General features: G+C 69.9%; 42 protein-coding genes, 1 tRNA gene, 1 other RNA gene and 2 pseudogenes (1 of these 46 running past the window's edge). 17 read left to right on the top strand and 29 right to left on the bottom strand.

Annotated elements, in window-relative coordinates:
• Positions 1-110: 110 nt before the first annotated feature.
• Positions 111-269 (bottom strand): hypothetical protein, encoded by a 159-nt coding sequence (locus tag MYK68_RS01565; protein ID WP_247865909.1) that lies wholly within the window; start codon positions 267-269, stop codon positions 111-113.
• A gap of 463 nt (positions 270-732) precedes the next feature.
• Here MYK68_RS01565 and leuA point away from each other — a divergent pair, with 463 nt between their 5' ends.
• The 6 genes and pseudogenes from leuA (at position 733) to MYK68_RS01535 (ending at position 8,919) form a co-directional block, all read left to right on the top strand.
• Positions 733-2,586: a 2-isopropylmalate synthase gene (gene leuA, locus MYK68_RS01560; protein ID WP_247865907.1), complete on the top strand. Its 1,854-nt coding sequence runs from the start codon at positions 733-735 to the stop codon at positions 2,584-2,586.
• Positions 2,587-2,688: 102 nt separating this feature from the next.
• Positions 2,689-3,702, top strand: coding sequence for an AraC family transcriptional regulator (locus MYK68_RS01555; RefSeq protein WP_502798293.1), 1,014 nt, complete (start codon positions 2,689-2,691; stop codon positions 3,700-3,702).
• Positions 3,703-3,839: 137 nt separating this feature from the next.
• Positions 3,840-5,024 (top strand): methyl acetate hydrolase AcmB, encoded by a 1,185-nt coding sequence (acmB, locus tag MYK68_RS01550; protein ID WP_247865905.1) that lies wholly within the window; start codon positions 3,840-3,842, stop codon positions 5,022-5,024.
• A 64-nt stretch (positions 5,025-5,088) separates the two neighbouring features.
• Positions 5,089-5,718: pseudogene (locus tag MYK68_RS01545) on the top strand (alpha-isopropylmalate synthase regulatory domain-containing protein); the annotation flags it as partial.
• A 431-nt stretch (positions 5,719-6,149) separates the two neighbouring features.
• A complete protein-coding gene (locus MYK68_RS01540; RefSeq protein ID WP_247864711.1) occupies positions 6,150-7,463 on the top strand; it encodes an ISL3 family transposase in 1,314 nt (437 codons plus the stop codon).
• 142 nt (positions 7,464-7,605) lie between these two features.
• The gene (locus tag MYK68_RS01535) at positions 7,606-8,919 is read left to right on the top strand and encodes an ISL3 family transposase (protein WP_247864711.1); all 1,314 of its coding nucleotides are present in this window, start codon (positions 7,606-7,608) and stop codon (positions 8,917-8,919) included.
• A 133-nt stretch (positions 8,920-9,052) separates the two neighbouring features.
• Here MYK68_RS01535 and MYK68_RS01530 read toward each other — a convergent pair whose 3' ends face one another.
• The 4 genes from MYK68_RS01530 to MYK68_RS01515 form a co-directional block, all read right to left on the bottom strand.
• A complete protein-coding gene (locus MYK68_RS01530) occupies positions 9,053-9,604 on the bottom strand; it encodes a hypothetical protein (RefSeq protein WP_247865904.1) in 552 nt (183 codons plus the stop codon).
• Positions 9,605-9,628: 24 nt separating this feature from the next.
• Positions 9,629-10,579 carry an alpha/beta hydrolase gene (locus tag MYK68_RS01525; protein ID WP_247867886.1) on the bottom strand — a complete coding sequence of 317 codons (951 nt, stop codon included), beginning with the start codon at positions 10,577-10,579 and terminating at the stop codon, positions 9,629-9,631.
• A 626-nt stretch (positions 10,580-11,205) separates the two neighbouring features.
• Complete coding sequence (locus tag MYK68_RS01520) at positions 11,206-12,252, bottom strand: FUSC family protein (RefSeq protein ID WP_247865903.1); 1,047 nt, start codon at positions 12,250-12,252, stop codon at positions 11,206-11,208.
• A 150-nt stretch (positions 12,253-12,402) separates the two neighbouring features.
• Complete coding sequence (locus tag MYK68_RS01515; protein WP_247865902.1) at positions 12,403-13,464, bottom strand: alpha/beta hydrolase; 1,062 nt, start codon at positions 13,462-13,464, stop codon at positions 12,403-12,405.
• 64 nt (positions 13,465-13,528) lie between these two features.
• Here MYK68_RS01515 and MYK68_RS01510 point away from each other — a divergent pair, with 64 nt between their 5' ends.
• A complete protein-coding gene (locus MYK68_RS01510; protein WP_247865900.1) occupies positions 13,529-14,797 on the top strand; it encodes a Mur ligase family protein in 1,269 nt (422 codons plus the stop codon).
• Positions 14,794-15,534, top strand: a complete 741-nt coding sequence (locus tag MYK68_RS01505; protein ID WP_247865898.1) for a type 1 glutamine amidotransferase — start codon at positions 14,794-14,796, stop codon at positions 15,532-15,534. The genes MYK68_RS01510 and MYK68_RS01505 overlap by 4 nt, the downstream gene beginning before the upstream one ends.
• A 50-nt stretch (positions 15,535-15,584) precedes the next feature.
• Here the strand turns inward: MYK68_RS01505 and MYK68_RS01500 are convergent, their stop codons facing one another.
• The 6 genes from MYK68_RS01500 to MYK68_RS01475 form a co-directional block, all read right to left on the bottom strand.
• A complete protein-coding gene (locus MYK68_RS01500; RefSeq protein ID WP_247865896.1) occupies positions 15,585-16,157 on the bottom strand; it encodes a uridine kinase family protein in 573 nt (190 codons plus the stop codon).
• Between the two features lie 19 nt (positions 16,158-16,176).
• Positions 16,177-16,788, bottom strand: a complete 612-nt coding sequence (recR, locus tag MYK68_RS01495; protein WP_247865895.1) for a recombination mediator RecR — start codon at positions 16,786-16,788, stop codon at positions 16,177-16,179.
• A gap of 21 nt (positions 16,789-16,809) precedes the next feature.
• Entirely contained in the window at positions 16,810-17,157 is a 348-nt protein-coding gene (locus tag MYK68_RS01490) for a YbaB/EbfC family nucleoid-associated protein (RefSeq protein WP_247865893.1), read from the bottom strand.
• 23 nt (positions 17,158-17,180) lie between these two features.
• Positions 17,181-17,510, bottom strand: coding sequence for a hypothetical protein (locus MYK68_RS01485; protein ID WP_247865892.1), 330 nt, complete (start codon positions 17,508-17,510; stop codon positions 17,181-17,183).
• 91 nt (positions 17,511-17,601) lie between these two features.
• The gene (locus MYK68_RS01480; RefSeq protein ID WP_247865891.1) at positions 17,602-18,507 is read right to left on the bottom strand and encodes a pseudouridine synthase; all 906 of its coding nucleotides are present in this window, start codon (positions 18,505-18,507) and stop codon (positions 17,602-17,604) included.
• A 62-nt stretch (positions 18,508-18,569) separates the two neighbouring features.
• The gene (locus MYK68_RS01475; RefSeq protein ID WP_247865890.1) at positions 18,570-19,007 is read right to left on the bottom strand and encodes an SRPBCC family protein; all 438 of its coding nucleotides are present in this window, start codon (positions 19,005-19,007) and stop codon (positions 18,570-18,572) included.
• 87 nt (positions 19,008-19,094) lie between these two features.
• Here MYK68_RS01475 and MYK68_RS01470 point away from each other — a divergent pair, with 87 nt between their 5' ends.
• Together MYK68_RS01470 and MYK68_RS01465 are read left to right on the top strand one after the other, a co-directional pair.
• Positions 19,095-20,570, top strand: a complete 1,476-nt coding sequence (locus tag MYK68_RS01470; protein ID WP_247865888.1) for an FAD-binding oxidoreductase — start codon at positions 19,095-19,097, stop codon at positions 20,568-20,570.
• A complete protein-coding gene (locus MYK68_RS01465) occupies positions 20,567-21,835 on the top strand; it encodes a class I SAM-dependent methyltransferase (RefSeq protein ID WP_247865886.1) in 1,269 nt (422 codons plus the stop codon). Before MYK68_RS01470 ends, MYK68_RS01465 begins: the two co-directional genes overlap by 4 nt.
• 34 nt (positions 21,836-21,869) lie before the next feature.
• On the opposite strand, the gene MYK68_RS01460 is transcribed toward MYK68_RS01465, so the two are convergent.
• The 7 genes from MYK68_RS01460 to MYK68_RS01430 form a co-directional block, all read right to left on the bottom strand.
• Positions 21,870-24,626, bottom strand: coding sequence for a DNA polymerase III subunit gamma and tau (locus MYK68_RS01460; RefSeq protein ID WP_247865885.1), 2,757 nt, complete (start codon positions 24,624-24,626; stop codon positions 21,870-21,872).
• 10 nt (positions 24,627-24,636) lie between these two features.
• Positions 24,637-25,938: a glycosyltransferase 87 family protein gene (locus tag MYK68_RS01455; RefSeq protein ID WP_247865884.1), complete on the bottom strand. Its 1,302-nt coding sequence runs from the start codon at positions 25,936-25,938 to the stop codon at positions 24,637-24,639.
• A gap of 62 nt (positions 25,939-26,000) precedes the next feature.
• A complete protein-coding gene (locus MYK68_RS01450; protein WP_247865883.1) occupies positions 26,001-27,284 on the bottom strand; it encodes an aspartate aminotransferase type Ic in 1,284 nt (427 codons plus the stop codon).
• 37 nt (positions 27,285-27,321) lie between these two features.
• Positions 27,322-27,416: signal recognition particle sRNA small type (ffs, locus tag MYK68_RS01445), an RNA gene on the bottom strand.
• A gap of 102 nt (positions 27,417-27,518) precedes the next feature.
• Entirely contained in the window at positions 27,519-28,964 is a 1,446-nt protein-coding gene (locus MYK68_RS01440) for a catalase (RefSeq protein WP_247865882.1), read from the bottom strand.
• A 114-nt stretch (positions 28,965-29,078) separates the two neighbouring features.
• The gene (locus MYK68_RS01435; protein ID WP_247865880.1) at positions 29,079-29,774 is read right to left on the bottom strand and encodes a M24 family metallopeptidase; all 696 of its coding nucleotides are present in this window, start codon (positions 29,772-29,774) and stop codon (positions 29,079-29,081) included.
• 37 nt (positions 29,775-29,811) lie between these two features.
• Positions 29,812-30,198 carry a DUF1304 domain-containing protein gene (locus MYK68_RS01430; protein WP_247868146.1) on the bottom strand — a complete coding sequence of 129 codons (387 nt, stop codon included), beginning with the start codon at positions 30,196-30,198 and terminating at the stop codon, positions 29,812-29,814.
• On the opposite strand from MYK68_RS01430, the gene MYK68_RS01425 reads away from it, so the two are divergent.
• Together MYK68_RS01425 and MYK68_RS01420 are read left to right on the top strand one after the other, a co-directional pair.
• Complete coding sequence (locus tag MYK68_RS01425) at positions 30,188-31,999, top strand: Eco57I restriction-modification methylase domain-containing protein (RefSeq protein ID WP_247865878.1); 1,812 nt, start codon at positions 30,188-30,190, stop codon at positions 31,997-31,999. The two genes, MYK68_RS01430 and MYK68_RS01425, sit on opposite strands and share 11 nt — an antisense overlap.
• A complete protein-coding gene (locus MYK68_RS01420) occupies positions 31,996-32,943 on the top strand; it encodes a BsuBI/PstI family type II restriction endonuclease (protein ID WP_247865877.1) in 948 nt (315 codons plus the stop codon). The genes MYK68_RS01425 and MYK68_RS01420 overlap by 4 nt, the downstream gene beginning before the upstream one ends.
• Positions 32,944-33,047: 104 nt before the next feature.
• Here the strand turns inward: MYK68_RS01420 and MYK68_RS01415 are convergent, their stop codons facing one another.
• Entirely contained in the window at positions 33,048-33,251 is a 204-nt protein-coding gene (locus tag MYK68_RS01415) for a hypothetical protein (protein WP_349306151.1), read from the bottom strand.
• A 123-nt stretch (positions 33,252-33,374) separates the two neighbouring features.
• Between MYK68_RS01415 and MYK68_RS01410 the strand changes: the two genes are divergently transcribed.
• From MYK68_RS01410 to MYK68_RS20725, 3 genes are all read left to right on the top strand, one after another.
• The gene (locus MYK68_RS01410) at positions 33,375-35,552 is read left to right on the top strand and encodes a LuxR C-terminal-related transcriptional regulator (RefSeq protein WP_247865874.1); all 2,178 of its coding nucleotides are present in this window, start codon (positions 33,375-33,377) and stop codon (positions 35,550-35,552) included.
• Between the two features lie 51 nt (positions 35,553-35,603).
• Positions 35,604-38,108: a LuxR C-terminal-related transcriptional regulator gene (locus MYK68_RS01405; RefSeq protein ID WP_247865872.1), complete on the top strand. Its 2,505-nt coding sequence runs from the start codon at positions 35,604-35,606 to the stop codon at positions 38,106-38,108.
• A gap of 85 nt (positions 38,109-38,193) precedes the next feature.
• Positions 38,194-43,302: a PE family protein gene (locus MYK68_RS20725; RefSeq protein ID WP_283255260.1), complete on the top strand. Its 5,109-nt coding sequence runs from the start codon at positions 38,194-38,196 to the stop codon at positions 43,300-43,302.
• 367 nt (positions 43,303-43,669) lie between these two features.
• On the opposite strand, the gene MYK68_RS01385 is transcribed toward MYK68_RS20725, so the two are convergent.
• The 3 genes from MYK68_RS01385 to MYK68_RS01375 all read right to left on the bottom strand — a co-directional run bounded on the left by MYK68_RS01385 (position 43,670) and on the right by MYK68_RS01375 (position 46,275).
• A tRNA-Ser gene (locus MYK68_RS01385) sits at positions 43,670-43,755 on the bottom strand.
• A gap of 160 nt (positions 43,756-43,915) precedes the next feature.
• Entirely contained in the window at positions 43,916-45,103 is a 1,188-nt protein-coding gene (locus MYK68_RS01380) for an AI-2E family transporter (protein ID WP_247865869.1), read from the bottom strand.
• A gap of 86 nt (positions 45,104-45,189) precedes the next feature.
• Positions 45,190-46,275: an HtaA domain-containing protein gene (locus MYK68_RS01375; RefSeq protein WP_247865868.1), complete on the bottom strand. Its 1,086-nt coding sequence runs from the start codon at positions 46,273-46,275 to the stop codon at positions 45,190-45,192.
• A gap of 108 nt (positions 46,276-46,383) precedes the next feature.
• On the opposite strand from MYK68_RS01375, the gene MYK68_RS01370 reads away from it, so the two are divergent.
• Complete coding sequence (locus tag MYK68_RS01370) at positions 46,384-46,767, top strand: VOC family protein (protein WP_247865867.1); 384 nt, start codon at positions 46,384-46,386, stop codon at positions 46,765-46,767.
• Entirely contained in the window at positions 46,764-47,522 is a 759-nt protein-coding gene (locus tag MYK68_RS01365; protein ID WP_349306150.1) for a helix-turn-helix domain-containing protein, read from the top strand. The genes MYK68_RS01370 and MYK68_RS01365 overlap by 4 nt, the downstream gene beginning before the upstream one ends.
• A 108-nt stretch (positions 47,523-47,630) precedes the next feature.
• On the opposite strand, the gene MYK68_RS01360 is transcribed toward MYK68_RS01365, so the two are convergent.
• The 7 genes and pseudogenes from MYK68_RS01360 to MYK68_RS01330 form a co-directional block, all read right to left on the bottom strand.
• Positions 47,631-48,764 carry a DNA polymerase domain-containing protein gene (locus MYK68_RS01360; RefSeq protein ID WP_247865865.1) on the bottom strand — a complete coding sequence of 378 codons (1,134 nt, stop codon included), beginning with the start codon at positions 48,762-48,764 and terminating at the stop codon, positions 47,631-47,633.
• Positions 48,764-49,897, bottom strand: a complete 1,134-nt coding sequence (locus tag MYK68_RS01355; RefSeq protein ID WP_247865863.1) for an ATP-dependent DNA ligase — start codon at positions 49,895-49,897, stop codon at positions 48,764-48,766. The genes MYK68_RS01360 and MYK68_RS01355 overlap by 1 nt, the downstream gene beginning before the upstream one ends.
• Positions 49,898-50,243: 346 nt before the next feature.
• Positions 50,244-51,497, bottom strand: coding sequence for an IS256 family transposase (locus tag MYK68_RS01350; RefSeq protein WP_247864952.1), 1,254 nt, complete (start codon positions 51,495-51,497; stop codon positions 50,244-50,246).
• A 68-nt stretch (positions 51,498-51,565) separates the two neighbouring features.
• Positions 51,566-52,549 (bottom strand): IS110 family RNA-guided transposase, encoded by a 984-nt coding sequence (locus tag MYK68_RS01345; RefSeq protein ID WP_247865860.1) that lies wholly within the window; start codon positions 52,547-52,549, stop codon positions 51,566-51,568.
• Between the two features lie 280 nt (positions 52,550-52,829).
• Positions 52,830-54,731 (bottom strand): hypothetical protein, encoded by a 1,902-nt coding sequence (locus MYK68_RS01340; RefSeq protein ID WP_247865859.1) that lies wholly within the window; start codon positions 54,729-54,731, stop codon positions 52,830-52,832.
• A 97-nt stretch (positions 54,732-54,828) separates the two neighbouring features.
• Positions 54,829-55,829 (bottom strand): annotated as a pseudogene (locus MYK68_RS01335) (IS481 family transposase).
• A 123-nt stretch (positions 55,830-55,952) separates the two neighbouring features.
• Positions 55,953-57,671, bottom strand: the 3' portion of a protein-coding gene (locus MYK68_RS01330) for an ATP-binding cassette domain-containing protein (RefSeq protein ID WP_247865858.1). It continues 63 nt past the right edge of the window; 1,719 of the gene's 1,782 nt are visible here — the last part of the coding sequence; its start codon lies off the right edge, out of view — the gene reads right to left on this strand; it ends in the stop codon at positions 55,953-55,955.

Below are 57,671 nucleotides of genomic sequence, written 5' to 3'. Positions count from 1 at the left end.
CGCCGATACTGGATACGGACAGGCCCCCGAGACGTCTTCTCTCGGGGGCCTGTCTCCCTGCGCCGGCACACGCCGGCGACCGCGTCTTCGCGCTCAAGGCGCCGCGGAACTCACTGATGCCAGAGGATGTCCTGGCCGAAGACCGAGTTCACGCCGACCGCGATCGTGTTCCAGACCGGGATCCAGACTTCCTGAAACGCCCCGGTACCGGCCAGAGCGTGGCCGAGATCGCCGATGATCGGGATCGAACCCCAATCGATGCTGCCCATATTGAACTCCTCCTGTGCGGATGAACGGTCGACTGCCTGACACATTGCTCAGGCATTGCCGTCAGATTAGCTTAGGCTAAGCTAATCACACAGTGAAGTGTGTCTCGCTTACGGGATCCGCGGCGGCGACGCCGATGCAGACAGGCCCCCGAGACGTCTTCCCTCGGGGGCCTGCCTTCGCATGCCGGTGTGTGCCGGCAGGTGTGGGCGAAGTCCGTGGCGCTTCTCCCCAGCCGCTTCCCCGCACGCCGTTGGACGGGGCCTCCCCACTGTAATTAGGTAAGCCTTAGTTTGTCCAGTCCCGAGTGTTTGATCGGTGTCGACGGGATGTCGTATCATGCAGATATGCAGCGCACCCTTCTTCTCGGTTGCCGCGGCGGGGTCTGACACGACCGGCCCTCCGTCGCGGGCCGTTCGACGCGCCGGTCAAACCCCTTCCTTTGATCTAGGAGCTTGACCACCCATGTCCCCCGCAGACGCTTTCACCTCCGGACCCAGCCGTATCGTCGCCCCCAGCGGACCGATTCCGGCCGGCCAGCCGTCGTACAACCCGCAGCGCAACTCCGCGATGCCGGTACACCGCTACCGCAGCTTCGCCGACGAGGTCGAGAAGATCGCCCTGCCCGACCGCACCTGGCCCGACAAGGTGATCGAGCGCGCCCCGCTCTGGTGCGCCGTGGACCTGCGCGACGGCAATCAGGCGCTGATCGACCCGATGAGCCCCGCCCGCAAGCGCCGCATGTTCGACCTGCTGGTCCGCATGGGCTACAAGGAGATCGAGGTCGGTTTCCCATCTGCGAGCCAGACCGATTTCGACTTCATCCGCGAGATCATCGACGACGACGCCATCCCGGCGGACGTCACCATCCAGGTGCTGACCCAGTGCCGCCCGGAGCTGATCGAGCGCACCTACGAGGCGTGCAACGGCGCACCGAACGTGATCGTGCACTTCTACAACTCGACGTCGATCCTGCAGCGGCGCGTCGTCTTCCGCGCCGAGAAGTCGGCGATCACCAAGATCGCCACCGACGCCGCAACGCTGTGCCTGGCGACCGAGAAGAAGTACCCCGACACCAACTGGCGCTACGAGTACTCCCCGGAGAGCTACACCGGCACCGAGCTGACCTACGCCAAGGAGGTCTGCGACGCCGTCTCCGAGATCATCGCGCCGACCCCCGACAAGCCGCTGATCATCAACCTGCCGGCGACGGTCGAGATGACCACCCCCAACGTGTACGCCGACTCGATCGAGTGGATGAGCCGTAACCTGGCCCGCCGCGAGTCGATCATCCTCAGCCTGCACCCGCACAACGATCGTGGCGAGGGCGTCGCGGCCGCCGAACTGGGCTACCTGGCCGGCGCCGACCGCATCGAGGGCTGCCTGTTCGGCAACGGTGAGCGCACCGGCAACGTCGACCTGGTGACCCTGGGCATGAACCTGTTCTCCCGCGGCGTCGACCCGCAGATCAACTTCTCCGACATCGACGAGATCCGCCGCACGGTGGAGTACTGCAACCAGCTGAACGTCCCCGAGCGCCACCCGTACGGCGGCGACCTGGTGTTCACCGCCTTCTCCGGCAGTCACCAGGACGCGATCAACAAGGGCCTGGACCAGATGAAGTACGACGCCGACGCGCAGGACAAGGACGTCGAGGACATCATCTGGGCCGTCCCCTACCTGCCGATCGACCCCAAGGACGTCGGCCGCAACTACGAGGCCGTGATCCGCGTCAACAGCCAGTCCGGCAAGGGCGGCGTCGCGTACATCATGAAGGCCGACCACGGCATGGACCTGCCGCGGCGCCTGCAGATCGAGTTCAGCCGCGAGATCCAGAAGATCACCGACGGCGAGGGCGGCGAGGTCAACCCCAAGGAGATGTGGGACGTCTTCGCGCAGGAGTACCTGGAGCCGATTACCCCGCTGGAGCGGATGCGCCAGAAGGTCGACGCGGCCGAAGAAGACGGCGGCGAGGACTCGATCACCGCGATCGTTAAGGTCGACGGCGTCGAGCGCGAGATCGCCGGCAGCGGCAACGGCCCGCTGGCCGCCTTCGTCGACGCGCTGGGCACCGTCGGGTTCGACGTCCGCGTGCTCGACTACTCCGAGCACGCGCTGACCGCCGGCGGCGACGCCAACGCGGCCTGCTATGTGGAGACCGAGATCAACGGTGAGACCGTCTGGGGAGTCGGCGTCGCGTCATCGATCACCACCGCGAGCCTGCGGGCAGTCGTCTCGGCGGTGAACCGGGCGCATCGCGTCGCCGGTGAGCACGAGGCGGAGGAAGCGGCCGAGGGCGCGCGGACCTGGGCGCCGTAGGCTTCCATCCCTCCCACGACCCGCCGCCCCTCGCTCCGGGGGCGGCGGTCGCGTATCCACGGCGAGATCTCCGAGATGCGCGCGCACGGGCCCCTGGTGACGATGTCCGCCGGTAGCCTGATCGGCATGCGCAGCCTGCTCGATCCGCGACCGATGGAACATCGCACGCCACGGACAGTGGACGACTGGGACGCGATCCGTGCGTGGACAGACGTGAAGTACATGCACTTCGCCGTCCGTCCCGTCGGGCGCGCGACATCCCCGGCGTCGTCGATGTACTCGATCTCGATCGGGGGCATCATCTTGACCCACTTCAGCTACGGCGTCCACGTGAAGCTCGACGATTTCGACTCCGAGTCGGGAAACGTGCTGGCACTCACCACCGTGCGGGGACGGACCCGGCACGGCGTGCCGCGCAATGCGGCCGAGTTGTCCGGCGACCAGACCTTCGTGGTCGACTGCGGTCACACCCCGTACCGGCTCGACGCCGACCAGGATCACCTGCAATTGAATCTCACCGTGCCCGACCGACTACTCACCGACCTGGCACTGCGCTGGTACGGCGATGTCCCGAGTGCCCGGCTGTGGTCCACTCCGTGCGTGATCGGCGGCCCGAGCAGCCCGTGGCTCGCGCTCCTCGATTTCGCGACCCGAACGGCCGCGGCGGCGCCCGACGATGTGGCGCACGGGCGCGTGGGACGTCAGCTGGAGGAGATGCTGGCGGCGCAGTTGCTCACCGAGTGGGCCCGCCATGCCGGCGTGGATCTGACCACGACCAGCGCGGTGCCCGCCCCCGGCTATGTTCGGACCGCGGTGCACTACATCGATGAGCACGCCCGGGACCTGCCGACGATCGCCGAGATCGCTCAAGTAGCCGGGGTCAGCGTCCGCGCCCTGAGCGGGGCTTTCGCAAAGTATCTCGATACCTCGCCACGCCGCTATCTGGTGGAGCGCCGACTCCAGGGGGTGCGCCGCGAGCTGACATCGGGGACACAGTCGGTCGCGGCCGCGGCACACGCGTGGGGATACGTGAACATGGGCAGCTTCGCAGGGGCATATCGTCGGCGATTCGGCGAGCTGCCCTCCCAGACGCTGAGACGCGCAACACGAAACTGAATGCCGATGAGCGGTATCTCCTGCCGATTGCGAACATCCCGAACCTGGCGAGTGCGCCACGCTCATGATGTGCTCGACAGCGGGCACCGCACCGGAGATTCACCACAACCCGGCGTGCCCCTCGACGAAAGTTCCCCATGCCCAATCTAAACGACACCCTCGATACGATCCTGGATCGGTCCGTCACCGCCGCCGACCCCGCGGCGCGCGTGCCCGGCGTGGTCGCAACGGTCACTCGCGCTGACGGCACCCTCTACGAGGGCGCGGCCGGTGCGCGTTCGGTGGACGGCGAGGTACCGATGACCACCGACTCGGTCTTCTGCATGTTCTCCACGACGAAGGCGATCACCGCGACCGCGGCACTGCAGTGTACGGAGGAAGGCCTGCTCGATCTGGATGCGCCGGCCGCCGAATACGTGCCGGAGATCGCCGAGCTCCAGGTGATCGAGGGCTTCGACGACGAAGGCGGCCAACGACTGCGTGCGCCGCTGCGTCCCATCACCACTCGCATGCTGCTGCTGCATACCGCGGGTCTGGGATACATGTTCTTCTCCGACGTCTACTCGCGGCTGACGGCCACCACCGGCGAGCCGGACATCATCGCAGCCACCAAGAAGTCTCTGATGACACCGCTACTCTTCGACCCGGGGACTCGCTGGAACTACGGCACCAACATGGATTGGGCGGGTCAGGTGGTCGAAGCCGTTCGCGGTGCACGACTCGGCGAGGTGATGTCCGAGCGTATCTTCGCTCCGCTGGGTATGACCGACACCGCATTCACCATGAGTCCCGGCATGGCGAGCCGTCGCACCGAAGTGCATCAGCGTCTCGACGACGGCAGCCTCGCTCCGACCGGCATGGTGTTGCCGCAGGACCCGGAGGTGCACATGGGTGGCCATGGCCTGTACTCGACCATGCCCGACTACACCAGGTTTCTGCGCATGTGGTTGCGGGACGGCGAGGGGGAACACGGTCAAGTGTTGCGGCCGGAGACGGTGGCGGCCGCGTCGACCAACGGTCTCGGCGAACTCAAGATCGGCATGCTCAAGACATCCGCCCCCGCTCTGTCGCACGACGCCGAGTTCTTCCCCGGGCAGAGCAAATCGTGGGCGTACTCGTTCATGGTGAACGATGAGAAGGCCCCGACCGGTCGAGCGGCCGGTTCGCTGGCCTGGGCCGGACTGGCCAACCTCTACTACTGGATCGACCGCGAGTCGGACGTAGCCGGAATCTGGGGCACACAGATCCTTCCGTTCGCCGATCCGGGCTCTGTCGGCGGCTATCTCGACTTCGAGACGGCTGTCTACCAGCAACTTCCGTGAGCCGTCCGCGGGTCGCGGTATCGCGGGCGACCGCGGTGACCGCGACCCGTCGGGGCCGGTGAGCGATATTCACGACGTCGGCCGCAACTACGAGGCCGTGATCCGCGTCAACAGCCAGTCCGGCAAGGGCGGCGTCGCGTACATCATGAAGGCCGACCACGGCATGGACCTGCCGCGGCGCCTGCAGATCGAGTTCAGCCGCGAGATCCAGAAGATCACCGACGGCGAGGGCGGCGAGGTCAACCCCAAGGAGATGTGGGACGTCTTCGCGCAGGAGTACCTGGAGCCGATTACCCCGCTGGAGCGGATGCGCCAGAAGGTCGACGCGGCCGAAGAAGACGGCGGCGAGGACTCGATCACCGCGATCGTTAAGGTCGACGGCGTCGAGCGCGAGATCGCCGGCAGCGGCAACGGCCCGCTGGCCGCCTTCGTCGACGCGCTGGGCACCGTCGGGTTCGACGTCCGCGTGCTCGACTACTCCGAGCACGCGCTGACCGCCGGCGGCGACGCCAACGCGGCCTGCTATGTGGAGACCGAGATCAACGGTGAGACCGTCTGGGGAGTCGGCGTCGCGTCATCGATCACCACCGCGAGCCTGCGGGCAGTCGTCTCGGCGGTGAACCGGGCGCATCGCGTCGCCGGTGAGCACGAGGCGGAGGAAGCGGCCGAGGGCGCGCGGACCTGGGCGCCGTAGGCCCCACTCAGGCGCAACACTGATCGAGCTTTCGAGAACTCCGCCCACCTGATGGTCCGGATTCTCAGAAGTGAATCATCCGACGAGTTGTTCCAAAGTAAAGACAACGAGGTACGCCACCCGACTTCCGGTGGCGTACCTCGTCGTTGCCGGACGCCAGGAACACGTCGGGCCAGACCTATCCGAGGCTTCCCGACGGATTGATCTCTTCGCCCTGATACCAGGTGTTGTTCTTTGCATCCAGAGAGAGGCTGATTACGGCCAATCCGTCGCCACCGCATTGAACCAGCGCGGTGGCGGGTTTGACGGCTCTTCAACTCTGAGAGTGCGTAGGTGGGATCTGGGCTGACCGGGCGTGGGCACAAGATGTAGGCGGGTCCTGGGTGTGAAGATGGAAGTTCCTACACACCCATTTTCACGCCACAGGACCCATGAGCGAGCTTACTGCCGATGTTGCTGACACGATCTGCCGAACCGTCGAGCTGGGGGTGACGATCACCGGCGCCGCTGTCGATGCCCGCGGCCGCACGCACTTGTGGTGCCGGGTGCTGCAGGCCGATCGGCATTGTCCGGGCTGTCAGATCGCCGGCGACCTGCGTGATCACGCCGACCGCGTGCTCACTGATGTGCCGATCAGCGGCCATCCTGTTGTTCTGCATGTCGCGGTGCCCCGGTTCGTGTGCCGTACCAGCGACTGCCCACGAACGATCTTCCGCGGCGGGATCGATCATGTCGCCGCGCCCCGGGCCGTGGTCACCGCCCGGACCACACGCTGGATCCTGCAACGCATCGCGATCGACAAGATGAGCGTGAAAGCGGTGGCCACAGCGCTGGGCCTGGCGTGGAAGACAGTCAACGCGATCGCCGTGAGTGCGGCCCGGGCCCTGGTCTACGACGGCGGCCACCTCGACGGTGTACGGCACCTGGGCGTCGATGAGCACAAGTGGAAACACGTTCGCGGACAAGGAGACCCGAGCTTCGTGACCGTTCTGATCGACTTGACGCCCGTGGTCGAGGGCACCGGCCCGGCTCGGCTGCTGGACATGATCGGCGGCCGGTCAGCGCAGGTCCTCAAAGACTGGATGAACACTCGTGACCAGCGATTCCGCGACCGGATCACAGTCGTGGCCATGGACGGATTCACCGGCTACAAGACCGCCACCAGCCAGGAACTCCCCGCCGCCCGGGTCGTGATGGACCCGTTCCACGTCGTCGCGCTGGCCGGAAACAAGCTCGATCTGTGCCGCCAACGCGTTCAGCAGCAGACATGCGGGCACCGCGGACGCGCCGGTGACCCGTTGTACACGATCCGCCGGATCCTGCACACCCGTACCGGGTTGCTCACCGCCAAGCAGAAGATCCGGTTGTACGAGTCGCTGACCAGCCATGACGCGCACGTCGCGGTCGAGATCACCTACCAGGTGTATCAGCAGCTGATCGCCGCCTACCAGCACCCGCAGCGCCGCGAGGGCAAGAAACTGATGTGGAAGGTCCTCAAACGCATCCAGACCGGACTCCCCGCCGGGCTAGCCGAACTCGCCCAACTCGGGCGAAGTCTCTGGAAACGCCGCGCCGACATCCTGGCCTACTTCGATACCGGAGTCTCCAACGGACCCGTCGAAGCCATCAACGGCCGCCTCGAACACCTCCGCGGAATCGCCCAGGGCTTCCGCAACCTCGACCACTACATCTTGCGATCCCTCCTGCACTCCGGTCAGCTCGCCGAACACATCAACGCACTCTGAAAGGCGAAGAGCCGGTTTGGCTCTTCAACTCTGAGAGTGCGTAGGTGGGATCTGGGCTGACCGGGCGTGGGCACAAGATGTAGGCGGGTCCTGGGTGTGAAGATGGAAGTTCCTACACACCCATTTTCACGCCACAGGACCCATGAGCGAGCTTACTGCCGATGTTGCTGACACGATCTGCCGAACCGTCGAGCTGGGGGTGACGATCACCGGCGCCGCTGTCGATGCCCGCGGCCGCACGCACTTGTGGTGCCGGGTGCTGCAGGCCGATCGGCATTGTCCGGGCTGTCAGATCGCCGGCGACCTGCGTGATCACGCCGACCGCGTGCTCACTGATGTGCCGATCAGCGGCCATCCTGTTGTTCTGCATGTCGCGGTGCCCCGGTTCGTGTGCCGTACCAGCGACTGCCCACGAACGATCTTCCGCGGCGGGATCGATCATGTCGCCGCGCCCCGGGCCGTGGTCACCGCCCGGACCACACGCTGGATCCTGCAACGCATCGCGATCGACAAGATGAGCGTGAAAGCGGTGGCCACAGCGCTGGGCCTGGCGTGGAAGACAGTCAACGCGATCGCCGTGAGTGCGGCCCGGGCCCTGGTCTACGACGGCGGCCACCTCGACGGTGTACGGCACCTGGGCGTCGATGAGCACAAGTGGAAACACGTTCGCGGACAAGGAGACCCGAGCTTCGTGACCGTTCTGATCGACTTGACGCCCGTGGTCGAGGGCACCGGCCCGGCTCGGCTGCTGGACATGATCGGCGGCCGGTCAGCGCAGGTCCTCAAAGACTGGATGAACACTCGTGACCAGCGATTCCGCGACCGGATCACAGTCGTGGCCATGGACGGATTCACCGGCTACAAGACCGCCACCAGCCAGGAACTCCCCGCCGCCCGGGTCGTGATGGACCCGTTCCACGTCGTCGCGCTGGCCGGAAACAAGCTCGATCTGTGCCGCCAACGCGTTCAGCAGCAGACATGCGGGCACCGCGGACGCGCCGGTGACCCGTTGTACACGATCCGCCGGATCCTGCACACCCGTACCGGGTTGCTCACCGCCAAGCAGAAGATCCGGTTGTACGAGTCGCTGACCAGCCATGACGCGCACGTCGCGGTCGAGATCACCTACCAGGTGTATCAGCAGCTGATCGCCGCCTACCAGCACCCGCAGCGCCGCGAGGGCAAGAAACTGATGTGGAAGGTCCTCAAACGCATCCAGACCGGACTCCCCGCCGGGCTAGCCGAACTCGCCCAACTCGGGCGAAGTCTCTGGAAACGCCGCGCCGACATCCTGGCCTACTTCGATACCGGAGTCTCCAACGGACCCGTCGAAGCCATCAACGGCCGCCTCGAACACCTCCGCGGAATCGCCCAGGGCTTCCGCAACCTCGACCACTACATCTTGCGATCCCTCCTGCACTCCGGTCAGCTCGCCGAACACATCAACGCACTCTGAAAGGCGAAGAGCCGACATAGTTGAGCTCCTTGCTCGTTGGGATCAACGCGTCAACGCTGATCGGATGGTCGGCCACGAGGCCTTGAGTTCCTGCTCCCAGTAGCCCCGGCAGCGAATCATCTTCGCCCAGCTATCAGCCGAAGATTCCATCGAGGCTTCCATTAGCACTGAGGTTCTCGCCCGAAACCCAGACATTGTTCAGGTCTTGTCCCGACGGGATGTAGACGACGGCGTCACCGAGCTGCTTGCAGCTGACGAACGCGGTCGCGGGCAGAACGATCGCTGCCTTCTTCTCGTAAGGGAAGATCGGCGAACCGTCTGCCTCGGACTCCAGGAAGAACTCCTCCGCGCGAGTGTTGGCCGGAACACTTGAGAACACCACGCCGCGCACCGGAGCGTCAACGAACTTTCCCGACTGGTTCAACAGACTCGTGGGAAACGACGTGTTCCGCTTGATCTCATCGACATGGTTCCCCTGCCACACATAGGCAGCGCACTCCTGCTTAGCCAATCCGGTTCCCCGATTGTCGATCTGTAGGCTCATTCCACCGTTGGCACCGCTGAGGTTGTACTTCATCTTGACGAAAGATTCGGCAGCGTGGGCCGTACCTGCGGCAGGGAAGGCCACGCCCGCCATCAGAGCGGCGGCCGCCGTCAGAATCATCGTCTTTCGTTTGATCGACATAGTTGAGCTCCTTGCTCGTCGGGATCAACGCGTCAACGCTGATCGGATGGTCGGCCACGAGGCCTTGAGTTCCCGCTCCCAGTAGCCCCAGGAGTGGGTGCCGGTGTCGCGGATGCGGACCACGGCAGGAATCTTGAGCTGGGCGAGTCGGTCGGCCATCTGTTGGGTACAGACGTTCACGGCGAATTCGATGCCACCGCCGAGTAGCACCTGGTCGGCCATGCTCAGCGCACGGTCGGCGGAAGCGCCCGGTGGCAACGACTCGTCCTCGCCTGGCAGGCCGGTGTTCGACGAGAGGTACACCGCCGTGCCGCGCAGCTTCTCGGCATTGACGAGCGGGTCGTTCGCACGCCAACCTGGACCGTCGAGTGGGCCCCACATGTTCGTCATATCCGCCTTGCCCCGGTCCTCGACCACCGCACGGATGAACGCCTGGCCGACCGGGTCGCTGGTCCGGGCGCAGCCGCTGTACGACGCTGCGGCCCGGTAGAGACCGCGAGACCGTGCCGCAAGGTTCAGCACGGACGTCCCCGCCATCGAGATTCCCGCGATCGCGTTGCGCCTGGTGGTACCAAGCTCGCGGTCGATCAGCGGCGGCAACTCGCGTGTCAGGAACGTCTCCCACTTCTGCCGACCGAGCCGGGGATCGTCGCGTTGCCAGTCGGTGTAGTACGAGAACGCACCCTTCATCGGCGTCACCACATTGACGTGCTTGTCTGCGAAGAAGCTCACGTAGTCGGTACGCGCGGCCCAGTTGGCGCCGTCTTCTCCGCCCCCGGCGCCGTTGAGCAAGTAGAGGACCGGCGCAGGCCGATCCTGCTTCGGCCGCAGCACAGTCAGCGGGATGTCCTCCCTCATCGCGGCCGAATGCACGGTCAGCATTTCCCGCTGGGCGCTGACCACGAACCGGCTCACGACACGAACACCGTCACCCGGTTCGGCCGCGGCATGCGGTGCGACGAGCGCGCTCACCATCCCGGCGGCCGCGGTGAGGACAACACCGCATATCGCTGCCTGCTTCTTCCTGAACACCTGGCGTCAACTCCACTCAGACGGACCACTTCCGCTAGTGGACTCGTTACCTTGTTGGCAAAACAAGTCGAGAGCGTCAAACCGGGCAAAATTCGTTCTTTCGACCGACAAGACTAGGTCGTCCGGCGCACCCCGCAGATCCCGCGAAGCCCCGCCCCGCGCTTCAGAACTCGCGACAGCCGAGCGCGGCAGCCAAGCACCGCCGCAGTGCCCGGTCACAGGCGCTGCAGCCGAACGAGGGCGCTGCGACCGCGACTGACGCGGGCATTGTCGGGCGCAGCGTTCGTTTGCCGCGACCGCTGCCGACGCGCATTCCTGCCACCCGGGAATTTGGACGGGTTTCGGGTCTTTCCTTCGCGCGCTGTCCCTACTGTGACGTCATTGTCTGCACCGGGCGCACCGCGCGACGCTGACCCGAGGTTTCATCGTGCGCGCCGTGTCTCGACGCCACAATAGGGTCAGACGCGGCGCCACTGAACTGCTCGGCCGTCCGATACAACCATGACCTCTCGCGTCCGCCATCGGGAATGCGGCCTCGGCGGCGCGCAGACGTCCGGGTAAGAGCGGGGTCAAGCGGTGTGGGCCGCAATGGCGGGTTTGAGGATCCTGTTATGGAGGGGGACGGCGACACAGTGGAGCGCCACCGCGACGGCGGCGGCACCCAGCACGCCGAAGATGTGCTCGACGCCGGAGTCCCAGGCAGACTTGCCCGGGGTGATCTCGGCCAGGTGGACGACCGCGGCGACGAGGAAGACCACGAACCAGAACTCCTGCTTGTTCAGCAAGCTGGCCAGCGCCAGGATGCCGCAGATCATGAAGACCGCGATCAGCGCGGGCTGCCACGACGACAGCAGCCATGAGACCAGCACCGAGGTCACCACGCCGAGGATCGCGCCGAACACCCGAATCCTCGAATTGTGGATCACCTTGCCAGAATCGAACGCGTAGACCAGGCAGAACACCAGCAGTGCATAGCCGAGTCCGCCCAGCCCGGCGACGGTCCAGATCACCGTGAGCACCGCCGAGCCGATCGCCAGCCCGCCGCCGTAGAAGAGCCGCTCGGAGAGTGGCGCCGCCTTGACCGTCTTCTTGCCGCTGCCGAAGGCGATCAGCCCCAGAATGATGATCGCGGCCGCACCGATCGACAGGCCGATCAGCGGCTGCCACACCTCGGCCGGCGACCCAGTCTCAGCGAACTTCGAGAAACCGACCAGGCTGGCGGGCGACCTGTTCAGGCCAGCCGAGCCCGAAACGACGAACAGCCCCTGACCGAGCGCGGTCAGCACCACCCCGCCGAGTTGCACCCACGGGCCGAACGTACCGATCAGTACACCCAGCACCAGGATCGCCATCGCCCATCCGGTCGCCGCGACCATGCCCTTCAAGTTCAGGATACGCACGGCAGGCGCCAGGAACATCAGGCCGATGTATCCGGCCGACAGCACCGGCGTGCCCCACATCCGCGACAGCCAGAAGAGCAGTCCACCGGCGACGAGCACGCAGATCGCCGATAGCAGCAGCAGTCGCTTGAACGACGGTTCGTCGCGCGCCTGCGGCTCGGCGGAGCCCGCGGGGACCGGCGGCGTCGCGGCGGCGGGAGAGTCGTCGTTCTGCATGACGCTCATCGTAAACAGCGGCGCCCGGCCCCGCGTGGCGCCGCCCGACCGTGGCACAAACCGGTCGGACGGCGTCACTCGGCGATCAGCCGAGGAGTCGTCGGACGCGGCGCGACCGATCACACCGGCCACTGCGCCCCACCTGAACCGTCAGGAGAGGGCGTCGACGACGGCCGCGCCCATCCGGGAGACGTACTCGCGCGCCGCCGGCGAGATCAGGCCCATGTTGATGAAGCCGTGGATCATCGAGCCGGCCCGCTCCAGCGTCACCGGCACGCCCGCGGCGCGCATCGCCTCGGCGTAGGCCAGACCTTCGTCGCGCAGCGGATCGAACCCGGCGACCACCACGTACGCGGGCGGCAGACCGCTCAGGTCGTCGGCCAGCAACGGCGAGACCCGCGGATCGGTGGCCTCGGCGGGATCGGACAGGTAGTGCTCGGTGAAGTAGGCGATGTCCGCTGCGGTGAGGAAGTGCCCGTCGGCGAACTCGCGCCGGGAATCGGTCTCCCGCGCCATGTCGGTGACCGGATAGATGAGCAGCTGCAACGCCGGGACGACGTCCTCGCCCCGCGTCTGCAGCGCCACCACGGCGGACAGGCAGCCGCCCGCCGAGTCGCCCGCGACGACGATCTTCGCCGGGTCGATCCCCCACTCGGGTGCCTTCGCCACCGCGTAGTGCCAGGCCGCGAGCGCGTCGTCGACCGCGGCCGGGAACTTGTGCTCCGGGGCGAGCCGGTAGTCGATCGAGAGCACGTCCGTGCCGGAGGCCACCGCGAGCGCACGGACCGCCGAGTCATGGCTGGCCCGGCTGCCGAGCACGTAGCCGCCGCCGTGCAGGAACAGGATCAGTCCGCGCGGGCTCCCCGCCTCCACCCGGTAGCGGGTCGCGCCGATGGTTCCGCCCGGGCCCTCGAACTCCAGATCCTCCTCGATCGCGAACGGCGGGAAGGTCTGCGCCATCGCCACGCCGGTGGCGTCGAGCTGCGCGCGGGCCCCGGCCGGCGGCCGCGACGTCAGCCCCATCCCCGGCACCTTCGCGGTCGCCGCTCCCACCAGCGCCATCTCCGGGGCGAGGTGATCGCCGTCGGAGTTGACCTTGGTGATCCGGGCGGCGGTACCCAGCACGGACGCGGGAATCAATCCCGCCGCCCGGAACAACCGGCGCTGGATGCGTTCGGGCAGAGACAGATTCTTCGATGTCGCGCGGCTCACAGTCGCCGACGCTATCACCGCCGACGCGCTCGGTGCACCGACTCCCTGTGACAGAATTTTCTCTATGCGCCTGCCACTTCGCACCCGGACCGCACTCGCGGCGGCCGCCTCCGCGCGCTGGGCGTCGCGGGCCGCGGGCCGCGGCAAGGGCTCGATGATCGGCGGCCTGGTCGCCGAGAAGATCGACCCGAACATCATGTCGCGGCTGGCCGCCGGCCGTCGTACCGTGCTGGTGACCGGCACCAACGGCAAGTCGACCACCACCCGGATGACCGCCGCCGCACTCGCCGGCCTCGGCCAGGTGGCCACCCAGCCCGACGGCGCCAACATGGACGCGGGCATCATCGCGACCCTCTCTCTGGACCGGGTCGCCCCGATCGCGGCGCTCGAAGTGGACGAACTGCATGTTCCGCACGTCAGCGACAACACGAATCCGGAAGTGCTCGTCCTACTGAATCTCTCGCGCGACCAGCTGGATCGCGTCGGCGAGATCAACCACATCGAACGGCGCCTCCGCGAGGGCATCGAGCGTCACCCGGAGACCGTCGTCGTCGCCAACTGCGACGACGTCCTGGTGACCTCCGCCGCCTACGACGCGCCGCGGGTGATCTGGGTGGCCGCCGGAGCGAGCTGGGTCGGTGACTCGGTCAGCTGCCCGCGCACCGGCGAGCCGATCGTGCGCCGCGACGACGACTGGTACTCCACCGGCGACGAGCACTTCCGCAGGCCCACCCCGCAGTGGTGGTTCGACGACGAGAACATCTACGGCCCCCACGGTTTCCAGGCGCCGCTGACGCTGTCCGTGCCCGGCCGGGCCAACCGCGGCAACGCGACGCAGGCGGTCGCGGCGGCCGTCGCGATGGGTGCCGACCCGGCTGCGGCGGTGGCCGCCGTGGGCACCGTCGGCGAGGTGGCCGGTCGCTACGGGTCGTTCCAGTTGGGCCGCCACCGGGTCCGCACCCTGCTCGCCAAGAATCCGGCGGGCTGGCAGGAGGCGCTGGCGATGATCGACACCGACGCCGACTCACTGGTGATCGCCGTCAACGGCCAGGTGCCCGACGGCGAGGACCTGTCGTGGCTGTGGGATGTGCGGTTCGAGGCCTTCGAGACCATGCAGGTGATCGCCGCCGGTGAGCGCGCCGCGGACCTCGGCGTGCGGCTGCTGTACGCCGGCGCCGAGCACACCACGATCGAAGACACCATGGCGGCGATCGAGTCGTGCCCGCCGGGCCGGGTCGAGGTGCTCGCCAACTACACCGCTTTCCGGGACCTCGGCATCGCGCTGGAGCGGGCCGGAGCCGCCCCGGTGCCGACATCGAGGAGCCAGTCATGAGTGAATCGACCCTGCGGATCGGCCTGGTGCTCCCCGACGTGATGGGCACCTACGGTGACGGCGGCAACGCCCTGGTCCTGCGGCAGCGCGCCCGGATGCGCGGCATCGACGCCGAGATCGTCCCGATCACGCTCGACGACGACGTCCCCGACTCCCTGGATGTGTACACCCTCGGCGGCGCGGAGGACTTCGCGCAGCGGCTGGCCACCCGGCACCTGCTCGAGCACCCCGGCATGCAGCGCGCCGCCGCCGCCGGGCGGCCGGTCCTCGCGATCTGCGCCGCCATTCAGGTACTCGGCCACTGGTACCTGACCGCGGCCGGCGAGAAGGTGGAGGGCGTCGGGCTGTTCGACGCCACCACGTCGCCGATGGAGGCCCGGGCCATCGGGGAACTCGTCACCGATCCGCTGCTCGACGGTCTGACGCAGCCGCTGACCGGATTCGAGAACCATCGCGGCGCCACGACTCTCGGCCCGGATGCCCGGCCCCTCGGCCGCGTGCGGCACGGCACCGGCAACGGCGCGCCCTTCGGCTCCACGCAGGAATCCGCGGGCGAGGCCGTCGAGGGCGTGATCCAGGGCAGCGTGCTCGGCACCTACATGCACGGCCCGCTGCTGGCCCGGAACCCGGAGCTGGCCGACCATCTGCTGGCCGCGGCCACCGGCCGCATCCTGGAACCGCTCGATCTCCCCGAGATCGACCTGCTCCGCCGGGAACGGATCGCCGCGGCACGCTGAGCGGCACTCAGGCGGCCTCGGCCACCGGGTCCGCACGGATCACGGCCGGCCTAAACGGGCACGACCTCGCAGCGGCGGCGCGTCCCGTCGACGGCGAACCAGCCGTCCTCGAAGTGCTGCCACGCCGCCAGGTTCGGCCGCTGGTCCTCGCCGTCGCGGGCGACGGTCCGGGCCAGTCGTTCCTCGGCGGGCGGGCCGTCGAGCCAGAACGCGTGGGTGAGCCGGTCCGCGATCGCCTGCCGGGCGGCGGTGACGCCCTCGATGATCAGCAGCGGCGCCCAGTGCACCAGCTCGGCCGGGCCGGCGTGCGGTACCCCGTCGATCCAGATGCGGGGGTGGTGGCTGATGTCGTGGCTGCGGCGGAACGGCGCGAGAACATCGCGCTCGAGTTCCGGCCACCAGCCGGCCGGATCGTCCCAGGTGGCGTAGTAGTCGGTGCGGATCAGCAGGGCCCGTCGGCCGAGCGCGGAGAGTCGTGCGGCGAGCGCGTCGGCGAAGGTGCTCTTCCCCGCGCCGGAGGGGCCGTCGACCGCGATGATCCCGCTCCGCAGGTCGCGGCTCGCGATCGCGTGCGCGGCGGCGGCGAGGTCTTCGACGGAGGAACCCTTCGACACACCGCTCACGCTAGTCTCCGCCCAGCGGTCAGGCCAGAACGCGCCGCCCGGACAGCGCCCGGCCGAGAGTGAGCTCGTCGGCGAACTCCAGGTCGCTGCCCATCGGCAGACCCGAGGCCAGGCGCGTCATCGACAGGCCGGGGAAGTCCTTCAGCATGCGCAGCAGGTACGTGGCGGTCGCCTCGCCCTCGGTGTTCGGATCGGTCGCGATGATGATCTCGGTGACGTCGACGCCGCCGGGCTGGTTGGCGAGTCGTTGCAGCAGCTCACGGATCCGCAGCTGGTCCGGACCGATCCCGGACAGCGGGTCGAGCGCACCGCCGAGCACGTGGTAGCGGCCGTCGAACTCCTTGGTCCGCTCGATCGCGTAGATGTCCTTCGGCTCCTCGACCACACAGATCTTGGTCGCATCGCGCCGGGCGTCACTGCAGATCCGGCAGAGCCGGTCGGCGGCGACGTTCCCGCATTCGGCGCAGAAGTTCACATTGTCGCGGACCTCGCCGAGCGCCTCGACCAGGCGATCGATCTCCTGTTTGTCACCCGCGAGCAGGGAGAAAGCGATGCGCTGGGCACCCTTCGGCCCCAGCCCGGGAAGCTTCGCGAGCTGGTCGATGAGTACCTGGATCGGCCCCTCGTACATCAGGCCCTTTCGGTGTCTGGCTCAGCCGAGGCCGGGCATGCCGGCCGACAGCGGGCCCAGCTTCTCTTCGGTCAGGGCGGCGCGGCACAGCGCCAGGTCGGCCAGCGCACCCAGGATCAGGTCCTGCAGGGTGTCGACGTCCTCGGGATCGACCACGTCCTTGGCGATGGTCACCGCGGTGATGTCACCGGTGCCGTTGCCCTCGATGGTGACCAGTCCGTTCCCCGCGCTGCCGATGAGCTTCGCCGCCGCGATCTCCTGCTGGGCCTGGTACAGCTGGTTCTGCATGGCCTGCGCCTGCGCGAGGAGGTCGGCCATCTGGTTGTCGCCGCCGCCGAACAGGGCCGAGGGGTCGAATGCATCAGTCATGGTGCCCAGGGTAGTCGGTGCGCTCACCCGAGCAGGCGCTCGACATGCTCGGCGAGTTGGTCGACGCTCTGCCCGTCGGCCGGGGTCACCACGAACGAGAGCACGTCGTCGGCGAACAGGGCCGTCGCCCGCCGGTTGAGGGCGAACTCGAAGCGGTCGCCCACGCGCCGCCACTGCAGCACCCCGCCGTAGACGGGTGCACTGGCCCCGGTGGTGATGGCGTGCTGCTCCTCGTGCGGGCCGCCGGGCAGATCCCGTTGCAGCTGGAAGCAGGCGTCGGATTCGGTGTCGAGGAAGACCACGGCCTCGCATCCCAGGTCGGGATGGTGCTCGTGGGACGCGATGATCGCCATGACTCCAGGATAGGAGCTCGCCCACCCGACGATCACCGCAGAACATCGGCCGTCTCAGCGCCGCCGGCGGCGATCTTCCCTCGGCGAACCGTCAGCGGCCGGTGTTCTGCGCGGACCCGGGCGGGAACCATGCCCGGCGGCTCTCGAAACGCCGCTCTTCGCCGGTGATCGGATCGGCGAAGGCCAGGCTGGACGCGATCAGGCACAGCGGACGGGAGAAGTCGCCCCGGTCGGGGGCCGCGGCGAGGTCCGCGTCGACCTCCGGATACAGCGGGTCGCCGAGGATCGGGATGCCGAGGCCGGACATGTGCAGGCGGAGCTGGTGGGTGCGGCCGGTCTGCGGAACCAGGAGGTATTCCCCCAGGCCGTCGTCGCGGACCCGTTCGAGGGTGATGTCGCTGACCGCGTTGACCGGGCCGTCGACCACCCGCGCGCGGAGATCACCCGACGTCTTGACGATCCGGTTCGCCACCCGGACCGTGGCCCCGACGTCTGGCCGCAGCGGAGCGACGGCCCGGTACACCTTGCGCGCCAGACGATTCGCGAACAACTCCTGGTACGCGGCACGAACCTCCGGGCGGGCCGTGAAGACGAGGACGCCCGCGGTGAGCCGGTCGAGCCGATGCGCGGGCGCGAGATGGTCGTTCCCGAACTCTCGGCGGAGGCGGACGAGCGCCGTCTGCGTGACGTGCCGCCCGCGCGGCATGGTGGCGAGGAAGTGCGGTTTGTCGACCACGACCAGGTCGTCGTCGGCGTGCAGGATCTCCAGTCCGAAGGGCACGTCGTACTCGGCGGGCAGGTCCCGGTAGAGGTAGACCGGGACGGGCCGCGGGACCGGCGCGCCGAGATCAACCGGGCGGCCGTCGGCATCGACGACGGCGCCGGCGGCGTGCTGGGCGGCCAGTGCGGCCGCGGTCAGCCCCGCCAGGCTCGGCGCCGCCAGCAGCGCCTCGGCCACCGTGGGCGGCGCCGGAAACAACTCCGGCCGGAGTACCACTCGCGTGGCGTCGACGCCGTCGCGCAGCGGGAGAGGCTTGGTGCGGCGGCGCCCGCGGCGGCTCAGGGCTCCAGGCGGGTCTTGAGGTTCCCGAGCAGCTCAGACTGGATGCGGCCGAGACCCTTGGGCGCGAAGGTCTTCTCGAAGAAGCCGCCGATGCCGCCGGCGCCCTGCCAGGTGGTGATCACCTCGACGCGGCTGCCGGTGCCCGCGGCGGTCACCCGGTAGACGGTGACCATCGAGGAGTTGCGGTCGGACTCGGTGACCGAGTCGGCGGAGGCCGTCACATCGGCGAGCACGTCGCGCGAGCGCTTCTCGGTGGCCTGCAGAATCCAGTGCACGACGGTCCCCGCACCGGTGCCGCCCTCGACGACCGCGTAGTCGCGATAGTTGGCGGGCAGGATCGCCGGGCGCACCTCGCGGTAGTCGGACAATGCGGCCAGCACGACCTCCGGAGCGGCGGCGATGTCGAGGGATGACGCGGCGGTGACCTGACCCACGGTGGATTACTCCTTGTTCGAGATGTCGTCCCGCCTGCCGCGGGACCTGCGATCCACCGTACCGACCGATCACGCTACGGTGGATGCGTGGCTTCCTCGCGGCTCGAATCCGGTACCAAAGCGTTCCAGCAGGGAGTGGATCGCCTGTTGGCGAGCTACCGCGCCATTCCCGACGGAGCGGGCATCCGGCTGGCGAAGAAGACCTCGAATCTGTTCCGCAAGCGCGCCGCCACCACGGCCCCCGGGCTCGACGTGTCCGGCCTGAACCGGGTGATCTCGGTGGATCCGGCGGCCCGCACCGCGCAGGTGGCGGGAATGACCACCTACGAGGACCTGGTCGACGCCACCCTCCCCTATGGACTGGTGCCGCTGGTGGTGCCGCAGCTCAAGACGATCACCCTCGGCGGCGCGGTGACCGGGCTCGGGATCGAGAGCACGTCGTTCCGCAACGGCCTGCCGCACGAATCGGTCCGCGAGATGGAGATCCTCACCGCGACCGGGGAACTGGTGATCGCCCGGCCCGACAACGAGCACGCCGACCTCTTCTACGGCTTCCCCAACTCGTACGGCACCCTCGGCTACTCGGTGCGGCTGGAGATCGAACTGGAGAAGGTCCCGCCGTTCGTCGCGCTGCGGCACGTGCGGTTCCGCTCGATCGAGGACCTGCAGGCCGCAATGATCCGCGTCGTCGACTCCCGCGAGTACGACGGCGAACGCGTGGACTACCTCGACGGTGTCGTCTTCACCCGCGACGAGTGCTACCTGGTCCTCGGGCGGCAGACCGCCGAGCCCGGGCCGGTGAGCGACTACACCGGGATGGACGTCTTCTACCGGTCCATCCAGCACGACGACGTCGAGTATCCGAAGACGGACCGGCTGACCATCCGCGACTACCTGTGGCGCTGGGACACCGACTGGTTCTGGTGCTCGCGGGCCTTCGGCGCGCAGAACCCGAAGATCCGCCGGTTCTGGCCCAAGAAGTATCTGCGGTCGAGTTTCTACTGGAAGCTGATCGGCTACGACCAGCGCTGGGACATCGGCGACAAGCTCAACGCCCGCAAGGGACTGCCGCCCGGCGAGCGCGTGGTGCAGGACATCGAGGTGCCGATCGAGCGGACCGCCGACTTCGTGAACTGGTTCCTGGACGAGATCCCGATCGAGCCGATCTGGCTGTGCCCGCTGAAGCTCGCCGAACCCGGCGCCGGGAGCACTTCGACTCCGCTCAGCATGAACTCCGCGAGCGGGCTGAGTACTGACAGCCCCGGTATCGACCCGGAGCAGCCGTGGTCGCTGTATCCGCTCAAGCGCGGGCATGCCTACACCAATGTGGGCTTCTGGTCGGCGGTGCCGGCCACCCCGGGCGAGCCCGGACACGCCAACCGCCGCATCGAGCGCAAGGTCAGCGAGCTCGACGGCCACAAATCTCTCTACTCCGAGTCGTTCTACCCGGAGGAAGAGTTCGACGAACTGTACGGCTCAGCGACCTACCGCGCACTCCGGTCCACCTACGACCCGCGCGGCCGGCTGGCGAGCCTCTATGAGAAGGCGGTGAAGCGCGCATGAATCTGGCCGAGATCTTCGAAACGCTCCTGGGCAAGGAGCTGGGAATCCGGTTCACGGCGTACGACGGGTCGAGCGCCGGCCCGGAGGACGCCGCGTTCGGCCTCGATCTGAAGACGCCGCGCGGCACCACCTATCTGGTGACCGCGCCGGGCGAGCTGGGCCTGGCCCGCGCGTACGTGTCCGGCGATCTGGAACTGGTCGGCGGGCATCCCGGCGATCCGTACGGCGCCCTCCAGGCGCTGGCCGGGGACCTCAAGTTCACCAAGCCGAGCCCGCTGCAGCTCGCCGCCATCGCGAAGTCGCTCGGCACCGAGCACTTCAAGCCGATCGCGCCGCCGCCGCAGGAGACGCTGCCGCGCTGGCGCCGCTTCGCCGAGGGACTGCGCCACAGCCGCGGCCGCGACGCCGAGGCGATCCAGTACCACTACGACGTCTCCAACGCCTTCTACGAGCTGGTGCTCGGTCCGGCGATGACCTACACCTGCGCGGTGTACCCGGACCGGGACGCCAGCCTCGAGGCCGCGCAGGAGAACAAGTACCGGCTGATCTTCGACAAGCTGGCCCTGAAGCCGGGCGACCGGCTGCTCGACGTCGGCTGCGGCTGGGGCGGCATGGTCCGCTATGCCGCCCGCCGCGGGGTGCACGCGCTCGGCGTCACCCTGTCGAAGGAGCAGGCGTCGTGGGCGCAGCAGGCGATCGTCGACGAGGGTCTGAGCGAGTTCGGCGAGGTGCGGCACAGCGACTACCGCGACATCACCGAGACCGCCTTCGACGCGGTCAGCTCGATCGGCCTCACCGAGCACATCGGCGTCGCCAACTACCCGGCGTATTTCGGCTTCCTGCGCGATCGGCTCCGCCCCGGCGGGCTGCTGCTCAATCACTGCATCACGCGCCCGGAGAACAAGACCCGCGCCAAGGCCGGGCCGTTCATCGACCGGTACGTGTTCCCGGACGGCGAGCTGACCGGCGCGGGCACCATCATCTCCAAGCTGCAGGACGTCGGCGGGATGGAGGTGCTGCACGAGGAGAACTTCCGCGAGCACTACGCCATGACGCTGCGTGACTGGAACCGCTACCTGGTGTCGAACTGGGACGCGGCGGTCGCCGAGGTCGGCGAGGCCACCGCGCGCCAGTGGGGTCTCTACATGGCCGGTTGCCGGATCGGATTCGAGCGCGACGTGGTCGAACTGCACCACGTGCTGGCCGTGAAGAAGGGCGACGAGTCGTTGCCGAACACGCCGCTGCGCCCCTGGTGGACGCCGTAGCGCCCACGCCCGTCGAACTCGGCGTCTTCTCCGGTCAGCTTCCGTCGATGACCGGGCGGGCGCCGAGTTCGTTCTTGAGCAGTTCCAGGGCCACCTGATCCGGGTCCAGGCGAGGATCCGGGGTGCCGGAATGGGCCGAGGCGACCATCTCGGCGCGCTCGGAATCGCTCAGTTCCTCGTCCGGGACCGGCTCGGCCGGCCAGGGCTCCTCGGGCTCGGACGGCGGTTCCGGAGGCGGCGGCACGTCGTCGCCGCGGCGCCGCCCACCCGACTCGGAGCGGCTCGGCCGGCTGAAGGTCTGCCGGGGAGGCTGCCGTTGCGCCTGCTGCGGACCGCGCTGTGCGGGCGCGGTGGCCTGGGCCGGGCCGCCCTGCGCGTGAATCACCTGAACCTGCCACTGACCGCCGAAGACCGCCGAGAACACCTCGCCGAACATCTGCAGCCGGGCCGGCTCGGAGAGCCGCCCGACCAGCGGCGGGTTGGGATGGCCGAGCACCGCGACGCCGTCGCCCACCGACTGCACGGTGGCGGCGGACAGCATCGATTCGAGGACCTTGCCCGCCGGTCGTTCCCGGATGGCGGACCGGATGTCGGCCCAGCGCGCACTGACGGTCTCCACGGTGAGGGCGGGGGTCGTCGGTGCGGGTTCCGGCTCGGGCTGGGGCGCGGGCTGCGGCGCCGGTGCGGCCTGGGGTGCCGGGGCCGGTGCGGACTGCGCCGCCGGTGCCGAGGTCGACGCGGACCGCGGTGCCGGCGTGGATTGCGTCGCCGGTGTGGACTGCGCCGCCGGTGCGGGACTCGTCGCAGGCGCGGGGCGCGGAGCCGACGCGGGGCGCCGGGGCACCACGACGCCTTCCGGCGGCGCGTCGTAGAAGGGCTCCTCGGGCGGCGGAATGTCGTCGTAGGGGTCGGACGGTGCCGGAGTTCGCGCTCCGGAATCCGGCGCGGCCGACCGGGGGGTGGCTTCGACACGGTCTGCGCCTAGCGGCTTGACCGGTGGTTCCTGAGCGGAGTCGAAGGGCTCAGCCGGCGGGCCAGGAGTCGACTCGACCGGCGGGGCGGGAGTCGACTCAGCCGGTGACGACGAGGCCGGCCCGGCGAGTTCATCCCGCCCGTTGAGCCGGTCCGAGGCGCTAGCCGAGGAACGAGTCGAAACGTCGCCCTCACCCGAAGGAACACGCTCCACAGAAGAGCGGGCTTCGACACGGTCTGCGCCTAGCGGCTTGACCGGTGGTTCCTGAGCGGAGTCGAAGGGCTCAGCCGGCGGGGCAGGAGTCGACTCGACCGGCGGGGTCGGGGTCGGCTCAACCGGCGGGGTCGGGGTCGGCTCAACCGGCGGGGCGGGATTCGGCTCGACCGGCGGGGTAAGAGTCGGCTCAGCCGGCGAGGTGGGAGTCGACTCAGCTCGCGGAGTGGGAGTCGGCTCAGCCGGCGCGGGAGTCGACTCAGCTCGCGGGGTGGGCGTCGGCTCAGCCGGCGGGGTGGGAGTCGGGTCGGCGGGCGTCGGCTCGGACGGCGCCGGGGCGGCGTCGGCGGGGCGGCGCTGGGAGGGGCGCACGAAGCGCGACGGGGGCCCGTCGGCGGGAGGCGCCGGGGCCGCGGGGGGCGCAGGGACGGGGGCGGCGGCCGAGGGGGCCGCGCCGGGGCGTCGTTCCAGGGTCTCGACGCGCTGCAGGAGCGCGGCGTCGTCGGCCGAAGCGGCGGGCAGCAGCAGGCGCGCGCACATCACCTCCAGCAGCAGCCGCGGCGAGGTGGTGCCGCGCATCTCGCCGAGCGCCGCGTGCGCGACCTCCGCGTACCGGGTCAGCGTGGCCAGGCCCAGGTAGTCGATCACCGACCGCATCCGGGTCACCTGATCGGCGGGGGCCTCGACCAGGCCGCGCTCGGCGGCGTCGGGCACCGCCTGGAGCAGCAGCAGGTCGCGGAACCGGTCGAGCAGGTCGATGGCGAAGCGGCGCGGGTCGTGCCCCGCGTCCACGACCTGCTCGACGACCCCGAACAGCGCGGAACCGTCGCCGGCGGCGAGGGCGTCGACGGCGCCGTCGATCAGCGCGACGTCGGTGACGCCGAGCAGCGCCAGCGCGCGATCGTAGGTGACACCCTCCGGTCCGGCGCCGGCCAGCAGCTGGTCGAGGATCGAGAGCGAGTCACGCGGTGAGCCGCCACCGGCCCGGATGACCAAGGGAAACACCTCGGAGGCGACGACGGCACCCTCGCGCTGACAGATCCCCTCGAGCAGGCCGCGCATCACGGGCGGGGCCAGCAGCCGGAACGGGTAGTGGTGCGTACGCGAGCGGATGGTGGTGAGCACCTTCTCCGGCTCGGTGGTCGCGAAGATGAAGATGAGGTGCTCCGGCGGCTCCTCCACGATCTTCAGCAGCGCGTTGAAGCCCGCCGGGGTCACCATGTGCGCCTCGTCCACGATGAACACCCGGTAGCGGGATTCGGCGGGCGCGTAGAAGGCGCGATCGCGCAACTCGCGGGTGTCGTCGACGCCACCGTGGCTGGCCGCGTCGAGTTCCACGACGTCGAGGTTGCCCGGACCGCCCGGGGCCAGCGCCACGCACGACGCGCACACCCCGCACGGCGTCGACGTGGGGCCCTGCTCGCAGTTCAGCGAGCGGGCCAGGATACGGGCCGACGACGTCTTACCGCAGCCGCGCGGCCCGGAGAAGAGGTAGGCGTGGTTGATACGACCGCTGTCGAGCGCGCGGCTCAACGGATCGGTGACATGCTCCTGCCCGACGACTTCGGCGAAGGTTCCGGGCCGGTAAGTGCGATAGAGTGCCACGTCCGCAACCCTACCGGCGGGGTCCGACAGCGTCGTCGGACGGCTGTGCTCGGCCCCGGCCGGGCACCCGCCACGACCGGTCGCGCAGACCGTAGACGACGATCACCGCGACCGCGACCGCCACCAGGATCAGGTTGTACGGCTGCACCGTGAAGCACCAGTACCAGTGCCCGCGGGGCCGCATGAACAGGCCCGTCAGCTGCGCGTCCGGCACGCTTTCGTTGACGTACCAGATCGCGTGCGAGATGTACCGGCGCCACGGAAAGGCCAGCAGGAAGCCGCCGACGATCCCGGCGCCGACCAGTCCCCGGGCCAGCACGCCGGGCAGGGTGAGCAGCAGGTGGAGTGCGACGATCAGCAACGGCAGCAGCCAGACCCAGTGATGGCCCCAGGCGACCGGCGACACGGCGCAGGAGGTCATGCCGACCAGGCTGAGCGCGAGGAGTTCCTGCCCGTGCCGGTGCGCGAGGACGGCCGCCCCGAGGCCGAGGAGCGCGACCAGCCCGGCCAGGACCAGCCAGGCGAGAGTGCTCGGGGTGTCGGTGTGCCCCAGATTGGCCAGCGCACCGCGGATCGACTGGTTCCCGGTGGTCTGCGGGGCGGCGACGCGGTCGGCGTCGAACAGTGTGCCCGTCCAGTAGTCCCACGAGTCGCGCGGCAGGACCGCGAAGCCGACGGCGATGGTCGCCGCGAAGCCGCCGGCCAGCGTCGCCGCGGCCTTCCACTGCCGGATCGCCACCAGGTAGACGGCGAAGAGGAGCGGGGTCAGCTTGATCCCGGCCGCCAGGCCGGTGCCGGCGCCGCGGAGCACCGATTTCTCGTCGCGCAGCAGATCCCAGAGGATGAGGAGCATCAGGAAGACGTTGATCTGCCCGAACCAGATGGTGCTGCGCACCGGTTCCAGCAGCGTCGAGATGATCACCAGGCTCGCCGCGATACCGCGCAACCGCCACGTCGACCGGTGTCCGAGGCTGCGGAAGCCGAGCATGATGACCCCGTAGAGCGCGGCGAAGATGCCGATCACCCAGACGGTGTGCGCGGCCTGCGCCGACATCCACGCGAACGGGATCAGGAACGGGATCGAGATCGGCGCGTAGGTGTAATCCATCTGGCCGAGGAGTTTGACCCGGTAGAGGGGCTCACCGTCGAGCACGGCCCGCGCGCCGGCGCGGTAGACATCGAGGTCGAGCTGGTAGTCGAACAGGCCCCAGCGCGGGGTGGTGAACGGGATGATCGCGTTCTGCGCCCAGATCGCCAGCGCGGCGAGGATCCCGAAGAGCACCAGCAGCGGCGTCGACCTCTCGAGCTTCACCGGTCCTCCCGACCACTCACCCCCACATCACTCCGGCCTGCCCCGCGCGGCGCGGGCCGCGATCAGGCCTCGTCGAGCAGCTTCTCCGTGGCGGCCAGCAGCGCGCAGGTCGCGACGCCGTCCATCGCCGTCGCCAGCTCGTCGATCGGCGGGAACGTCGGCGCGAGGCGGATGTTCTTGTCGTCCGGGTCGTTCTTGTACGGGAACGTGGCGCCGGCGCCGGTCAGCGCGATACCGGCGTCCTTCGCCAGCTGCACGGTCCGGGTCGCGGTGCCGTCGATCACGTCGAGGCTGATGAAGTAGCCGCCCTCGGGCTCGGTCCAGCCGGCGATCTTGGCCTCGGCGAGCCGGTCCTCGAGGATGTCGAGCACGAGCTTGAACTTGGGCGCGAGCAGTTCCCGGTGACGGGCCATGTGGGCGCGGACACCGTCGGCGTCGCGCAGGAATTGCAGGTGGCGGAGCTGATTCAGCTTGTCCGGGCCGATCGTGGCGATGGTCGCGTGGCCCAGGTACCAGTCCAGATTGGCCTTCGACGACCCGAAGAACGACACGCCGGCCCCGGCGAAGGTGATCTTGCTGGTGGAGCCGAAGACGTAGACGCGGTTCGGGTGACCCGCCTCGGCGGCGAGGTCGAGGATCGGCAGCGGCCGCGGCGCCTCGTCGAGCAGGGTGTGCACCGCGTAGGCGTTGTCCCAGTAGATGCGGAAGTCCGGCGCGGCCGTCGGCATCGCGACCAGACGACGGGCGACGTCCTCGCTGACGGTGTAGCCGGTCGGGTTGGAGTAGGTGGGGACCACCCACATGCCCTTGATCGACGGGTCCACGGCGACCAGCGCCGCACACGCGTCGACGTCGGGCCCGTCCGGGTTCATCGGGACGTTGATCATCTCGATGCCGTAGGTCTGGGTGATCGAGAAGTGCCTGTCGTACCCGGGGACCGGGCACAGGAACTTGACCGGGCCGGGCTCGGCGGACCACGGCCGCTCCGAATCCGGAGTGCCGGTGAGCAGCGCGAAGACCGTGAGGTCGTGCATGATCTGCAGGCTCGCGTTGTTCTGGGCGACGATCCGGTCGGTGCCGGTGCCCAGCAGCTCACCGAAGATCTCGCGGATGCCCGGCAGGCCGACGTTGCCGCCGTAGTTGCGGCAGTCGGTGCCGTCCGGACTCACGTGGTTGCCCTCGCCCGGGAGCGACAGGAGCGGTTCGGAGAGGTCGAGCTGATCCGGGGCCGGCTTGCCGCGCGTGAGATCGAGCTTGAGCCCGGCCGCGCAGAGCGCCTCGTACCGCTTCCGCAGGTCCGCCTGGGTGTCGCGCAGCTGGTCAGCACTCATCGAGTGAAAGTTCAACGCGGAACCTCTTCGGCATACCTGGCGGTCATGAAAGATTAGAGGACCCCGCGCACCCGAGAGAGCCCGTTGACCCTTGCTGCCTTCCGGCCCTGGGGGAGTTCACAGGATGCACGCCGCGCGGGATCCGTCGACCAGTGTAGCGGGTGATGGCATGCGCGCTGAATCGACCATCGCTGCAATGGTCGAACGGCCGGCCGACGTGTACGGCCGGCCATTCGGACCACGGCGGGCTCAGCCGGCCCGCACGGCGGCCTCGATGCGCGCACCGAGGTCCGCGTCGATGTTCTTCCAGTACTCGAAGGCGCGGGCCAGGACCGGCTCGGTCACCCCGGCGAGGAGATGGCCCGCCGTGTTCGACACCAGTCGTTCGCGAGCGGCGTCGTCGAGCACGTCCCGGACCAGCGTTCCGGCCTGACCCCAGTCATCGTCGTCGCGGTGAGGTTCGTAGGCGCTGCGCAGGATCTCGCCGTCGGCGGCCCACTGCGGTTCCGCGCGGCCCGGATAGTCCGCGACCGGGCCGCCCTTCGAGTTGGGGGCGTACACCGGGTCGTGCACCGGGTCGATCCGCATCGCACCGTCCTTGGAGTAGGAGTGCACCTCGCTGCGCGGCCGGTTCACCGGGATCTGCTGGTAGTTGGCGCCGATCCGGGCGCGGTGGGCGTCCGGATAGGAGAAGACGCGGCCCAGGAGCATCTTGTCCGGGCTGAAGCCGATCCCGGGCACCACGTCGCTCGGCGCGAACGCGGCCTGCTCGATCTGCGTGTGATGGTCCACCGGGTTGGTGTGCAGCGTCATCCGGCCGACCTCGACCAGCGGATAGTCGCCGTGCGGCCACACCTTGGTCAGGTCGAACGGGTTGAACCGGTACGTCTTCGCGTCGTCGAACGGCATCAGCTGCACGTGCAGCGTCCAGCTCGGATGATCCCCGGCCGCGATCGACTCGAACAGATCCCGCGTGTAGTGGTCGGGATCGGTCATCGTGAACTTCGCGGCCTCGTCGTCGGTGAGACATTCGACGCCCTGGTCGGTCTTGAAGTGGTACTTGACCCAATGCTTGACGCCGTCCGCGTTGACCCACAGGTAGGTGTGCGAGCTGTACCCGTTCATGTGCCGCCACGTGGACGGGGTGCCACGATCACCCATCAGCCAGGTCACCTGGTGCGCGCTCTCCGGCGAGAGCGTCCAGAAATCCCACTGCATGTCGTGATCGCGGAGGTTGTTGTCGGCGCGGCGCTTCTGCGACCGGATGAAGTGCTGGAACTTCAGCGGATCCCGGATGAAGAAGACCGGCGTGTTGTTGCCGACCATGTCGTAGTTGCCCTGGTCGGTGTAGAACTTCAGGGCGAAGCCACGCGGGTCGCGCCAGGTGTCGGGACTCCCCCGCTCGCCCGCGACCGACGAGAACCGCGCCACCATCTCGGTCTTCCGGCCGGGCTGGAGGAAGTCCGCGCAGGTGAACGCGGAGACGTCGTGCGTGGTCTCGAAGGTGCCGAAGGCACCGCTGCCCTTCGCGTGCGGCTGGCGTTCCGGGATGCGTTCCCGGTTGAACTGCGCCATCTGCTCGATCAGATAGTGGTCGTGCAAGACGATCGGACCGCTCGGCCCGACGGTGAGCGAATACTCGTCGCTGCCCGCGGGCGCTCCGGCGTCATTGGTCGTGAACGGACGTTCCGACATGGCTGGCCACCTCCCGATGGTCGGCTCTGACGGGGCTGTGGAGAGGACCCGGAGCCGGCAGGCCCCCTGCATCGCACCCTACGCGCGGCGGCGGAGTCCGGCAGAAGTGCGAAATCAGATGTCGAGGAGCTCTTCGTGGAAGCCGCCGAACGAGCGAGTCGGGTCGACGAGGTGGACCTCGAGGATCCAGTGGCAGACGCGGCCCTGCGTGTCGAGCCGCCGCATCGGGAGGTGTGAGCCGGGCGCCACGTAACTGTCGATCTCGCGGCCGTCGATCTTCTCGTGTGGGAACTCACCGACGAAGTGGCCCGCGATGGCACCGCCGAAGTGCCATCCGGCGTCCTCGCTGATCGCGACGACGTAGTCGAACAGTTCCTGGCCGGTGATGTCCGGGGTCGTGTGGAAGTGGTCGCGGGCGCGCCGCCACAGGACGGGGAGGTCGCGGCGGATCGCGAGCTTCACCGGGTCGTCGCCGAGGACATAGGTGCGGCCGAAATCGGCCTCCCAGTCCTCGAAGATCGGCCCGAAGTCCGCGAACGCGATGTCGTCGGCGGCGATGACACGGTCCGGCGGATTCTCCCGCGCGGTGTTCAGCGTGTTGGGGCCGGCGCGGACGATCCGCTTGTGCCAGTGCTTGGTGAGCCCGAACATGTCGTTCGCGAGATCCCGGATCTCGTCGGACACCGCCCGCTCCCCGACTCCCGCGCGGATCAGTCCGCGCGCGGCGATCTCGTCGAAGAGCCGTTCGGCCTTGGCCTGCGCGTCGTGCAGACCGGCGACGCGTGCCGCTTCGTCGGTGGGCGAGGACATGTCTTCAGGCTAGTCGCCGGACCGTCGAGCGCGAGCCCTACAGCGCGAGCCCGACGGCGAGCACGATCAGCGCCAGCAACGGAAGCCCGCCCTGCCGGATCGCCGCACCTCTGTGTTCGGCGGACGACAGGAACAGTGCCGCCGCCGCGGCCGCCATCGATCCGACGCCGGTGAACACCAGCGTCGCGCCGATCGCCTGCTCACCGCACCCGGCGACGATGATGCCGGCGAACACCGCGAGTGCCAGGAACAGGTTGTAGAAACCCTGGTTGAAGGCCAGCGACTTGGTCGACGCCGCTTCCTCCGCCGTGGTGCCGAAGACCTTCCGCGCCTGCGGCCCCTCCCACGCGATCGATTCCAGATAGAAGATGAAGACGTGCAGTCCGGCGGCGAGCGCGGCCAGGACATAGCCGATGACGATCAGAAAGGTCATGGGCGACATCATCGCGTATAACGAGGGCACTGGGCTCGAGAGGCGGAGGACTCGAGAGACGGAGGACAGGGGACTCGAAACCCTGAGGGCTGTGATCCGTCCCGGGATTTCCGGAGGGTTCGTCCCAAGGGAGGATGAATCTCATGGCAGCAGGCTCGAAGACGTACTCGGCGGAGTTGACCACCCGAACCTGAGAGGAACCTGGGCCGGCTCAGCGTCACGTCCCCGGTGTCTGCGGGCCGTCGTCGCTTTGCCGAGGACTGTCACAGGAGCGGGCTATCGTGAACCCGTGAGCGAATCCCCAGCACTCCTCGACCGTGTAGAGGCCCGACGGCTTGAAATTCAGTCGGAGCTGAACCCGCAGGCGCAGGCGCGACTCGGGCAGCATCTCACCAACGCTCACACTGCCGAGTTCATGGCCGGGATGCTCCGCCTCCCCTCGACCGGCACCTACCGTCTGCTCGATCCTGGCGCTGGCTCCGGTGCGCTGACCGCCGCCGTGGTGGCCCGGGTCCTGGCGGAAGCAACTGACCTTCATCTCAACGTGACCGTGGTCGAAGCCGACTCGGCCATGCTCCCCGCGCTCCGCGAGACCGTCACCGAGTGCGAACGCGCGGCCGTAGACGCCGGAGTCGAGTTCACCGCAACGGTCATCGAGGGTAGTTACATCGACACCGCTGAGGGGTTCGATCCCTTCGACGCCGTGATCCAGAATCCGCCGTACGCGAAGCTCCCGGCCAAGTCGCCGGATCGCCTCGCGACAGCCCGGCAAACCGTGGACTGCCCCAACATTTACGCCGCGTTCATCGCCCTGTCGGTCGCGGCACTGCGCCCCGGTGGACAACTGGTGGCGATCACGCCGAGGTCGTTCACGAACGGCACCTATTTCGCCAAGTTCCGCCAATGGCTGCTGCCGCAGACCGCGTTCGACACCATCCACATCTTCGACTCCCGCAACTCGGTGTTCGCCGACTCAGGCGTACTGCAAGAGACGATCATCTACTCGATGACCCGGACCGACCAGCCCCTGGCCACCGCGACCCTCTCGATCTCACGTGACCACCGCGATGCGGTCAGCCACCGAGAGGTCGACTACACCGAGATCATCCACCCCGGTGACCGGCAACTGTACGTCCGCATCCCCTCCAGCCCAGAGGACGCGGACCTCGTGGCACAGATGTCGGCGTTGCCCTGTTCCCTGGCGGACCTCGGGATCAGGGTCAGCACCGGGCGGGTCGTCGACTTCCGCAGCCGTGACCAACTGCTCGCCGTGCCGTACGACGAGCACTACCCGATGGTGTACCCCGCCAACATCTCTCACGGCGTCCTCACGCATCCGAAGAAGACCGGCAAGCCGCAGTGGTTCTCGGTCACCTGCGCCGAGGATCGGCGGTGGTTGGTCCCCGAGGGCATTTACACGCTCGTCAAGCGGTTCTCGGCGAAGGAAGAGACGCGCCGCCTGGTCGCGAGTGTGTGGAGTCCCGCCGAGCAGGGTGAGGGACCGGTCGCGTTCGACAACAAGCTCAACTACTTCCACGTCAACGGCAAGGGCCTCGACGCAGACTTGGCGATGGGTCTGGCGGTCTGGCTCAACTCCGAGCCGGTGGACCGCTACTTCCGGACCTTCTCCGGGCATACCCAGGTGAATGCGACTGACCTGCGCGGGATGCGCTGGCCGACAGCAACGGTACTGCGGGACTTGGGCGCGGGACGTACCGAACTCCCCGACACCGGCACCATCGACCGTCTCGTGGCCGCCGTGATCGCCGCTGAGCAGGAGACCGCCGCGTGAGCGCGATCGACCTCCGGATCGAGGAAGCGCGAGACCTACTGCGGTCCTTCGGATTCGACAAGGGACGGTGCAACGAGCGCGCCGCCCGCGTCCTGCTCGCCATGCTGGGCATGACACCCGAGAGCCCGTGGTCCGCCGCTCGACAGGACGCGCTGCCGACCTTCGAGATCATGGAGCGAATCCGGCAGCACTGGGGAATGGACTACAAGCCGAACACCCGAGAGACGATCCGTCGGCAGACGCTCCACCAGTTCATCCAAGCGGGATTCGCGGTCCTCAACGCCGACGACCCGGCGCGTCCCGTCAACTCCAAGGACAACAACTACCGGATCAGCGACGAGGCTCTGGACGTGATCCTGCTCTACGGCACCGACGGCTTCGTACTCGCACTGACCGAGTACCTGGTGAAGCAGCCGAGCCTGGTGGAGATGTTCGCCGCCGCGAGGAACATGGAGCGTATCCCGGTGACGCTGCCCGATGGCACGCCGCTGACGCTCAGCCCAGGCGGCCAGAACCCGCTGATCGCGGCGATGATCACCGACTTCTGCGCCCAGTACGTCCCCGGCGGTGAGGTCTTGTACGTCGGCGATGCCGACGCGAAGCTGGCACATTTCGCCGAGGATCGCCTCGCCGAGTTGGGAGTCACCGTCGATCACCACGGCAAGCTCCCCGACCTGGTGGTCTACCAGCCGAGCAAGGACTGGCTGTTCCTCATGGAAGCCGCGAGCACTCACGGCCCGATCGACGCCAAGCGCCATCACGAACTCGCGGCCTTATTCGCCGACTGCACCGCCGGACTCGTCTACGTCTCGTGCTTCCCGGACCGTGCAACCATGCGAAAGTTCCTCGCCGACCTGGCCTGGGAAACCGAGGTCTGGCTCGCCGACGACCCCAGCCACATGATCCACCTCAACGGCGAACGGTTCCTGGGGCCGTACGAGTGACCACCGCAGAAGCATGACGACTGTGAAGCCTGCCCGGACCCAGGTGGCGAGCTATGCAGCTTCGGCGGTCGCAGCTGGCCTGGCCATCGTGCTGGCGGTCGTCGCTATCCGCTCAGAACGCAGTGCTGCTTGGTGAGCCCGACCATGTCGTTCGCGAGATCCCGGATCTCGTCGGACACCGCCCGCTCCCCGACTCCCGCGCGGATCAGTCCGCGCGCGGCGATCTCGTCGAAGAGCCGTTCGGCCTTGGTCTGCGCGTCGTGCAGACCGGCGACGCGTGCCGCTTCGTCGATCGCGGGCTGTGGCATGTCGTCGACACTAGCGCGCCGGTTGCCAACGCGGTCCGGCTCACGTAGACCGAGAAGGCACCCGGCCGTCGTCTCGCGAGGGACCCGAGCGGATCGGGTCCACGGATGACGAGAGGAACGCCGATGGCGACCGGCGTGACCAGCCCGGAGCGGACGGCACCACCGCGCGCCCGGCTGCTCTCGGACGCGGCCGGAGCCGTCACCCGCGGCCGTCCGGTGGTGATCATCGGTACGGCCGGCATCGGCAAGACGGAGTTCGCTCGGGCGCTCGCCCGCAGTGTTCGGCGCCCCATCGTCTGGGTGCTGGGCGACGAGAAGTCCACGGCCGCACCGCTCGCCGCGGTCTCGGCGTGCGTCGAGTCGTCCCCGGATCCCGGATCCGTCCCGTCCGGGCCCGCCGAGACGATGGCCTCGGCCGCGCTGTGCTCCCGGATCGAGGCCACCGGCGCCCTCCTCGTCGTCGACGGCGCCGAGCATCTCGACGACGCCTCCGCCCGCGTCGTGGCCGGGCTGATACCGCGGCTGCCCGGTCGCGTCGTCGCGCTGAGCAACGGTCAGGCCCTCGGCCCCGCGCTGTACGCCGCCCTGCGGACGGCCGACGCACAGATCGTCGACGTGCCACCGCTGACTCTGGACGAGACCGCCGCGCTGATCGGCGATCTCCGGCACCACCGGCCGGACCTCGCCGAAGCGATGCGCATCCACCGGGCGGCCGACGGGAATCCGCGGCATGTCCGGCACCTGGCGAGCTCGGCGCAGCGCCCGCCCGGGTCTGCGACGGAACTCGAGTACCTGGCCGCGGCGGTTCTCGCGGCGGCCACCGCGCCCGAGCGAGACCTGCTCGGTTTCCTCGCCGTCGCCAGCCCGCTGTCGTTGCCGGTGCTCGGCGCGCTCGGACTCGCGGACGCGGTCGACGCCGCCGCCGGACGGCTGGTGACGGTCGACGGCGGTCTCGTCCGCTCAGCGCACGGTGTGCCCGACCCGGTCATCGCCGGCCGGCTGGGCGTGCTGCACCTGCTCCGCCTCACCGAGCGGCTGGTCGACGCACTGGACCGCGACGGACGATCGCCGGCCGACCTCCTCCATCGGGCCCGCCTGGCCGACTGGCCCGCGGGCGAGCCGGCCGAGGGGCGGCTCGCGGCGACACTCATCGGCGACCTCCTCGACGACCGTCTCGCCGACGCGCTGACCGGTGCGCGGTCGCTCCGCGCCACCGGACCCGCGTCCGCGATCGCGGCGTACACGGAGGCCGAGATCCTGCGCCGGCTGGGCGAGGGTCGTCGTCCGCGGATCCTCGCGCGCGCGGCCCTCACCGACGGCACCCCCGAGAGCCCGCTGACCGAGGCCGCCCTGCGGCACACCCTGGTGGCCGCCGATGTCGCGTTCGGCAGCCTCGACGAGGCGGCCGCCGACGCCCGGCCGCCATCCGGGCCGGCACCGCAGCCCGATCTGGTGCTCGCGTACTCGTGCTTCACCGCGGCACTGCCCGAGATCGCCCGCGGCGCGTTCGCCGAGGCAGGACGGCGGCTCGACGCCGCGCTGGAACTCGCCGCGGAGGACCGCACGGGTATCGCCTGCGCCGCGGCGGCCGAACTGGCCGCGGTGCGCATGATGCTCGGCGACCCGACCGCGGTGGAGCGGGCCGTCGCCCGAGCACGAGCATCCGCCGTAGACGCGGTCTCGGCGGCCGCACTCCACCTGTGCGAGGCGTTCGCGACGGCGTGCCGCGGACAGTCGACGCGACCCCGGCAACTGTTCCGGTCGGCCGCCCGGACCGCCCGGAACGGCGGGCACGTCGCCGACGCCTTCATCGCCCTCACCTGGGCGGTCCGGTTCGGGGACCGGGCCGCCGCCGAGCTGATCACCGACCCCGCGCTGCGGTGCGAGGGTCCCGCCGCGCGCACGGTCGTCGCACAAGCGGTGGCCCTGCGGTCGCGCGACGGCGACGCCCTGATCCGCGCCGCGGAGGGATACGCGCGACTCGGCCTGTCCGCGCACGCCGCCGACGCGCTGGCGCAGGGCATGATCGCTCTCCGCGCCGCGGGCCACTCGGTCGCCGCGAACGCCTTGCGCGGTCGACTCGACGACCTCGTCGCGGCCTGCGACGGCATCACCTCACCGGCCATCCGGGTGGCCGTCACCGGCGCCGTCCTCACCGACCGCGAAGCCGAGGTCCTCGCCATGACGGCCCTGGGCGGGACCCGCCGCGCGGTCGGCGAAGCCCTCGGGATCCTCCCCACCTCGGTGAGTGCCTACCTGGTGCGGGCACACCAGAAGATCGACGCCGCCGGATCCCGGTGAATCCCGCCGATCCGGCGGACGGCCGGCCCGGGATACGCCACCATGTCCCCTGTGACGACCCGGCCGGCTTCAGCGGCGACACTGCGCGATCTGCAACGGGCGCAGGCCCTGGCACGCGCGGACGGTGACGCCGACCTGAGCCGGGGCTGCGTGATCCTCGGCGCCGCCCGCTCGGGCAAGACGACCGTGCTCGATCAGTTCGCGTCCGCCCATCCCGGTCCCGTCGTGCGACTGCTCGCGGCCGCGGGCGGGGCCGATCGGGTGATCGGCGACGTCGTCGGCGAACTACCGGACGGCCGGTCGTGGCGCGCCGCGCTGGCCGAGTATCTCCGGGTCCTGGACGCGCGCGCCGCCGTCGTCGTCGACGACGCCCATCTGCTGTCCGACGACGCCGCGGCCGCCGTCCAGGCGATCGCCGTGCACCACGGCGTGCCGGTCTTCCTCGCCTGCGCACCCGCTCGTCCGGGGTCGGCGGCGCCCACCGCCATCACCATGCTGTGGAAAGACGGTCATGTGCCGCCGCGGATATTGCGGGACCTGTCGTTCGACGACGCCGTGTCGTACCTGCGGGTCGCGCTCGGCCGCGAACCGTCACCCCGCGCCGTCGCGATCCTGCTGCGCTGGGCCGGCCGCGATGCAGCCGCCTTCGCCCGCACCGTCGACGCGTCGATCACCGCCGGGTGGTGGCGCGACCGTCACGGTGTCGCGGTGCTGACGGAACGGCCGCGGCTGACACCCGAACTGCGCGCGGAGGTCGGTGACCGGATCTCGCGGCTGCCGGACGGCGTGCGCCGCGTGCTCGACGTGCTGTCGGTGGCGGACGGCATCGCGGACGAGGCGACGCAGGGCTGGGTGCCCACTGCGGCGGTGGCGTCCCTCTGCTCGATCGACGATCTGATCGCCGGCGAACAGTTCGCGGTGATCGAAGCCGACGACTGCCACGTCCGCCTGCGAGAGCCGACCCTCGCCGCGTGGGCGCGCGACGAGGGACCCCGGATCGTTTCCGGGCAGCGGTCCGCGCATCTCGCCGCCGCGATCGCCGACTGCACCCTGCCGACCGCCGGCCGCGACGCCGCCCTCGTCCTCGCGGGCGAGCTGAGTGCACGCTCGGCGGCACCGGATCCGGATCTCATCCGGCGGGGTGCGCAGGCAGCGTTGACGATCGGCGAACCCGGGACGGCGCTACGGCTCGCCGAGGACGCGACGGCATCGGCCGCGCCGCGGGCCGGCAGCTGGGCGGAGATCCACGAGATGAATCTGACCGAGCGCCGCGCCGCCGACCCCGAGCCGCCCACCCCGGCGACGGTCACGTCCGCGACCGTCGCGGTGGAACTGGGCCGGTGGTCCCGCGGCGGGCCCGCCGAACTCGGGCCACCCGCGCCGGAGGCCGCCGAACTCGTGCGCGCCCGGGCGGCCGTCGACCCGCGGTTCGGTGCGTGGTCGGCGATCGTGCACGGCCTCGCACTCGCCGCGCGCGGCGAGGTCGGCGCCGTGCGGGCGCTCCTGTCGGAGGCGCGGGCACTGCCCGTCGACGATGCCCTGCTCACGATGTACCCCGACGGGCTCGAGGTGGTCCTCGCCCAGCTCCTCGGCGAGACCCGCAGCGCATGCGAATCGGCCGACCTCCTCGTCGAACGTCATGCGGACGCGGTCGATCGGGTGTCGGCCATCGCCCGGCTCATCGCGGGCATCGCCTATGTCGAGGCCGGCCGGTACACGGCGGCGACCCGCGCGCTGCACGGCACGTCGAGCGTCCTGACCCAGCAGATGGGTTTGCAGCTGGCGCACGGGACGACGCTGCAGATCGCCGCGATGCAGCGTGGGGACCCGGGTGACACAACCGCCGATCCACCCGTCACCGGGCGGACCGACGTCCTCCTCGGGGTCGGCACCACCACGGCCGCCTGGCGGCTCGTCGCCGCGGGCCGTGTTCCCGAAGCCGTCGGCCTGCTCCACGACACGGCCCGGCAGGCGCTGGCCCAGGAAGCGATTCTGGTCGCCGCACTCTTCCTCGAGACCGCCGTCCGATTCGGCACCCGCGAACAGGCGATCGTCCCCGACGAGCTGCGTGAACTCGGCGACGCCCCCGACGCGTTGACCCGGATCACGCGTCTGGTCCGGTACGCCGACGCCTGGCACCTCGGCGACGGTGCCGCCCTCACCCGGATCGCCGACGAGTACGAGGCGGCCGGAGCCCTACCGCTCGCGGCGGACGTCGCCGCCCAGGGTGCGTGCCTGTTGCATTCCGCCGGTGAGAAGCACGCAGCAGAGAGCGCGGTACGGACAGCGCATCGTCTGGTCTGGCAGTTGGGCTCACTGCACTCGCCCGCCCAGTCGTTGCCGATGGGTGGACCGGCCGCCGTGACCGGCCGGGAGGCCGAGGTCCTCGCACTCGTGGCCGAATCGCTGTCGACTCAGGAGATCGCGGCCCGGCTCGGGGTATCCGCGCGCACCGTCGAGGGCCATGTCCTGCGCGCGAGCGCCAAGCTCGGTGCCCACTCCCGCGGTGCGGCCGCCGAACTCTGGCGGACCCGATCCGCGGGCCGGGACAGGTAGTCGGGCACCGACGGCAGGTAGGGACATGCATAGACCTCGGGGCTGCCGCTGGGCACGGTGAAGGGATCACCTGAGGAGGTAAGCCATGCGTGCTGTACGGAAGAACCGCGCCCGTCTCCTGGCCGCCGCGGCGGGGATCAGTGTGGCGCTGTGGTCGGGTCACGGCATCGCGCAGGCGGAACCGGAGGAGCCCGTCACGGCCGGAGCGGGATCGGGGTCCTCAGAGACCGGCGGGCAGGCCGGGGGAACCTCCGCCGCGGATGCCGGGAACACCGGCACCGACGGGGGTTCGGACGGCGTCCAAAGCGCCGACGACACCCCGGGCTCGGGCGATACTCAGCAATCCGGCGACACCCAGGGCGCCGGCGGCACACAGGGGTCGGGCAGCGGGCAGGCGCCGACCGCGCCGGACACCGACGACGAGCAGTCCGGTGCCGAGCCGAGCCTGGGCGATGGGCTCGACGGGCAGGACGGCGGTTCATCGGCCGATCTGGGGACCGGACGGCACCGCGCACCGCGCGCACCCGATTCGGGTGCCGCACCGACGGTGCCCGACACGGTCGGCGCGATCGGTACGGGCGGCCTGGACCGGATGAACGGGGCGGAATTCTCGGCGGACGGCTCCGGGCCGCGCGACATCGGCGCCGGCGGACGTCACCGGCGAACGATGACCGCTCCCCTGCACGTCGCCGCAGCGCCGCCCGGAGTCACCGCACTCACCGCCGACGCCCCGGTGGCAGCGTCCACGATCACTCCGACCGCGACGCCGGCCGAGGCGACCGCGCCGATCGCTCCGGCGGGCAACCCGCTGGGCTTGCTCGCGCTCTTCGGGCTGCCGGCGTCGGGCGCCCCGGGGACCCCGGCCGGCGAGACTCCGCTGGCCTGGACGATGCTGTGGTTCGCCCGGCAGCGTCCGGGCGCCGGACCGTTCGCCCCGGTACCGCAGCAGTACTCGGCCCTCAGCTCACCGACCGCGTCGTCGTTGATGCTCGACACGGCACCGGCCGACGACCTGATGCTGCTGTTCTATCTGCCGATGCATCAACTGGCGCAAGCCTGGATCGCCAGCCCGATCGGAATGGTGGTCGATGACGCCATCAATACGGCGGCCGGCCGGCTCATCATCGGCAACGGCGCCGACGGCACCGCCGCGCATCCGGACGGCGGCGACGGCGGCCTGCTCTTCGGTGACGGCGGCGACGCCTACCTCGGCGGCCGCGGCGGCGACGCCGGACTGTTCGGCGATGGCGGGGCCGGCGGGGCAGGGGCGGACGCCGTCCTTGCCGGAGCGGACGGGGCGACCGGCGGGACCGGCGGCGACGGCGGCGCACTGATCGGTCTCGGCGGGACCGGCGGCGCGGGCGGCAGCGGCACGGCCGGTGCCGACGGCGACGACGGCGCAACCGCCGGGGCGGCGGGCGGGACCGGGCTGACCGGCGGAGCGGGTGGAACCGGCGGCGCCGGCGGCGCGGCCGGCCTGTTCGGCCGCGGCGGCGCGGGCGGAACCGGCGGGACGGGGGGCACCGGAGGCACGGGCGGCACCGGCATCGACGGGGCCGCGGCGGTGGCGGCGGGCCAGGCCGGGGCCGCGGGCGGCCGCGGTGGCGACGGCGGAGTCGGCGGCATCGGCGGTGCGGGTGGCGCGGGTGGAACCGGCGGCTGGTTCGCCGGAACGGGCTCGACCGGGTCCGGCGGGACCGGTGGGACCGGCGGTGCCGCCGGGACCCCGGGTGACGGTGGCGCGGGCGCCGACGGCGACGCGTCGTTCCGCGATGGCGGGGCCGGGGGCCACGGCGGCGACACCGGGATCGCCGGTGCCGGTGGTGCGGGCGGCAGCGGCTCGGTGACCGGGGCGGCGGGAACACGCGGAGCGTCGATCATGACGATCGTCGGCAACGGCGGCGCGGGCGGCAGCGGCTACGACGGCGTACTTGCCGGGCAGGCAGGCGGTTCTGGCGGTGCCGGCGGTGACGGCGGAAGTAACGGCGACGGCGGCGCGGGCGGCATCGGCGGTGACGGTTACGCGGGTGCGGCAGGCGCGGACGGCAACGCGGCCGGGAAGTCCGGCGCGACCGGGCAGACCGGCGGTGCAGGTGGAGCCGGCGGACGCGGCGGCCAGGGCGGATCGGTGATGGGCGACGGCGGCGCGGGCGGACACGGCGGTCACGGCGCCGATGGCGGGACCGGCGGCACCGGGCAGACCGGTGAGGTCGGGTTCGCCGGGCGCAACGAGAACGCGGGCCAGGCCGGCGGCGACGGCGGGGACGGAGGAATCGGCGGTGCGGGTGGCGCCGGCGGAGACGGAGGCACGATCGCCGCGGGCGGCGCCGGGCACGCCGGTCGCAACGGGGACGGCGGCGACGGCGGCACGGGCGGCCGGGGCGGAACCCCCGGGGACGGTGGCGCCGGCACCGACGGGACCATCGACAACCCGAACGGCGGGCGGGGCGGGGACGGCGGCGAAGCCGGCCACGCCGGTCACGGCGGGGCGGCCGGAACAGCGGGCACCACCGCGGGCGGCGCGGGCGAGGACGGACAGGTCGGCACCGACGGCCCGGAATTCACCGGCCAGGCAGGGAACGGCGGCAAGGGCGGTGACGGCCACACCGCGGCGGCGATGACCCAGCATGACGGAAACGGCGGCGCGGGCGGCGCGGGCGGCAACGGCGGCTCACGCGGCAACGGCGGCGCGGGCGGAAACGGTGGCGGCGGGGCGGCCGGAGACAACGGCGCCGACGGCCTCGCATCCGGCCAGCCGGGAACGTCCGGCACCCGCGGCGGCAACGGCGGCGCCGGCGGCGCGGGCGGCCTCGGCGGATCGATCATCGGTGACGGCGGCGACGGCGGGCTGGGCGGCAACGGCGGGCTCGGCGGTGACGGCGGCGACGGGAAGAACGGTAACGACGGGTTCGGTTCATCGACCGACTTCATGACGGGGCGCGACGGTGGTGACGGCGGCGACGGCGCGGACGGCGGTACCGGCGGGAACGGCGGCTCCGGCGGCGCGGTCGCGGCCGGCGGCGCAGGCCACATCGGTGCCAACGGCAACGGCGGCAACGGCGGCGCGGGCGGTGCCGCGGGCGCACCGGGCGACGGCGGCGACGGGGCGAACGGCACCCTCGGCCACGCCGACGGGGGCAACGGCGGCGACGGCGGCGACCCCGGCAACGCGGGACACGGCGGCTGGGCCGGTTCGCCGGGCAGCACCGTCGGTGGTCTCGGGGTGAGCGGCCGCAACGGCGATGACGGCGCCGACTACCTGATCGCTGGCGGCAACGGCGGTCGGGGCGGCACCGGTCTCAGCGCGTTCATCGCCGGTGAGGACGGCGGCCGCGGCGGCGACGGCGGCGACGGCGGCCGCAACGGCGACGGGGGCGCGGGCGGCGACGGCGGCAACGGGAAGAAGGGGGACGACGGCGCGTCGTGGACGACCTCGGTCTCCGACGGGCAGAACGGCGGCAGCGGAGGAGACGGCGGCAACGGCGGGCGGGGCGGCATACTGGCCGCCAACACCGGCGGCGCTGGTGGTCGCGGCGGTGACGGCAGCGATGGCGGGCAGGGCGGCCTGGGCGCGGCGGGCGCGTACAGCGCCCGGTTCGACGGGCGCGATGGCGGCGACGGCGTGGACGGCGGCAGCGGCGGGAACGCCGGCAGCGGCGGGAACGGCGGGAACGGCGGCGGCCTGACCGGCGACAACCCGTTGGGCACCCGGGGCGCGAACGGCGACGGCGGCAACGGCGGCCGGGGCGGCGACGGCGGGAACGGCGGGGACGCGGGCAGCGGCAGTCGGGGATTCGGCCGCAACGCCGGGTTGAACGCCTGGGAGCTGCCAGACTACGCGGGGACCGACGGCCAGAACGGTGGTGACGCCGGGGCGGCCGGTCGCGGCGGCGACGGCGGCACCGGTGGCGATGCCGGGCAGGCGGGCACCGGCGGTCTGGAGGGTACTGGTTCCGGCGGCACGAACGGCAACGGCGGGACCGGCGGCGACGGCGGCCGGGGCGGGAGCGGCGGTTACGGCGGCTGGGGCTTCAACGGCGCCGACGCGGACGTCGACAGCACGCACCTCAATGGGGGTGACGGGGGCAACGGCGGCATGTCCAGCGACGGCGGCGCCGGTGGGCACGGCGGCACCGCGGGTGTCGGCGGCTCCGGCGGCAGCGACGGGAGCGACGGCGCGAAGGGCGCCGATAACACCGCCGCAGTCTACGGCGGAAACGGCGGCAACGGCGGCGTCGGAGCGGCCGGACAGCAGGGTGGAGCGGGCGGCAAAGGCGGCAACGCCGGAACCTACGGCGACGGCGGAAACGGCGGCAACGGCGGCCAAGGCGGAACCGGAGCCACCGGCGTGAATCCACCACCCAGTAGCGCGACGGTCTACCCGGTAGACGGCGCCGACCGTTCCACCGACACACTATGGGGAACCGCGACCGGGGGCGCCGGGTCGAACGGCTGGCTGGCCGGTATGAACGGTGGTAATGGTGGGGACGCATATTCCCTCCAGGGGCCGGCGCACGGCGGCGCGGGCGGGAACGGATACGACGGCGAGTTCCGCGGCACCGGCGGTAAGGGCGGGGACGGTGGCGACGCCCGGAGCGACACCGCTGACTCATTTCCTTTCCTGGGCGACGCTGCCATCGGCGGCCGGGGCGGCAACGGCGGTCCCGGCGGCACCGGAACCAAGGGCGGCACCGGCGGCACCGGCGGTGCCGGCGGCGCAGGCGGCAACGGCGGTCTGCTGGGCGGTAACGCGGGCAACGGTGGAGCCGGTGGTGCGGGCGGCACCGGCGGCACTGGCGCCCAGGGCTACTCGGGCGGCGCAGGCGGCAACGGCGGCAGAGGCTACATCGGCGGTGTCCCGCGGGGGCCGATCACCAGCATCACCGACGGCGGCGACGGCGGCGACGGCGGACAGGGCGGCACCGGCGGGGCCGGCGGCAACGGTGGCAACGGCGGGGTCGGTGGCAACGGCGGTATCGCCGTCAGCGGCGCCGGCAACAACGGCACCGGCGGCGACGGCGGGGCCGAAGGCGGAGCAGGCTCAGGCGGACAGGGCGGTCTGGGCGGAGCAGGCGGCACCGGAGGGTCGGCCGGCACCCACCCCGGCCAGAACGGATCGGACGGCGACCGCGGCGCCACCGGTAGCGACGGACAAGCCGGTCATCCGGGAGCGGACGGCGTCACGCCCGTGTAACAGCACCTGCGCCGCGCCGGGGAGATGGGGCGGGTTCCTGCGGTCCTCTCCGAGTGCCGGATTCCGTCCCACCACTCGCTTTCCGTTCCACCCGCCGGAATAGTGCGACGGGACGAACGGAATCCAGGTGGTTCAACGGAGATCGGGTGGTGGGACGGAATCCGGCTCGGGTCCTGTTCGATCGATGGGGCGGAGGATAGGGGACTCCGTCGCTCCGCTCCTCCTCGAATCGCTGTGCTCGCAGATTCGTCGCTGGATAGGGGAACCGTCGCCGCTCGTTCCTCGCGGCTCCTCCCGAATCCGCCGTACCCAAATGCAAATGAGAAGGCCCCCACCCTCGTACCTCGGGTGGGGGCCTTCTCATTTGCGGAGGATAGGGGATTCGAACCCCTGAGGGCTGTTAACCCAACCCGCGTTCCAGGCGAGCGCCATAGGCCACTAGGCGAATCCTCCAGGCGTAACGATGGTAGCCGCTGGTCGCGCACGACCCAAACCGGCCACCCGAGCGACGATGCGCGGGGAGCGTCGGGCCGGCGACTTCGCTGTGGCCCACTCGGCCGATTGGGCCACGACGAACCGACCGGGCGACGCCTACTGAATCAGTGGGCGGGAACTACGACGGGGCGGGGGCGTCGTCGTTCGACGGGCCTGGGCCGCGGTGCAATCTGGCCCTGATCCACGCGGACAGCTTGCTGTCGTTCTCGGGCGGCGGTTCCTGACCGGGCCGCCACGAGCAGGCCGTCACGGCGAACGCGACGGTCGGTACCGCGATCAGACCGCCGACGATCCCGGCGAGCATGAGGCCGATCGCGATCACCAGGATCACCGCGACGGGGTGCAGCTTGACCGAGTGGCCGAGGATGAACGGCTGCAGCACGTGCCCCTCGAAGGCCATCACGAAGATCAGCAGGCCGACGACGATGAGCGCGTTGACCCAGCCCTGGGTGGTGAGGGCGACCAGCACGGCGAGCGTGCCCGCCACGAACGAACCCACGATCGGGATGAACGACCCCAGGAAGATGATCACGACCAGCGGCAACACCATGGGCACCCCGAGGATCGCCAGGCCGATGCCGATCACGCCCGCGTCGACGGCGGCGACGAAGACGGTGGCTCGGGTGTAGGCCTCCAGGCTGCCGAAACCGGCGATCCCGCTGCCGCGGACCTGTTCACGACTTCCGGCCGGCACCATCCGGGTGACGTAGTTCCACATGGCGCGGCCGTCGTACAGGAAGAAGATCAGCAAGAAGATCGTGAGCGCCGCCCCGGTGAGCACCCGGCTGCCGAAGGCCGCGGTGCCCAGCGCGTGATTGGCGAGCGTGGCCTCGTGCGACTTGGCCCAGCCGGTGATCTCCTCGGCGAGCGCGCGGATGTGGGCGTCGTCGAGGTGCAGGGGGCTGTCGACCAGCCATTGCCGCGTCTGGTCGACGGTCTTGGTGAACTCCGACAGCAGTTGCGGCCCGCCGGACACCCCCTGCTGCACGGCGAAGGCCAGCAGCCCGAGCACCACGACGATGGTGAGCACGACCGCGGTCAGCACCGCCACCACGCGGGGCACGCCCTTGCGGTGCGCCCAGTCCACCGGCTGGCGCAGGAACGCGGTGAACAGCAGCGCGAGGGCGACCGGGAAAAGGACGTCCTCGAACCGTTTGAACAGCCAGCCGAGGACGACGATGCCGACGCCGATCACCAGCAGCCGCCACGTCCAGGCCGCCGTGGCGCGCACGCCCGGGGAGACCTTGGCGTCGTCCTCCTCGCGGATCGTCAGGATGCGATCCCGCCACTTGCTCTCATCACTCACGAGTCGAGCCTAAACCGCGTCGCGACAGACCCGGCGAATCGCCGCCCGCCCGCGCCGAAGACGGCACAACCTGACGGCTCGGCGGCTCAGAACAGCAGATTCACCGGCGACGCCGCACCGTGCGAGAGCAGTCCGAGCAGCGCCGGGGTGACGCCGGGCCGGAAGGTCGCGGCGATGCCGGTGACGTTCTCGCCGCGGCTCAGCCGGGCGAGCTGGGCCGCACCGAGACGCAGATCGGCGACGTCGATCCGGCGCAGCGCATCGGTGCCGTTCTGGTCGGTGGTCGACGTCCGCATGCTGAGCACCGCCCGGCCCCCGGTCACCCGGATGATCGGGTCGGCGAGCGCGATCTCATACAGGTGGAAGCGGGTGTACGCGACCACCGTGCCGGTGTAGCGCAGTTCGCCGCGGCCGTTCCGGACGGTGTTCGACGTCAGCTCGTACGACAGCACGCCGCGCTTGTCGACGGCCGCCCCCTTCTTGCCGACGACGGCGCCCTGCGTGCGCTGCGCGAACGTCGAGTAGAAGTTCGGCGAGTACGCCCAGACGAGGTTGCGCACGGCCGGCTTCGGGGTGCCCCGGCCCGGCGCGGTGGAGTAGTTGATCGGGACGAAGCGCTCCTGCGCGGCGTTGACCGCGTCGGCCGCACCGTAGGTGTAGATGCCCCAGCGGCCGTTCGCGGGCGCATCCTTCGGGGTGGTCAGCGTGATCTTCGCGGTGAAGGTGCCGTCCCGGTGCAGCGGGACGGCCTGCTGGCGCACCGTGCGGCGCAGGTCGAACGGGGTGTTCGGGATGCGGCCGAGCGCGTCGTCGGAGATGGCCCACTTGGTCTGCGAGCGGTCCAGGGCGCGCGACGACTCCGGCGCCCCCTGCGACGGCCGCCAGTGCGGGCTGAACTTTCCGAAGGCGACGAAGGTGCCGTGCGGGACGCCGGGCGGCACCGGGACGGGCAGCCCGGAGGTGTTGGCGTTCGGGTCGAACCCGGTGCCCCTGACCACGACCGTGTCGCCCGGATGCAGGAGTGTGTTCCCCACCGGGGTCACACCGTCGGCGAGATACACCGTGATGGCGGGCGCTTTCGGGGCGGCGTGCGCGGGGGCGCCCAGCACGACTCCCGCGACGGCGGTGCACAGCGCGAGCAGGCTGACGAGGACGAACCGAGCGAGCTTCATGAGGGCAGCCTAACCGATGTTATGAAGGAGCGAACAGGGGCCTTGGTCCGGTAAATCCGCTGCCGATTTCTTCAAGATCCAGGCGGCCGGGCCCGGAACACTGGAGGCATGACCACACGAATCGATCACAGCATCTGGCCCGGTATCCCCTGCGACGACCCGCTCGCCGTGCGCGACTGGCTCACCCGCCTCGGCTTCGTCCCCGGCATCCTGGTCGAGGGCGACGGCGACCGGCAGGTCCACCATTCGGAGATGCTCTGGCCTGAGGGCGGACGCGTCATGATCCACTCGGCCGCCCCCGACCTGCCCGCCGCCCGCGGGTCGGGCAACGTCTACGTCGTCGTCGACGACCCCGACGCGGTCTACGCGCGGGCCGTCGAACTCGGTGCGACCCTGGTGCGCGACCTCAAGGACGAGGACTATGGATCCCGGGGGTTCACCGTGGCCGACGCCGAGGGGAACGCATGGAGTTTCGGGACATACGCGGGTTGAGCGGTCTCACGATCACCCCGTACCGGATCGTGGGCGGGCGGCCCGGCACCCACGCCGGGCTGCCGTCGCCCACCGTCACCCTGGTGATCGATCTCGGCACCGGCCTCACCCTCTCGACCGACGACGATGCGCCACGTACCTTCCGTGCGGCGCTCGGCGGCATGCACCTGCGACCGGTCGCCATCCATCACGACGGCACCCAGGTCGGCGTGCAGCTGGATTTGGCCCCGGCCGCCGTGCGCACCCTGTTCGGCCTCCCGCCCGGCGAACTCTTCGGCCGCAACCTGGCACTCGCCGACCTCGCTCCCGGCCTGGCCGGCCGCCTGTACGACGACCTCGGTGCCGCCGAACCGGACACCCGTGCGGCACGCTGCGCCGCTCTGCTGACGGCGGTACCCCGGTACCGGGCTCCCGCCGACGACGACGCCGCGCGGATCTGGCAGTTCCTTGCCCGCCGTCGTGGGCGGGTGACCGTCGCCGAACTGGTCGACCGCTCGGGCTGGTCCGCCCGCAAACTCTCCGCCCTGTTCGCCGCCGAATACGGCATGGGTCTCAAGCAGGCGGCCCGGCTCTTCCGCTTCGATCACGCACGGCGACGGCTCGAGACCGGTACGCCGATCGCCGAGGTGGCCGCCGACTGCGGCTACGCCGACCAGGCGCATCTCACCCGCGAGGTCCACGACTTCACCGGCCTACCACCCGCGGCGTTCCTCGCCGCGCGGACCGCCGAGTTCGCGGGTGCGACCCGATCCTGACCGTACTGTGGCGTACAGGCATGGCGTAGTGGCACCGACGAGGAGAAACACGTCAAGCATCCGCCGGTCGGGCACGCCGGCGCTAGCGCTTGCGGCCACCCCGGCGACTCACTCGATCCGATTGCCCGCGGCGTCCCAATGCTCGGCGACCTTCTTGCTCGGCTGCACGCGCGGCGGTTCGCCGGGCATCTTCGGATAGCTCGGCGGGTACGGCATGTCGCCCAGGCCGGCGGCGTCATCGCGCTGCACCATCTCCAGCAGCACCTCGATACCGACACTGCGGGCGTCGATGTCCGTCCACGGATCGCCGCGTCGCGCGAGAAGTTCCGGGACCGTCGACACAGTGAAGTCCGCCGGCTCGGCATCGGCGAGCTCATCCCAGGTCAGCGGGGTGGAGACCTGTGCGCGCGGGGTCTTGCGAACCGAATAGGGCGAAGCCATACTGCGGTCGCGCGCATTCTGATTGAAGTCAATGAACACCCGGTCGCCGCGCTCCTCCTTCCACCAGGAGGTGGTGACCGCGGCCGGATCCCGGCGCTCCAGCTCCCGAGCCAGCGCGATCACCGCGCGCCGGGTCGCGATGAAGTCCCAGCCCGGTTCGATCGGGATGTACACGTGCACGCCGCGCTTGCCGGAGGTCTTCGGGAAGCCGGGGAGGCCGAGTTCGTCGAGCAGCGGCCGGAGCAGCTCGAGCGCCACCCGTCGGGCGTCGGCGTAGGTGGTGTCGCCGGACGGATCGAGGTCGAGCCGGAGCTGGTCGGGATGGTCGTTGTCGGGGGATGGTGACATGTCGCCCGCTCGCTTCGCTCCCGGCGCGACCGACGACATGTCGCCCGCTCGCTTCGCTCCCGGCGCGACCGTCGGCCACGTGTGGAAGGTCAGCGTTCCGAGGTTCGCCGCCCACACCGCATCGGCCGGAATCCGCGGGCAGAACGCCTGCCCGGAGCGCTTGGACGGGAACACCACCTCGGTCGATTCGACGTGCGCGGGGCGGTACTTGGTGAGGTGCTTCTGATAGATCTGGTCCCCGTCGACACCGTCGGGGTAGCGCTCCAGGTACGTCGGGCGCCCGGCGATCGCGGTCATCAGCGCACCCTGCAGGGCCACGGCCTCGTAGTACTCGACCAGGTCGCGCTTGCGACCGCCGACCTCGCCCAGTTCCGGGAAATAGATCTTGTCGGGATTGCTCAGCTTCACCTCGACGCCGTCGACGTCCAGCATCTCCGGTTTCGGTTTCGGCATCAGGATCCCTCCAGCACGTCGTACACGTCGTAGGTCAGCGGAACCTCGAGCTGGTCGTAGGTGCACGACGACGGCTCTCGGTCGGGGCGCCAGCGCAAGAACTTGACGGTGTGCCGGAACCTGTCGTTCTCCATCTGGTCGTACGCCACCTCGACCACCAGTTCTCGCCGGATCGGGATCCACTCCCCCGTCGCCGACGAGCGCCAGCGATTGACCTCACCCGGCGCCACCGCGTCGGGGTCGAGGCGGAGCTTCTCGAATCGTTCTTGCAGCTCGACCCGTTTCGTGTCGGAGAAGGCACTGGAACCGCCCACCATCCGGACGTCGCCCGCGTCGTCATAGAGGCCCAGCAGCATGGAGCCGAGGCCGGTCCCGCTCTTGTGCACGCGGTAGCCGAGGACCACGCAGTCCGCGGTCCGCTTGTGCTTGATCTTGAGCATCTCGCGTTTGCCGGGGACATAGCGGCCGTCGAGCCGCTTGGCGACCACCCCGTCGAGGCCGGCCCCCTCGAACGCGGTGAACCAGTCCTGGGCCTGCCGCGCGTCGTGCGTGACGCGGCTGATACGCAGGCGGCCGGCGGCACCGATCGCCTGACGCAGAGCGTCGCGGCGTGCGGCGAAGGGCTCCCCCATCAGATCGCGCGCGCCGAGGGCGAGCGCGTCGAAGCCGATGAACATCGCCGGTGTCTCATCCGCGAGTTTGGCGATCCGGGAGGCCGCGGGGTGGATCCGCTGAGAGAGCGAGTCCCAGTCGAGGCGCCACACCTCACCGCCGGCCGGGTTCGCCGCATCGGTCGAGCTCGTCCCGCCGGTTGAGCTCGTCACGCCGGTTGAGCTCGTCACGCCGGTTGAGCCTGTCGAAACCACCCGCGGCACGCAGACCTCACCGTCGACCACCACCCGCTCGGGCAGTTCCGTCTTCGCGGCCTCGACCAGCTCCGGAAAGTACCTGGCCAGGTCCTTGCCGCCGCGCGAGGAGATCTCGACCTCGTCGCCGTCGCGGAAGATCAACGCGCGGAAGCCGTCCCACTTCGGCTCGTACGACCACCCCGGCTCCCCGTCCGGCTGCGGCGGCACGGCCGTGACCGCCTTGGCGAGCATCGGCGCGACGGGCGGGTTCACCGGGAGATCCACCCCTCCATCCTCATGGAGGGCTCGCGATTGCACAACGCGCCCCGACGGTGCCCGGCGCGAAAGTGATGCTCCTATTGGTGTCAAGCGGCGTCGGCGAGCCATTGGCGGTAGGCGTCGGCGAGGTTGTCGTCGCGTTTGAGGCCGCGTTCGAGGCGTGAGATTTCGGTCGGCCATTTGCCGAAGTGACCGGCTGCCGCGGTGAGGGTGAGGTTCTTTGCCTGGCGAGTCGGGCGGAGGTCGCTGTAGTCGTCGATCTCGATGACGCGGGTCAGAAGGGACAGCGTCCCTTAGAGTGGTGGACTTTGGATCGGCGTGAGTGCGCGTTGATCAATGAGTCGAGTCGAGGTTAGGCGATCTGTTGATCGGTGGTGGCGGGTTCGGGTTGTCCGTTGGTAAGTGACTGTTGTTTGGCTGCGATCGTGCGGCGGAGATCGGCCATGGAGACGTCAGAGAAGTAGCGGCGGGTGACTTGCCATTCGTCGTGGGCCTCGATGACCACGGCGGTGGCCAGGCGCAGGAACGCGGCCGGGTTGGGGAAGATCTCCACGACGTCGGCGCGGCGTTTGATCTCTTTGTTGAGTCGCTCGATCGGATTGTTCGACCAGATCTTCTGCCAGTGCGTCTGCGGGAACGCGCTGAACGCGAGGACGTCGGGTTTGGCCTGGTTCATCATCGCTGCCACTTTCGGAAACGAGGCGGCCAGCGAGTCGGCGACCTGGTCCCATTGGGCAGACAGGTCGGCCGGATCGGTGTGAGCGAAGATCGTGCGGACTGCCGCGGTCACGACCGGGCCCTGTTTACCGGGGACGACCCCGTGCAGGTTCCGCATGAAATGCACGCGGCAGCGTTGCCAGGCCGCGCCGGTGAACTGCTGGGCGACGGCGGCTTTGAGTCCGGCGTGCGCGTCGGAGATCACCAGATGCACGCCGGTCAGGCCTCGGGCTTTGAGGGAGGCCAGGAACTCGCGCCAGAACTCGAACGATTCACTATCTCCCACAGCGGTACCGAGGACTTCACGGGTTCCGGCCGCTGAGACCCCGGTTGCTACGACCAGGGCTTGGGAGACCACGTGGGCGCCGACCCGCACTTTGCAGAACGTGGCGTCGCAGAAGATGTAGGGAAACTCGGTGTGGGTGAGCGAACGCTGCCGGAACGCGGTGATCTGCTCATCGAGGCCACCACAGATCCGGGAGACCTCGGACTTGGAGATCCCGGTATCGACGCCGAGGGCGCGCACCAGATCATCGACATTGCGGGTAGAGACGCCGTGGACGTAGGCCTCCATGATCACCGCATGCAATGCCTGATCGACCCGTCGCCGCTTCTCCAGTAGGGATGGGAAGAACGACCCCGACCGGAGCTTGGGGATCTTCACCGATACATCCCCGGAAGTCGTCGAGATCGTCTTGGCGCGGTGCCCGTTGCGGTGGGTGCAACGATCAACACTGCGCTGGTAACGGCCGGCACCGATCTTCCCGGCCGCTTCGGCCTCGATGAGCGATTGCAAGCCCGCACGGATCAGCTCAGCGAACACCGCACCGGAATCGGCGGAGGCAAGAGCATCGAGCTGAGCGAACAGGGCAGAATGGTCGCGGGTCATCGCGTGGTCCTTGTCTTCGAGTCACTTTTGTCGGTAACTCATTGACCTCTACGCGATGGCCCACCCATCTACAGGGAAGACACCCCGACCCCGGCCCCGAAACCCCACCACTCCACGGGACTTACCCAGTCGCGGGTCGGCTGATGGCTGGACATACGGACCAGTGCGATCCGGTGCAGAGCGTTGTTCGCCGCACGGTCCCCGCCGCGCGAGAGACGATGCCGCGAGGTCTTCCCCGACGATGCTGGGACCGGCGCTGCTCCGCACAGGGCGGCGAAGGAGGCTTCGCTGCGTAGGCGCTCGGGGTTGGCGCCGGCAGTGATGATCAGTTGGGCGGCCGTGTCGGGGCCGACGCCGTAGGCCGCACGCAATGCCGGGTTCATCTCAGTGACCAGGACATCGATCTGGTCGGTGAGGTCGCGGTCCTGGTCGTCGAGGAACTGGACCCGTTTGGCCAGGGTCTTTAGCGCCGACAGCGCCGTGACTGCGATCTGGTCGGTATGGGCGTGAGGCCGGCAACCCGCCAGTGCTGTGACCATCGCCGATACTGTTGTGTCGCTGTACTTTTCGCGAACTTTCACCGGTGCCCCGATGAGGATTGCTTTGATCTGATTGATCGCCGCAGTACGGGCTTTCACGCCGGAACGTCGTGCCAGATGCAGAGTGCGGACCATGTTGGTGCGTTCGTCCTTCGGTATTGCGATGCCGTCACCGGCCAGGACTGCGCGAGCCGCTGCAACGGCATCGAGCGGATCGGACTTGCCTTTGATCCGCTTCTTGTCTTTACGGCCTCCGTACACCTCGGCCACGGACAGTCCTGCCGCGTGGAGCACCCGGGTGATTCCCATGCCGTAGCTGCTAGTGCATTCCACACCAGCGGCACCGACGTCGTGCCCATCAAGGAACTCGGTCACCTCCCGGTACCCGTGCGAGGTCGCCGGGAACTCTCGGTCGGCAAGTGCGCCGCCGACCGGTGTGATGACTGCGACGTGCAGAGTGTCCTTGTGGGTGTCGATTCCAGCGATGTTCCTGCCGACGTCGATGACTGCCATGATGGGGATGTCCCTTCAAGTGAAGTGGGCGCTCCCGGGCGGCGGCGGTCAGACAAGACATTGGTTAGGCACCGGCCAGGCTCCTGATTAGGTCATGACCACCGCCGCTCGCGAGCATTCGAGCGCTCCACGCCGGCCGGACAGATCAATTGGTGGACAACCCAGCAGGGCGTCAGTCGTACCCGGAGTCACGACCGGCGTGGAACTACCGACCATCATCAATGTCGTATCTGTTGGTCGGCGACCAACAGATACGACACTCATGGCGCCCGTCGGCCGCTCAGCGGCGAGCCACCTCGATGGTCGCCGCGCCGTCGTCCCCGAAGGCGTACCGACTGAGGGCGATCTTCGCGGTCTCGGTGGTCGTCGGGGTGAAGGTGAACGATCGGGTGCCGGACCCGTACGACGAGCCCTCGTCCGAGCTGACGCGGCCCTTCGACGTGAACACCTCGAAGCTCAGGTAGGTCCGCGACGGCACGCCCCGCAGCTCGATGGTCACCGGCCGGCCCGACTGCACATCCAGCTCGATCACCTGGACGGCGGTGTCCAGGGATCCGGCGTCGCGGGCCGGGAAGGTGACCGACACCGAGTTCTTGCCGACCAGGCTGGCGTCGGCCTTGACCTTCATCGCCATCTCCGGGATCCGGAACTCGAAGCCCAGAAGTCGGTACAGCTGGTCGTCGGTCGAGTTCTTGACCGTGTAGAGGGTGCTCCCCACCATGGTCTGCACCGGATCGATGTGCCATCCCGCACCATCACGGGTGGCCACCACACCGTTCTGCCCGGCGAGGACACCCGTGCCCACGGCGACGACGGCGCCCGGCGCGTCGCCTCCGCAGAACTTCTCGGATTCCCCGTCGACGGTGACGCAGCCTTCGTTGATCACGCCCGAGGCGCGCTCACCGTTCGCGACGGCCTCGAACTTCAGGTGGTCGACGTTGACGAAGGTCACGCCGTCGTGCACCTCCGACGAATACCTCCCGTCGGAGAACGTCAGGCGCTGGATCTCCTCGAGTCCGGTGTCCGACTGCAGGAATGATCGGTACGTCGCAGCCATCTGGCCGTAGTACGTCGGCAACGTGGCGATCAGCGGGTCGAGCGAGTTCTGATCCACCGTCTTCGACAGTGCCGCCACGAAGCCCGCGGCCGCGTCCTCCGGGCTGCCGAATCGCTCCGGGGTCACCGGCTTGGCGCGGTAGTCGGCCTTGTACCCGCCGTCGTCGAGCATCGCGTGCTCGACGGCGGTGTAGGCGGGGCTGACATACCAGCGATCCCCCTGCTTCACCGTCATCACGAACGGGTCGATCCGCGCGCCGTCGCGGCCGTAGGTCTGCAGATCGTGCACGTCGATCGTGCCGTGACCCGATTCGAGGTCGTCCCCGAAGAGATCCTTGAGGCCCGGGTTAGCGGTGCCCGGGTCGAACCGGACATCGATGGTGCCGTCGGTGAAGGTGACCCGGGCCAGATCGCCGCGGAGGTCGTCGACCTTGGTCCGCACATTCGCGGTGGTGATCGTGACGCCCGCGAGCAGGCCGTCGTGTCCACCACCCTTCTGCACGCCGACGTCCTGGGCTCGCTGTTGCAGGGCGTCCACGATCTCGCCCAGCGATCCGGCTTCGGCAGGCGCGATGAGCTTGGCGACGGCGGAGGTGTCGCGCCGGGTGGCCGCGGCGAGCATGTCGAGCGCGGCGGTGTCGGCCGAACTCGCGCCCTTCCGCTCGTTGGAACCGCCCATCATCACGAGGGTGGTCACCAGCGCGGCGACCACCGCGACCACGGCCACCAGGCTGCTGGCGATGATCCAGTTGCGTTTGCGGGTGCTGCCCGGCGCGGCGGGCGGCGGCCCCTGGTGGAACGGGTCCTGCGGCGGAAACTGCTGGCCGGGCGGCGGGTAGTTCGGGGGAAACTGCTGCCCCGGAGGCGGGAACTGCTGCCCCGGCGGTGGGAACGACTGTCCCGGCGGCGGGAACGGCATGCCCGGCTGGGATACCGGATGGGTGCCGGGAGGACCGGCGGGCGGAGGCGGCGCGTACTGACCGGTCCCCGGCGGCGGGAACTGACCGGTCCCAGGCGGCGGGAACTGGCCGGTGCCCGGCGGCGGATACTGGCCCGGGAACTGGGCGGCGCCGGGCGGCGGAAACTGGCCGGGGCCCGGCTGGTTCTGATTCGTCTCGTCGGCCATCGCGACCCTCCCAGTACGCGGCGCCCAGGGTGCCGGGCGCAAGATGCGACGAACCTAGCACATCGCCCGTACGCTCCCGCGACGGAAAGCCGCTGCTCTAGCTGTACTTCCCCGTGAGGTTGTGAACGCGGGCTGAGGGGACGAGGCCGCCGATCCCGGTGTGGGGTCGGTGGTGATTGTAGTGGTGCAGCCAGTGCTGGTAGGCCGCTGCGCGTTCGGTGTCACTGGTGTACGGGGCGGCGTAGGCCCATTCGGCGGCCAGCGTCCGGTTGAAGCGTTCGACTTTCCCGTTGGTCTGGGGCCGGTACGGCCTGGTCCGCTTGTGCTTGATACTCGGGCCCAGGGCCGCGGCGAACACACGCGAGCGGTAGCAGGATCCGTTATCGGTCATCACCGCGGTCACGGTGACTCCGATCTCGGCGAAGAACGCGTTGGCCCGTTCCCAGAACCCTGCCGCGGTCTCCTTGCGTTCGTCATCGAGGATCTCCGAATACGCCACGCGCGAGTGGTCATCGACGGCGTGGTGCAGGTACCGGTAGCCCCGCGATTCTGCTGCGCCGCCGCGGGCAGCCTGGTCACGGTGCCGCCCGGCTCTGAGGTCCTGGGCCGAGCCGCGTCCATGGACCCGCCATCCGCCGCCGTCAGGGATTCGGCCGAGTTTCTTGATGTCGACATGGACCAGCCGGCCGGGACGGTCGACTTCGTACCTCTTGGGCGCGGCCGGCGCACCGGCAGCCCGGTGGCCTGGTCCAGGTGCGCCAGCGGCGGCATCCGGTACCGAGTCAGGACCCTGCCCACGGTCGAACGCGGAAGCCGCAGGTGGTAGGCGATGCGGTGTGGTCCCCAGCGGCGAGTGAACCGCAGACCGATGATCCGCCGCTCGGTGCGCCGGTTCAGACGCGTCGGACAGGTCTGGGGACGGGAACTACGGTCGGTCAACTCCTGACCGGCGCGGTACCTGTCGGCCCATCGCTTGGCCGTGGCCAGGGAAACCTGGAACCGCTGCGCTGCCCGCCGCAGCGGCCAACCGTCCTCGACGATCAGCACCGCCAGGCGTCGTCTGCCCTCCGGCGTCAAGGGTGCGTTAGCGTGGACCATGAAGACCTCCGTGGCTTGATGTCAGTGTGGTAACCCACATCCTGCCCGGAGGTCTTCACTTCACCTCAGATGTTCACAACGTGTCGGGGAAGTACATCTAGCCCATGTCCTTGTGTCGCGACACTAGCGCCGGATCTCGCGGATGTTCATCACCGCGAGAGCAGCCACCAGGAACACCGACGTGTAGAGCAGCGACAGGAAGATCCCCCACAGCACCGAGGTGGGGTCGAACACGAGCCGGCTCGCCGCGACCCAGGCGTCGTAATTCCGGGTCGGCAGCCACCCCCGGCTGGTCCCGAACGAACTGAACGCGCCCAGCAGGTGGCTGCCGATAGTGAGGGCGATCGTCGCCGTCGCGGCGACCGACGCGTTGTCCCCGGCGAGCACCGACAGCAGGAGTGCGAGCGCCGCGACCCAGCTGAGATACACCAGGATGTAGCCGACCATCATGGCGAGCCGGACGTAGATCTGCGCGCCCGTCACGCCGGGTCCGGCGACCGGCAGCAGCGTCCCGGAACCGAAGAACGCCCACCCGACCAGATAGCTCACCGCGGCGTAGACCAGGACCCCGACCGCCACCAGCGCCGCGAGCGCGGCGGCCTTGACCAGCACCAGCCTGCTGCGCGGGACCGGCACGGTCGCCAGCACCCGCAGATACCGCCAGGCCGATTCGCGGGCGATCGAATCCCCGAACAGGTACGCCACCGCGACGACGAGGAACAGCTGGGAACCCAGGAACAGGGTGACCACGGTGAAATTCGCGGCGCCGGCCGTCGCCAGCCGGCCCAGCACGTCGCCCTCGATCAGGAAGTCCGTGGTGCCCATCCGCAGAACGACGGCCAAGATCAGCGGAATGAGGCAGGCCGCCGCCAGCAGCACCCAGGTGCCGCGGCGTTGCAGTTGCCGGGCGATCTCGGTCCGCGTACTCAGGGCCGGTCGCGGCGAGCGGGCGCCACCCGGCGCCACCGCATGGTCGATCGCGGGCAGGCTGGTCGCCGATGCATCGAGCGCGGGTCGCCCGGACGCCGGCGTCGACGGCGCCCGGCCGCTCGCGCGATAAACCGTGGTCAACCGGTCGGGCGAGCCGGAGTCGCCACCGGCGGGTGCGGGCACGGCGTCGAGCGGCCCGGACCAGGCGACCCTGCCCTCGCGGATCACCAGCGCGTCGGTGCACAGGACGGCGAGCTCGGGCAGCTGATGCGTGGAGACGACGATGGTGCGTCCGGTGGCCGAGTACCGGCCGAGAGCCGCGGTCAGGTCCGCGATCTGATCGGGGTCGAGACCGTTCGTCGGTTCGTCGAGGATCAGCAGTTCGGGGAGACCGAGCATGGCCTGGGCCAGGGCGAGTCGCTGTCGCAGCCCCATGCTGTACGTGCCCGCCCGGTGGTCGGCGACCGCGCCGAGTCCGGTCAGTTCGATCACCGTCTCCACGTGCGCGTCAGCCGGATCCCGGCCGCTGATCCGCCACAGCGACACCAGGTTCTGCCGTCCGGTCAGGTGGGGCACCACGCCGGGCTCGTCGATCGTGATGCCGGCCCGCGCGAGGACCGGTGCACCCGGGGTGACCGGGACACCGAAGATCGACGCCTGCCCGGCGTCAGCGTCGGCGAGCCCGGCGAGTATGCGCAGCAAGGTGGTCTTTCCCGCCCCGTTGGGACCGAGCAACGCCAGCACCCGCCCCGGCGGAAGCTCGAAGCTCAGGTCGTCGAGCACGACGCGGTCCCCGTACCTCTTGGTCAGCCGCAGCGCGGACACCGCCGGCCCGCCCACGACCCGCACCTGCGCCGAACGCCGCCGGCGCACCACGAGCACGACGATCGCGGCGGCCACCCATGCCAGGAT

Origin of the sequence: Gordonia sp. PP30 (assembly GCF_023100845.1) — a bacterium.
GTDB lineage: Bacteria > Actinomycetota > Actinomycetes > Mycobacteriales > Mycobacteriaceae > Gordonia.
This window is presented reverse-complemented; position numbering and strand designations above follow the sequence as displayed.

Excerpts from the sequence above, each read along its gene's own strand:
- MYK68_RS01565 (WP_247865909.1), bottom strand. The coding sequence starts at position 269 with ATGGGCAGCATCGATTGGGGTTCGATCCCGATCATCGGCGATCTCGGC.
- leuA (WP_247865907.1), top strand. The coding sequence starts at position 733 with ATGTCCCCCGCAGACGCTTTCACCTCCGGACCCAGCCGTATCGTCGCC.
- MYK68_RS01555 (WP_502798293.1), top strand. The coding sequence starts at position 2,689 with ATGTCCGCCGGTAGCCTGATCGGCATGCGCAGCCTGCTCGATCCGCGA.
- acmB (WP_247865905.1), top strand. The coding sequence starts at position 3,840 with ATGCCCAATCTAAACGACACCCTCGATACGATCCTGGATCGGTCCGTC.
- MYK68_RS01540 (WP_247864711.1), top strand. The coding sequence starts at position 6,150 with ATGAGCGAGCTTACTGCCGATGTTGCTGACACGATCTGCCGAACCGTC.
- MYK68_RS01535 (WP_247864711.1), top strand. The coding sequence starts at position 7,606 with ATGAGCGAGCTTACTGCCGATGTTGCTGACACGATCTGCCGAACCGTC.
- MYK68_RS01530 (WP_247865904.1), bottom strand. The coding sequence starts at position 9,604 with ATGTCGATCAAACGAAAGACGATGATTCTGACGGCGGCCGCCGCTCTG.
- MYK68_RS01525 (WP_247867886.1), bottom strand. The coding sequence starts at position 10,579 with ATGGTGAGCGCGCTCGTCGCACCGCATGCCGCGGCCGAACCGGGTGAC.
- MYK68_RS01520 (WP_247865903.1), bottom strand. The coding sequence starts at position 12,252 with ATGCAGAACGACGACTCTCCCGCCGCCGCGACGCCGCCGGTCCCCGCG.
- MYK68_RS01510 (WP_247865900.1), top strand. The coding sequence starts at position 13,529 with ATGCGCCTGCCACTTCGCACCCGGACCGCACTCGCGGCGGCCGCCTCC.
- MYK68_RS01505 (WP_247865898.1), top strand. The coding sequence starts at position 14,794 with ATGAGTGAATCGACCCTGCGGATCGGCCTGGTGCTCCCCGACGTGATG.
- recR (WP_247865895.1), bottom strand. The coding sequence starts at position 16,788 with ATGTACGAGGGGCCGATCCAGGTACTCATCGACCAGCTCGCGAAGCTT.
- MYK68_RS01490 (WP_247865893.1), bottom strand. The coding sequence starts at position 17,157 with ATGACTGATGCATTCGACCCCTCGGCCCTGTTCGGCGGCGGCGACAAC.
- MYK68_RS01485 (WP_247865892.1), bottom strand. The coding sequence starts at position 17,510 with ATGGCGATCATCGCGTCCCACGAGCACCATCCCGACCTGGGATGCGAG.
- MYK68_RS01465 (WP_247865886.1), top strand. The coding sequence starts at position 20,567 with ATGAATCTGGCCGAGATCTTCGAAACGCTCCTGGGCAAGGAGCTGGGA.
- MYK68_RS01440 (WP_247865882.1), bottom strand. The coding sequence starts at position 28,964 with ATGTCGGAACGTCCGTTCACGACCAATGACGCCGGAGCGCCCGCGGGC.
- MYK68_RS01435 (WP_247865880.1), bottom strand. The coding sequence starts at position 29,774 with ATGTCCTCGCCCACCGACGAAGCGGCACGCGTCGCCGGTCTGCACGAC.
- MYK68_RS01425 (WP_247865878.1), top strand. The coding sequence starts at position 30,188 with ATGACGATCAGAAAGGTCATGGGCGACATCATCGCGTATAACGAGGGC.
- MYK68_RS01415 (WP_349306151.1), bottom strand. The coding sequence starts at position 33,251 with ATGCCACAGCCCGCGATCGACGAAGCGGCACGCGTCGCCGGTCTGCAC.
- MYK68_RS01410 (WP_247865874.1), top strand. The coding sequence starts at position 33,375 with ATGGCGACCGGCGTGACCAGCCCGGAGCGGACGGCACCACCGCGCGCC.
- MYK68_RS20725 (WP_283255260.1), top strand. The coding sequence starts at position 38,194 with ATGCGTGCTGTACGGAAGAACCGCGCCCGTCTCCTGGCCGCCGCGGCG.
- MYK68_RS01375 (WP_247865868.1), bottom strand. The coding sequence starts at position 46,275 with ATGAAGCTCGCTCGGTTCGTCCTCGTCAGCCTGCTCGCGCTGTGCACC.
- MYK68_RS01370 (WP_247865867.1), top strand. The coding sequence starts at position 46,384 with ATGACCACACGAATCGATCACAGCATCTGGCCCGGTATCCCCTGCGAC.
- MYK68_RS01360 (WP_247865865.1), bottom strand. The coding sequence starts at position 48,764 with ATGCCGAAACCGAAACCGGAGATGCTGGACGTCGACGGCGTCGAGGTG.
- MYK68_RS01350 (WP_247864952.1), bottom strand. The coding sequence starts at position 51,497 with ATGACCCGCGACCATTCTGCCCTGTTCGCTCAGCTCGATGCTCTTGCC.
- MYK68_RS01345 (WP_247865860.1), bottom strand. The coding sequence starts at position 52,549 with ATGGCAGTCATCGACGTCGGCAGGAACATCGCTGGAATCGACACCCAC.
- MYK68_RS01340 (WP_247865859.1), bottom strand. The coding sequence starts at position 54,731 with ATGGCCGACGAGACGAATCAGAACCAGCCGGGCCCCGGCCAGTTTCCG.